Annotated in this window: 49 protein-coding genes and 1 pseudogene (1 of these 50 running past the window's edge); 27 read left to right on the top strand and 23 right to left on the bottom strand. The window is 49.3% G+C overall.

Annotated features, from left to right (window positions below):
- The 4 genes from Q1B47_RS19090 to Q1B47_RS19075 form a co-directional block, all read right to left on the bottom strand.
- Nucleotides 1-298, bottom strand: the start of a protein-coding gene (locus Q1B47_RS19090) for a tetrathionate reductase family octaheme c-type cytochrome (protein ID WP_299797372.1). The gene continues 1,106 nt to the left of window position 1, outside the view; 298 of the gene's 1,404 nt are visible here — the first part of the coding sequence; the start codon lies at nucleotides 296-298; its stop codon lies off the left edge, out of view.
- Nucleotides 299-342: 44 nt separating this feature from the next.
- On the bottom strand, nucleotides 343-2,055 hold the full coding sequence (locus tag Q1B47_RS19085) for a DUF3373 domain-containing protein (RefSeq protein WP_299797370.1): 1,713 nt from the start codon (nucleotides 2,053-2,055) through the stop codon (nucleotides 343-345).
- 212 nt (nucleotides 2,056-2,267) lie between these two features.
- Nucleotides 2,268-2,597, bottom strand: a complete 330-nt coding sequence (locus Q1B47_RS19080; protein WP_299797367.1) for a c-type cytochrome — start codon at nucleotides 2,595-2,597, stop codon at nucleotides 2,268-2,270.
- 462 nt (nucleotides 2,598-3,059) lie between these two features.
- Nucleotides 3,060-3,779 (bottom strand): SDR family oxidoreductase, encoded by a 720-nt coding sequence (locus Q1B47_RS19075; RefSeq protein WP_299797364.1) that lies wholly within the window; start codon nucleotides 3,777-3,779, stop codon nucleotides 3,060-3,062.
- Nucleotides 3,780-4,009: 230 nt separating this feature from the next.
- On the opposite strand from Q1B47_RS19075, the gene Q1B47_RS19070 reads away from it, so the two are divergent.
- Entirely contained in the window at nucleotides 4,010-4,912 is a 903-nt protein-coding gene (locus Q1B47_RS19070; protein WP_299797360.1) for a LysR family transcriptional regulator, read from the top strand.
- On the opposite strand, the gene Q1B47_RS19065 is transcribed toward Q1B47_RS19070, so the two are convergent.
- Complete coding sequence (locus Q1B47_RS19065; protein WP_299797358.1) at nucleotides 4,893-5,096, bottom strand: hypothetical protein; 204 nt, start codon at nucleotides 5,094-5,096, stop codon at nucleotides 4,893-4,895. The genes Q1B47_RS19070 and Q1B47_RS19065 overlap by 20 nt on opposite strands.
- Nucleotides 5,097-5,469: 373 nt before the next feature.
- On the opposite strand from Q1B47_RS19065, the gene norV reads away from it, so the two are divergent.
- From norV to traF, 7 genes are all read left to right on the top strand, one after another.
- Nucleotides 5,470-6,966 (top strand): anaerobic nitric oxide reductase flavorubredoxin, encoded by a 1,497-nt coding sequence (norV, locus tag Q1B47_RS19060; protein WP_299797355.1) that lies wholly within the window; start codon nucleotides 5,470-5,472, stop codon nucleotides 6,964-6,966.
- A complete protein-coding gene (gene norW / locus Q1B47_RS19055; RefSeq protein WP_299797352.1) occupies nucleotides 6,963-8,108 on the top strand; it encodes an NADH:flavorubredoxin reductase NorW in 1,146 nt (381 codons plus the stop codon). Before norV ends, norW begins: the two co-directional genes overlap by 4 nt.
- A 55-nt stretch (nucleotides 8,109-8,163) precedes the next feature.
- Nucleotides 8,164-8,502, top strand: coding sequence for a DUF1971 domain-containing protein (locus Q1B47_RS19050; protein ID WP_299797349.1), 339 nt, complete (start codon nucleotides 8,164-8,166; stop codon nucleotides 8,500-8,502).
- Nucleotides 8,503-8,835: 333 nt separating this feature from the next.
- Nucleotides 8,836-11,118: a thiosulfate reductase PhsA gene (gene phsA / locus Q1B47_RS19045; protein WP_299797346.1), complete on the top strand. Its 2,283-nt coding sequence runs from the start codon at nucleotides 8,836-8,838 to the stop codon at nucleotides 11,116-11,118.
- Nucleotides 11,119-11,130: 12 nt separating this feature from the next.
- On the top strand, nucleotides 11,131-11,703 hold the full coding sequence (locus tag Q1B47_RS19040; protein WP_299797343.1) for a 4Fe-4S dicluster domain-containing protein: 573 nt from the start codon (nucleotides 11,131-11,133) through the stop codon (nucleotides 11,701-11,703).
- Nucleotides 11,700-12,641: an NrfD/PsrC family molybdoenzyme membrane anchor subunit gene (nrfD, locus tag Q1B47_RS19035; protein WP_299797340.1), complete on the top strand. Its 942-nt coding sequence runs from the start codon at nucleotides 11,700-11,702 to the stop codon at nucleotides 12,639-12,641. Before Q1B47_RS19040 ends, nrfD begins: the two co-directional genes overlap by 4 nt.
- A 225-nt stretch (nucleotides 12,642-12,866) precedes the next feature.
- Nucleotides 12,867-13,949: a conjugal transfer protein TraF gene (gene traF / locus Q1B47_RS19030; RefSeq protein WP_299797337.1), complete on the top strand. Its 1,083-nt coding sequence runs from the start codon at nucleotides 12,867-12,869 to the stop codon at nucleotides 13,947-13,949.
- A 130-nt stretch (nucleotides 13,950-14,079) separates the two neighbouring features.
- Here traF and Q1B47_RS19025 read toward each other — a convergent pair whose 3' ends face one another.
- Together Q1B47_RS19025 and metJ are read right to left on the bottom strand one after the other, a co-directional pair.
- Complete coding sequence (locus Q1B47_RS19025) at nucleotides 14,080-14,814, bottom strand: sulfite exporter TauE/SafE family protein (protein WP_299797334.1); 735 nt, start codon at nucleotides 14,812-14,814, stop codon at nucleotides 14,080-14,082.
- Nucleotides 14,815-14,946: 132 nt separating this feature from the next.
- Complete coding sequence (gene metJ / locus Q1B47_RS19020; RefSeq protein WP_299797332.1) at nucleotides 14,947-15,261, bottom strand: met regulon transcriptional regulator MetJ; 315 nt, start codon at nucleotides 15,259-15,261, stop codon at nucleotides 14,947-14,949.
- 233 nt (nucleotides 15,262-15,494) lie between these two features.
- Between metJ and metB the strand changes: the two genes are divergently transcribed.
- From metB to Q1B47_RS18985, 7 genes and pseudogenes are all read left to right on the top strand, one after another.
- The gene (gene metB / locus Q1B47_RS19015) at nucleotides 15,495-16,655 is read left to right on the top strand and encodes a cystathionine gamma-synthase (RefSeq protein ID WP_299797330.1); all 1,161 of its coding nucleotides are present in this window, start codon (nucleotides 15,495-15,497) and stop codon (nucleotides 16,653-16,655) included.
- Between the two features lie 12 nt (nucleotides 16,656-16,667).
- Nucleotides 16,668-19,061: a bifunctional aspartate kinase/homoserine dehydrogenase II gene (locus Q1B47_RS19010; protein WP_299797328.1), complete on the top strand. Its 2,394-nt coding sequence runs from the start codon at nucleotides 16,668-16,670 to the stop codon at nucleotides 19,059-19,061.
- 883 nt (nucleotides 19,062-19,944) lie between these two features.
- Nucleotides 19,945-20,835, top strand: coding sequence for a methylenetetrahydrofolate reductase (gene metF / locus Q1B47_RS19005; protein ID WP_299797326.1), 891 nt, complete (start codon nucleotides 19,945-19,947; stop codon nucleotides 20,833-20,835).
- Between the two features lie 33 nt (nucleotides 20,836-20,868).
- A pseudogene (locus tag Q1B47_RS19000) lies at nucleotides 20,869-20,982 on the top strand (methylenetetrahydrofolate reductase); the annotation flags it as partial.
- A gap of 335 nt (nucleotides 20,983-21,317) precedes the next feature.
- The gene (locus tag Q1B47_RS18995) at nucleotides 21,318-21,686 is read left to right on the top strand and encodes a hypothetical protein (protein WP_299797323.1); all 369 of its coding nucleotides are present in this window, start codon (nucleotides 21,318-21,320) and stop codon (nucleotides 21,684-21,686) included.
- A 99-nt stretch (nucleotides 21,687-21,785) separates the two neighbouring features.
- Nucleotides 21,786-22,013 (top strand): cysteine-rich CWC family protein, encoded by a 228-nt coding sequence (locus Q1B47_RS18990; RefSeq protein ID WP_299797320.1) that lies wholly within the window; start codon nucleotides 21,786-21,788, stop codon nucleotides 22,011-22,013.
- Nucleotides 22,014-22,149: 136 nt separating this feature from the next.
- Nucleotides 22,150-23,019 carry a PIG-L deacetylase family protein gene (locus tag Q1B47_RS18985; RefSeq protein WP_299797317.1) on the top strand — a complete coding sequence of 290 codons (870 nt, stop codon included), beginning with the start codon at nucleotides 22,150-22,152 and terminating at the stop codon, nucleotides 23,017-23,019.
- Nucleotides 23,020-23,078: 59 nt separating this feature from the next.
- On the opposite strand, the gene Q1B47_RS18980 is transcribed toward Q1B47_RS18985, so the two are convergent.
- On the bottom strand, nucleotides 23,079-23,897 hold the full coding sequence (locus Q1B47_RS18980) for a tetratricopeptide repeat protein (protein ID WP_299797314.1): 819 nt from the start codon (nucleotides 23,895-23,897) through the stop codon (nucleotides 23,079-23,081).
- Nucleotides 23,898-24,200: 303 nt separating this feature from the next.
- Nucleotides 24,201-24,608, bottom strand: coding sequence for a hypothetical protein (locus Q1B47_RS18975; RefSeq protein WP_299797311.1), 408 nt, complete (start codon nucleotides 24,606-24,608; stop codon nucleotides 24,201-24,203).
- A 348-nt stretch (nucleotides 24,609-24,956) separates the two neighbouring features.
- Here Q1B47_RS18975 and Q1B47_RS18970 point away from each other — a divergent pair, with 348 nt between their 5' ends.
- Entirely contained in the window at nucleotides 24,957-26,087 is a 1,131-nt protein-coding gene (locus tag Q1B47_RS18970; protein WP_299797308.1) for an NAD(P)/FAD-dependent oxidoreductase, read from the top strand.
- A 156-nt stretch (nucleotides 26,088-26,243) separates the two neighbouring features.
- On the top strand, nucleotides 26,244-26,654 hold the full coding sequence (locus Q1B47_RS18965; RefSeq protein ID WP_299797305.1) for a hypothetical protein: 411 nt from the start codon (nucleotides 26,244-26,246) through the stop codon (nucleotides 26,652-26,654).
- Here the strand turns inward: Q1B47_RS18965 and Q1B47_RS18960 are convergent.
- Entirely contained in the window at nucleotides 26,651-27,142 is a 492-nt protein-coding gene (locus tag Q1B47_RS18960; RefSeq protein WP_299797302.1) for a MarR family winged helix-turn-helix transcriptional regulator, read from the bottom strand. The genes Q1B47_RS18965 and Q1B47_RS18960 overlap by 4 nt on opposite strands.
- A gap of 190 nt (nucleotides 27,143-27,332) precedes the next feature.
- Here Q1B47_RS18960 and Q1B47_RS18955 point away from each other — a divergent pair, with 190 nt between their 5' ends.
- Nucleotides 27,333-27,875 carry a VOC family protein gene (locus Q1B47_RS18955; protein ID WP_299797299.1) on the top strand — a complete coding sequence of 181 codons (543 nt, stop codon included), beginning with the start codon at nucleotides 27,333-27,335 and terminating at the stop codon, nucleotides 27,873-27,875.
- Between the two features lie 67 nt (nucleotides 27,876-27,942).
- On the opposite strand, the gene Q1B47_RS18950 is transcribed toward Q1B47_RS18955, so the two are convergent.
- The 4 genes from Q1B47_RS18950 to uvrA form a co-directional block, all read right to left on the bottom strand.
- Nucleotides 27,943-28,899, bottom strand: coding sequence for a hypothetical protein (locus Q1B47_RS18950; protein WP_299797296.1), 957 nt, complete (start codon nucleotides 28,897-28,899; stop codon nucleotides 27,943-27,945).
- A gap of 319 nt (nucleotides 28,900-29,218) precedes the next feature.
- Nucleotides 29,219-31,033 (bottom strand): DEAD/DEAH box helicase, encoded by a 1,815-nt coding sequence (locus tag Q1B47_RS18945; protein WP_299797293.1) that lies wholly within the window; start codon nucleotides 31,031-31,033, stop codon nucleotides 29,219-29,221.
- A 236-nt stretch (nucleotides 31,034-31,269) separates the two neighbouring features.
- On the bottom strand, nucleotides 31,270-32,355 hold the full coding sequence (locus tag Q1B47_RS18940) for a M28 family peptidase (RefSeq protein WP_299797290.1): 1,086 nt from the start codon (nucleotides 32,353-32,355) through the stop codon (nucleotides 31,270-31,272).
- A gap of 108 nt (nucleotides 32,356-32,463) precedes the next feature.
- Nucleotides 32,464-35,301 (bottom strand): excinuclease ABC subunit UvrA, encoded by a 2,838-nt coding sequence (uvrA, locus tag Q1B47_RS18935; protein ID WP_299797287.1) that lies wholly within the window; start codon nucleotides 35,299-35,301, stop codon nucleotides 32,464-32,466.
- A gap of 268 nt (nucleotides 35,302-35,569) precedes the next feature.
- Here uvrA and Q1B47_RS18930 point away from each other — a divergent pair, with 268 nt between their 5' ends.
- From Q1B47_RS18930 to Q1B47_RS18915, 4 genes are all read left to right on the top strand, one after another.
- On the top strand, nucleotides 35,570-36,937 hold the full coding sequence (locus Q1B47_RS18930; protein ID WP_299797284.1) for an MFS transporter: 1,368 nt from the start codon (nucleotides 35,570-35,572) through the stop codon (nucleotides 36,935-36,937).
- Nucleotides 36,938-37,063: 126 nt separating this feature from the next.
- The gene (gene ssb / locus Q1B47_RS18925; protein ID WP_299797281.1) at nucleotides 37,064-37,729 is read left to right on the top strand and encodes a single-stranded DNA-binding protein; all 666 of its coding nucleotides are present in this window, start codon (nucleotides 37,064-37,066) and stop codon (nucleotides 37,727-37,729) included.
- Nucleotides 37,730-38,023: 294 nt separating this feature from the next.
- Complete coding sequence (locus Q1B47_RS18920) at nucleotides 38,024-39,061, top strand: NAD(P)H-quinone oxidoreductase (RefSeq protein ID WP_299797277.1); 1,038 nt, start codon at nucleotides 38,024-38,026, stop codon at nucleotides 39,059-39,061.
- Between the two features lie 464 nt (nucleotides 39,062-39,525).
- Nucleotides 39,526-39,975 (top strand): hypothetical protein, encoded by a 450-nt coding sequence (locus Q1B47_RS18915; RefSeq protein ID WP_299797274.1) that lies wholly within the window; start codon nucleotides 39,526-39,528, stop codon nucleotides 39,973-39,975.
- Nucleotides 39,976-40,079: 104 nt separating this feature from the next.
- Here Q1B47_RS18915 and Q1B47_RS18910 read toward each other — a convergent pair whose 3' ends face one another.
- From Q1B47_RS18910 to cutA, 6 genes are all read right to left on the bottom strand, one after another.
- Nucleotides 40,080-41,114: an aldose epimerase family protein gene (locus Q1B47_RS18910; protein ID WP_299797272.1), complete on the bottom strand. Its 1,035-nt coding sequence runs from the start codon at nucleotides 41,112-41,114 to the stop codon at nucleotides 40,080-40,082.
- A 64-nt stretch (nucleotides 41,115-41,178) separates the two neighbouring features.
- Nucleotides 41,179-42,345: a galactokinase gene (gene galK / locus Q1B47_RS18905; protein ID WP_299797269.1), complete on the bottom strand. Its 1,167-nt coding sequence runs from the start codon at nucleotides 42,343-42,345 to the stop codon at nucleotides 41,179-41,181.
- A gap of 101 nt (nucleotides 42,346-42,446) precedes the next feature.
- A complete protein-coding gene (locus Q1B47_RS18900) occupies nucleotides 42,447-42,830 on the bottom strand; it encodes a hypothetical protein (protein WP_299797266.1) in 384 nt (127 codons plus the stop codon).
- A gap of 160 nt (nucleotides 42,831-42,990) precedes the next feature.
- A complete protein-coding gene (locus Q1B47_RS18895) occupies nucleotides 42,991-44,616 on the bottom strand; it encodes a cation:proton antiporter family protein (protein ID WP_299797263.1) in 1,626 nt (541 codons plus the stop codon).
- A gap of 212 nt (nucleotides 44,617-44,828) precedes the next feature.
- Complete coding sequence (locus Q1B47_RS18890; protein WP_299797261.1) at nucleotides 44,829-46,664, bottom strand: protein-disulfide reductase DsbD; 1,836 nt, start codon at nucleotides 46,662-46,664, stop codon at nucleotides 44,829-44,831.
- The gene (gene cutA / locus Q1B47_RS18885; protein ID WP_299797259.1) at nucleotides 46,661-46,984 is read right to left on the bottom strand and encodes a divalent-cation tolerance protein CutA; all 324 of its coding nucleotides are present in this window, start codon (nucleotides 46,982-46,984) and stop codon (nucleotides 46,661-46,663) included. The genes Q1B47_RS18890 and cutA overlap by 4 nt, the downstream gene beginning before the upstream one ends.
- A gap of 335 nt (nucleotides 46,985-47,319) precedes the next feature.
- On the opposite strand from cutA, the gene Q1B47_RS18880 reads away from it, so the two are divergent.
- Nucleotides 47,320-47,880 (top strand): FxsA family protein, encoded by a 561-nt coding sequence (locus Q1B47_RS18880; protein ID WP_299797256.1) that lies wholly within the window; start codon nucleotides 47,320-47,322, stop codon nucleotides 47,878-47,880.
- A 399-nt stretch (nucleotides 47,881-48,279) separates the two neighbouring features.
- On the opposite strand, the gene Q1B47_RS18875 is transcribed toward Q1B47_RS18880, so the two are convergent.
- Nucleotides 48,280-50,109: a protein kinase gene (locus Q1B47_RS18875; protein WP_299797400.1), complete on the bottom strand. Its 1,830-nt coding sequence runs from the start codon at nucleotides 50,107-50,109 to the stop codon at nucleotides 48,280-48,282.
- 311 nt (nucleotides 50,110-50,420) lie between these two features.
- On the opposite strand from Q1B47_RS18875, the gene Q1B47_RS18870 reads away from it, so the two are divergent.
- Both Q1B47_RS18870 and Q1B47_RS18865 read left to right on the top strand, forming a co-directional pair.
- A complete protein-coding gene (locus Q1B47_RS18870) occupies nucleotides 50,421-50,765 on the top strand; it encodes a hypothetical protein (protein WP_299797253.1) in 345 nt (114 codons plus the stop codon).
- Between the two features lie 275 nt (nucleotides 50,766-51,040).
- A complete protein-coding gene (locus tag Q1B47_RS18865; protein ID WP_299797250.1) occupies nucleotides 51,041-51,745 on the top strand; it encodes a thiopurine S-methyltransferase in 705 nt (234 codons plus the stop codon).
- Nucleotides 51,746-52,093: 348 nt separating this feature from the next.
- Here Q1B47_RS18865 and Q1B47_RS18860 read toward each other — a convergent pair whose 3' ends face one another.
- Entirely contained in the window at nucleotides 52,094-53,110 is a 1,017-nt protein-coding gene (locus tag Q1B47_RS18860) for a porin (RefSeq protein ID WP_299797247.1), read from the bottom strand.
- A gap of 605 nt (nucleotides 53,111-53,715) precedes the next feature.
- On the bottom strand, nucleotides 53,716-54,780 hold the full coding sequence (locus Q1B47_RS18855) for a porin (protein ID WP_299797244.1): 1,065 nt from the start codon (nucleotides 54,778-54,780) through the stop codon (nucleotides 53,716-53,718).
- 486 nt (nucleotides 54,781-55,266) lie between these two features.
- Between Q1B47_RS18855 and tcdA the strand changes: the two genes are divergently transcribed.
- Nucleotides 55,267-56,082, top strand: a complete 816-nt coding sequence (gene tcdA / locus Q1B47_RS18850) for a tRNA cyclic N6-threonylcarbamoyladenosine(37) synthase TcdA (RefSeq protein WP_299797241.1) — start codon at nucleotides 55,267-55,269, stop codon at nucleotides 56,080-56,082.
- A 269-nt stretch (nucleotides 56,083-56,351) separates the two neighbouring features.
- On the top strand, nucleotides 56,352-57,581 hold the full coding sequence (pepT, locus tag Q1B47_RS18845; RefSeq protein WP_299797238.1) for a peptidase T: 1,230 nt from the start codon (nucleotides 56,352-56,354) through the stop codon (nucleotides 57,579-57,581).
- Nucleotides 57,582-57,671 lie beyond the last annotated feature (90 nt).

Here is a 57,671-nt window from a genome sequence, read left to right as displayed (position 1 = left end):
TGGTACATCTGGGTTCGTTGCCTGAGATGGCGGTACAGAAGTTGTTGATGCTATTTTTCTTACCACGTTTCACCGTACGACCCGGAAGCTCCTGTTCCAGTTCCCAGGTCCAATGCGACGACTTCATAAAGTCTTTGGCATGATCCTCATGACATTCGATGCATTGTTGGGTCACTTGAGTCCCTTCTGTGAAAGGGCCTTCAATATACTCTTTATGTTGATTGGCGGCATTCGCTGGGCTGCTGAGTAAAGATAGACCAGCGAGCGCAAGGGCAAAGGGGATCAGAGTGTGTTTCATATTTTTTTCTCCCACCCCGGCCGAAGCCGGGGGGTTGAGCTGGACTAGAAGTTAACGGTCAGAGATGCGTTGACGTCAAAAGCGGTATCAACGACAGGAAGCATAGAGAAAGCGCTGCCTGCTATCACGTCATCAATCTTCTGTGGCGCGCCGACTGGGGTGCCGCTGCCGGTATACTCGAAATCGTAGTATAGGCCGGCGAGCTTGATGAACATGCGTGGGTTGATATCGAACATGTAGTAGGCTTCACCCACGTGTCCGCGAGTTGCTAACTTGCTTCCGATAGGATCGTCTTGTGCCTGAGTAAATGGAGTCCAATACTTAGAACCATAGTTATACTCGAGACCGAACTTACCGTAAGGTGCCGGGATCTGAATACCTGCATAGAAGCCGTAACCGTCTTTCGCACCACTGTCGTCGGCTGCGCTTGGCATCATGATGATCTCGCTACCATCGGCGTTGAGCTGAGCCTGGAATACTGCATCACTGAGCATGCCACCGAACATACCGGCATTGCCGTTACCGTCGGCGCGGGTCCATCCACCGGAGAGGAACCATTTAACGTCGTTATCTTCTTCGCGGGCGAATCCGATTCCACCCAGGAACATGTCACCAATCACACCACTGGGTTGTACCCGGGTCTCGAAGTTAAAGTTGCTGAACTTCTGCATATCCTGATACATGGTAGGGGCGAAGATACCGGCAAGCTGAGTCGGGAATGCCATGGTGCCTTTGAAGCCATCGTTGACATCTTTGGCGCCGAACAGGGTAAATTGCAGAAAGTTCTTACCATCGTTAATCGCATCGATATTGAAGCCGCCAAGGTGAGTATCTTTGGTGACGATATCGCCAAACATCTCGCCGTTACCGTACTGAGACTCGAATCCCTGACCGTAACAGAAGCGGACGACCTGACCCTCAACACCCGTAATGTCACCAAGGTGGTAGCCCATTGTGGCACCATCGAAGTTGAAGTTCACCAAGTGTCCAGAAGGTGTTCCGCCACGCTTTTCGTTTTCACGATACTGGGTCGGTGGGCCATAGGTAGATGGTCGACGTCCGATGGAGAGATAGAGAGGTGAGCCACCGATATTTTTCCAGTCAAAATAGGCGCGTTCGACTCTTAACCAGTCACCGCTGGGATTACCGCCGTTAGTGCCATCCATGGTGAATGAACGCCATGAGTCGAATACCTGTACACCGGTCGAGTCACCCCAGTTTTTGAACATGCTCAGGCGGCCGGAAAAGCTGACGTTGTCCCACACTTTAGCTTTCAGGTTCAGTCTGAGCCTTGTGGTATAGAAGATGTCGTTATCGATATCCTGGGTTGTTTTTTGGGCTAAGACATATGGCATGATGCCCTGAAGTTGACCGCTCTGAAATGCCATAGCCAGATTAGGATCGGCGGCCATCATCTTGCCCAGAGGTGAGGACGAATCGTCTGGCATACCGAATGCGCCTGACATTGCCTTGGCGCCGAAATCGTTAAAGTCCACCTTTATAGCTGGGTTCCAGGTAACATTTTGATAGTGTAGTGAGTGTGCCTTGGTGCGGAAATCACCCGTGATGAGAATTCTGTCCAAAGCCGAATGACGCTCATTATTATCGACTCTGTCATTGATATCGTCCAACTCACTGGTGATATCTTCGAGCTGTTTTTTCAGATCGGCAATCTTTTGATCGTCAGTATCACCAGCGTATACCGATCCCGATAGCGCCAGTGCATTTGCAACGAGCAGTGATATTAAGGTTCTCATAACATCTCTCCTTGGGAGTGCTCGGCTGATTTTTTAGTTCTTGTCGAGTCACTCATGAGTTAAGGTCTTAACTAATCTCAAAACCTTGTTCTATTTACTAAAACCTGACTAGCAGTCGACAGGTTCAGGCTGATGGATGGCCTGGGGAATAGCCCCCATACTTTAAAGCTTGTTGCTGCTAGTCGTTGGTTAGTTGTTGACTTCCAACCTCATTAACCACACGTCTGTGGCTGGTCAGAGTCGGCAGCATGGTCGTAAAGGAACTGGTGGATATCTTTCAGATCCTTTTCAGACAGCGCATCGAAGGCTTCTTGATCGCCTTTATGCTTCATACGCTTAAAGAAGCGATCCCACTGACTCATGGTCTTGCTCATGGGAGTAAGTTCGCCGGCGTTGTCGCCTTTGCTGTGGCAAGACTTACACTCTTTCTTGTACAGGTGTTTTCCCTTCTTAGGGTTACCACCATCTGCTGCGTATGCCTGAGCACCTAATGAGAATGCGAGTACAATACATGCGCCTATTTTTATTATCGGTTTCATCATCTTTTCCTTAGTCACCGGAATATGTGACTTACTTATAGTTAGCAGAATGACTCTGCCTTGTTACTAAATTTAGCAAAAAGGAGTAGATGTAAATTTGATGTTGATCACCTTTACAAGAAAAATCTAATTGAACAAAATATCATGAATAAAAAACTAATGGATTATGAGGTGTTTTGTTTGTATATATTTGTTATTTGGCGTTTTTATTGTATTTGGTCGTGGCTTTTTCTTTCCTTGTTTTTGGCTGTTTTAAACAAATATGGGTGGTCGCGGATCACACTTATGGACTTTTACTATTCCTTTTTCTACCAATAATGGAATAAGAGGATGTTAACAGCTGGTTGCGTTGAGCTGTGGGCTAGGGGGGATGAAGAGGAGGTATAAGGTATGGAGCGACGGAGAATCATATCCCCGTCCTCCGGTATTTAATAGGACACTTACATTCAAGGCCTGACTTGTGTCTTAAGGTTGCTGACGGGTCGCGGCCAACACGATTTCACGCACACAGACGCTCTGGGGTTGGTTGAAGGCGAACAGAGCCGCTTCAGCAATCGTTTCCGGTGCAATAACACCACCCATCTCCTGCTTCCAATCTTCGTAACCTGCTTTTATCTCATTGCTGGTTGTGTGGCTGAGTAGCTGTGTCTCGACGGCGCCGGGAGCGATAGTGACCAGGCGTACGTCATCCATGGCGACCTCTTCACGAATATTTTCCGTCAGTGCGTGTACTGCGAATTTAGTGGCGCAGTAAGCCGCGTGGTTGGGGAAAGTTTTGCGTCCTGCAATTGAGCTGACATTGATGATGGTACCTGTTTTACGGGCCTTCATATCGGCCAGAACGGCATGGATACCATTGAGTACCCCCATCACGTTGATGTTGAGCATACGTGTCCACTCACTTGGGTCTTGAGTATCGGCCTGGCCGAGTAGCATCACGCCTGCGTTGTTGATCAGGCAGCCTACCGGACCGAACCTTTCAACCGCTGTCGCGATAGCCGTTTTAATCGCCTCGCCATCGGTGACGTCGACGCTGACACAGAGACTGTTTTCAAGTTCAAGCGCCTGCATAGGTTCGATGCGACGAGCCAGTAACAAAAGCGGGTGACCCTCTGCACTGAATGCCTTAGCCATTGCCGCGCCGATACCCGAAGATGCACCCGTAATTACGATCAGTTGTTTCATGATTTCTCTCCCCTTTACTCTGCCCGGTAAACTGAGCCGGGTGGTAAGTTGATTAATGACTATCTGTTCATTGACTGGTCGTTTAAGGACCAGCGATTTAATGAAGCCATTATAGTGACAGGCTGATTGTTGATATATAATCTATATCGAACATGATTGTTTACGTATGACTTCTAATTAAGGGCGTTTAACCCCAGAGTCAGATGCAGTGACTTACAGTGAGAAAAAAGATGAGCAGCGACCTGAATCTTGCCGATATACGTGCCTTCACCGTGATTGCCAAGCTGGGTAGTTTTACTCAGGCCGCCGAGGTGTTGGGTTGTTCTCGCTCTCACCTCTCTAAGCAGTTATCCCAGTTAGAGCGCTTTCTCGGAGTGAGTCTCATCACCCGCACGACTCGTGCCCAGCGCCTGACCGAGCTGGGGCTACAATTTTTCGAGCAGTGTCAGGCCGCCCTTGAAACCATAGACAGTGCGGTGGCCAGCACTGTAGACAATGCCAGGCATCTGCAGGGACAGCTCAACATCAACTGTGTCGGCGGGGTTATAGGTGAGGAGATAGTTACCGCCTTAGTGAATGATTTTATCGCTCTCTACCCGGATATCAGTGTTAATCTGGACTTCAGCAGTCGGAGAGTCGATCTGGTAGTCGATGAGTTTGATCTTGTTTTTCGCATGGGGGAGCTGGAAGATTCGGGGATCGTCGCCCGTAAGCTGATGAGCATAGAAAACATGACCATGGCCTCGCCCGGGTACCTGAAGCGAAGAGGATACCCTCAGCATCCTAAGGCGCTGAAGGACCACCTCTGTATTACGGGGTCTATCGATCACTGGTTGTTTGAGCAGGAGTCTAACCCCAAAAATAGGGTCGAGGTTGCCATTAAGGGGGGCTTTAGGTGCAAGAATGGTCGCGCCATGAAGGCGAGTGCACTCGCCGGTAATGGTATCGTTAGACTACCTAAACTCTACTGCCCACAGGAACTCGCCTGTGGTGAGTTAGTGTCGGTATTTCAGCAGTGGCGGATTGCCGATACCCCGCTCTATCTGCTTTATCATAAAGACAGGTTTCAGCCAGCCAGGCTAAAGGCTTTCATCTCCTTTGCGACTGAACACTTTATGGATTATGTTCCGTAAGTAGTGCTTCCACGCCTGTGACTCCAAAGTACTGCACCGAACGCTTAACTGTGATCTTCTTGGCGATCAAGGCGCCATCTTTGTAGATCTTCACCACCCTCTTGCCACCTTTATCGTCGGCTGAGTACTCATGGGCATCGTTTAGGCGTAGATCGTCAAACTGACTTTTCATTATGAGATGCATAGATTCACCCTCTTTTTATTTCGGCCTTCTGCCTAAGGGATAGTGTTCCTAGCTACGAATATAAACCATATATATCGATCAATACATAGGGAGAGGAGAGAGTTTATTTATGAGGATACCGGAAGAGACGCTGGCTTCGGTTCGGCTCTTACTCGGGCTTTCTCCTGTTAATTAGACTGTTTTTCCTCAATCTAAATGCAGGTGTCGATATGACACTTTGCTGTCTATTTGACTGAATTAATTAGTGTCTTAAAGACACTTGTGTTCTTGGGTTTTTATGTAAAGCCATTTAAATACAGGTGCTTAAAAACTTGGCCCGGCACATGCAATATGAGGGGTAAGTTTATCTATTTTAGTATATTTGAGGTTTAGAATGGCTATTCATGTCAAGAACAATATCCAGTGGGTCGGGCAACGTGATTGGGAGGTTCGTGATTTTCACGGCACTGAATATAAAACTGAAAAAGGGACCAGCTATAACAGTTATCTGATCAAGGAGGAGAAAACGGTGCTGATCGATACTGTCGATCACAAGTTCAGCCATGAGTTCGTGCAAAACTTAGAGCTGGAGATCGATCTGAAGCAGATCGATTATATCGTCATTAATCACGCCGAAGAGGATCACGCCGGTGCTCTGGCTGTCTTGCTGGCAAAGATCCCCGGCACGCCTGTCTACTGCACGGAAAATGCCATCGACTCTATTACAGGACATCACCACCACCCCGAGTGGAACTTCCATACCGTTAAGACCGGAGACAGCTTAGATATTGGTAACGGTAAGCAACTTATCTTCATCGAGACTCCCATGCTACATTGGCCCGATAGCATGATGACCTATATGACCGGCGATGCCGTGCTGTTCAGTAACGATGCCTTCGGTCAGCATTATTGTGATGAGCGTCTGTTTAACGATGAGGTGGATCAGAGTGAGCTGATGGATCAATGTTTGCGCTATTACGCTAACATTCTCACCCCCTTCAGCCCGTTGGTAACGGCGAAGATCCAGGAAGTATTAAGTTTCAACCTGCCTGTCGATATGATTGCCACCGCCCATGGTGTGGTATGGCGTGAGGACCCGACTCAAATTATCCACAAATATCTGCAGTGGGCCGACGAGTACCGGGAAGATCGCATCACCATCTTCTACGACTCCATGTCTAACAACACCCGTATGATGGCGGATGCCATCGCTCAGGGGATCCATGATGTCGATCCCGGTGTTGCGGTGAAGATCTTCAATGTCTCCCGCCATGATAAGAATGAGATCCTCTCTAACCTGTTCCGCTCCAAGGGTGTGCTTGTGGGCTCATCGACCATGAATAATGTCATGATGCCGAAGGTGGCCGGCATGCTGGAGGAGATCACCGGTCTGCGCTTCAAGAACAAACGGGCCGGCGCCTTCGGGAGTTACGGTTGGAACGGTGGCGCGGTTGACCGCATCCATGCTCGTCTGAACGATGCCGGCTTCGAAACCTTGCCTGGGTTGAAGAGTAAATGGAAGCCGGATGGAAAGGCGCTGCTTGAGTGTCGTGAGCACGGCAAACGGGTGGCGCGCCAGTGGGCGCTGCATCCGGCAGGAGCTGTAGCCCCTAAGCTGGCAGAACCTGTCAACGAACCTCAGTTGGCCGAAGAGCAGAGATCCGAGCCTGCCTCCGAGAGCTCAACCTCGCCGACATGCACAGATACGGCAGCGGGACAACGCATGCTGTGTAGCGTCTGTCAGTGGGTTTATGACCCTGTGTTGGGGGAGCCCAATCAGGATATCGCCCCCGGAACCGAGTGGACAGATCTGCCTGACAGCTTCCTCTGCCCGGATTGCAGCATAGGCAAGGAGGTGTTCGAACCTGTTTGCGGCGAGGTGGCAGCATGAAGCAGCCCATAGTTATCGTAGGCAGCGGCTTTGCCTCCTATCAGCTGGTGAAGACAATACGCAGACAGGACAGCCAACAGGCGATTACCGTGATCACCTCAGATAGTGGTGATGATTATGCCAAGCCGGACTTGAGCCATGTGTTTACTAAGAGGCAGTCGGCCGAGGAGCTGATTAAGATGAGCGCCGAGGAGTTTGCTAAGCACTATGATATTACCCTGTTGACTCATCGCCGGGTCGAGAACATAGACAGAGTGCAGAAGACCCTATGTTGCGATGGTGAGTCGATCGCCTACAGCCAGCTGGTGTTGGCGACCGGGGCTAAGGCTTTCATCCCATCTATAGGGGGGGATGCGGCAGAGCGTATCATCACACTCAATGGTCTGGAAGAGTACAGGTACGCTCAAGTCGAGCTTGGGAAGGCTAAATCTGTACTGGTGATCGGGGCCGGTCTTATCGGCACCGAGATCGCGATGGATCTGGCGAGCGCCGACAGACAGGTGATATTAACCGATCTGGCCGATACATTGCTTCCCGGCCTGTTACCCGGTTTCATCTCTTCGCAGCTGTTTCAATCTCTGGGTAATCAGGGAGTGAACATTGAGCTGGGAACCCAGGTCGAGCGCTTGCAACAAGATGGAGAACAGATCTTGGTCAGGCTGAGAAACGGACAGGAATATTGTGTCGATACCGTGATATGTGCCGCGGGCCTGAAACCCAATGTTCAATTGGCGCTCCGGAGCGATCTTAAGACCAATCGCGGCATAGTCGTGGATCGTAAGTTACGAAGCTCGGATCCAAGTATCTTTGCGTTGGGGGACTGTGCAGAGATTGAGGGGCACTTGTTGCCGTTTCTGCAGCCGATTCTTATGAGCGCCAACGCCTTGGCTAAAACCTTACTGGGACAGGCAAGCGATGTGACCTTGCCGCCCATGATGGTTAAGGTGAAGACACCGCGTCTTCCTATTCAGTTGAGTGGCATCACCAGTCACCCGGACGCACATTGGCAGATGGATGCCAGCAGTGAGGGGATGACGGCAAGGGCCTTCGATGAGCAGAGGAAGTTGATAGGCTTCGTCGTTACCGGCGCTCATATGAAGCAGTCATTTTCTCTGCTGCGTGAACTTCCACCCACATTGTAATGCACCAATTTTTTTCGGTTTTAAAGAAAGTCTATAGTTTTTAAGAGAGGTTATTATGAGTCATCTACGAATTCCGGCCAACTGGACCATACAGCGTTCAACGCCATTTTTTACCAGGGAGAATGTCCCTGCGGCCCTCCTGTCCCACCATAACACCGCAGAGGGGGTATTTGGCCAGCTGTGCGTCATGGAGGGAGTGGTTACCTACTACGGTTTTGCCGATGAACATGCCAAGGAACATGAACTCAAAGTGGTTATCGAAGCCGGGAATTTTGCTACCAGTCCGCCGCAATACTGGCATCGTATCGAGCTGTCAGATGATGCACAGTTCAACATCAACTTCTGGTCTGAACAGGACAAAGGTGACGGCCCTCTGTTTAATGCCAGAAAGTAACTGTTAAGATTAAGTTTTACCCATTGCCGGAGCCCAAAAGGGCTCCGGCGGTGTGATTTTACCCGCTCTTACCTCTCCTATGCTTCTCAATCCCACACTATGCCTATATTAGATAAATATCACGTTTCTATTTTGTAAAATTGAAAATTCATTGCCCCAGATCACACTCACTCAGCCTATGTGGTTTACCACAATACCCCTTAATTTTGTAAGGGATAACAATGGTCTCAAGCTTCTGAGTTGGCGCGTCAGGCCTGCATAGAGGCATCAAACTAATAACAGTGTTAAACAGTGAGTGATTTCACCTTCCACTGGAAGTTGATGGAGGTAACCATGATTAAGCTCGATAGGCGCAATTTTATAAAGGGAGCCGGAGCCGGGGGCGCAACCTGCGCCCTGGCGACTATGCTACCGGGATCTTTGGCGGCATTGGAAAAAGAACCACTTAAAGCTGTGGGGAAGGAGGTCGCCAGTATCTGTGAGATGTGCTCGACCCGCTGCCCAATCTCTGCACGTGTGGTCGATGACAAGAATGTCTTCATCTCAGGTAACAAGGAGGCAAAATCCTTTGGCGGCAAGGTGTGTGCTCGTGGTGGTGCCGGCCATAGTTTGCTCTACGATCCACAGCGTATCGTCAATCCACTCAAGCGTGTCGGTGAACGCGGTGAAGGTAAGTGGGCCGAGATAAGCTGGGACGAAGCCTATGAGATGATGGCGACTAACCTGAACAGAATTAAGCGTGAACATGGTCCAGAGGCCGTGGCATTTTCCTCCAAGAAGGGGTCACTCTCAGGGCACTTCTTCCACCTGGCTAAGGCGTTTGGCAGTCCGAATACCTTTACCCATGGCTCACTCTGCCCCGGGGCATATGTGATTGCAGCCAAGTCCATGTTTGGTACTAAGCTCAAGCGGGATTTGGGAAACTCTAAGTACATCATTAACTTCGGCCACAACATCTATGAAGGCATTAACATGTCTGAGACCCGTGGGATGATGAAGGCACAAACACAGAAGGGGGCCAAGTTAGTGGTCTTCGAGCCCCGCTTCTCTGTTGTGGCCGATAAAGCCGACGAGTGGCACGCGGTGCGCCCCGGAAGCGATGTGGCAGTGGCGCTGGCGCTGTGTCATGTATTGATCGCCGACAAGCTGTATGACCAGGCTTTCGTTGAACGTTATGTGGTTGGTTTCGACGCTTTTGCCGCTGAAGTCAAAGCCTATACGCCCGAGTGGGCCGAAGGCATTACCGATGTGAAGGCGAAAGATATTCGTCGTATCGCCCATGAACTCTCAGCCGCCGCACCTCATGCTGTGGTTGACTTCGGGCACAGGGCAACCTTTACCACCGAAGAGTTTGATATGCGCCGGGCAATTTTTGCCGCCAACGTCCTTATCGGCAATATCGAGCGTAAAGGGGGACTGTATCTGGGTAAGAAGGCCAAGACCTATAACAAGTTTGCCGGTGAAACCGTTGCCCCTAAGCTGGCTAAGCCCGGCGTGGAGGGGATGCCTAAGCCCACGGCTAAGCGAATCGACCAGACAGATAAGCAGTACACCATGGTGTGGAAAAATGGTGGTATTTACCAGAGCATTCTCTCCGCAGCGCTGGAAGCAAAACCCTATCAGTTGCGTGGTTGGGTCATGAGTCGTACCAATCCAATGCAGACGATGACAGATAGAACTAAGGTGCTGGCAGCACTGAAAAAAATGGAGTTTGTTGCCGTCTGTGATGTGTATATCAGTGAGACCGCTGCCTATGCGGACCTGATTCTTCCCGAGTCTACCTATCTGGAGCGAGATGAGGAGATTGCCGACAAATCCGGTAAGAACCCTGCATATTATGTGCGCCAACGTGTGGTCGAAACCATAGGTAATACCAAGCCATCCTGGCTGATATTTAAGGAGGTTGGAGACGCGCTGGGCTTAAGCGAGTTCTATCCCTGGAAGAATATGGAGACCCTACAACTGGCTCAGATGAAGCGGGATGACAAGGCGTTGAGGCATATCAAGGAGAAGGGCTATGTCAGCTATGGTAAGCCATTGATGTTACGTGAGCCCTCCATGGTGGCTAAGTTTACCGACACCTATGCCAATGCCAGAACCCCGGATGATGATGGCACCTACGGCAGTGCGCTTAAGTTTAAGACACCAAGCGGCAAGATCGAGTTGAGCTCTGCGGCCGTCGAGGAGTTTGCGCCGGGGCGCGGAGTTATTCGCTATCGTGACGTCCAGCTCAAGCGTGCCGATGAACTCTACTTTATTCAGGGTAAGGTTGCGGTTCACACCAACGGTGCGACCCACAATGTGCCCATGCTTGCCAACCTTATGTCTGACAATGCTGTCTGGATCCATCCACTGACCGCCGGACGACTGGGGATCAATCATGGAGACGAGATTCGCCTGACCAGTCGTGTCGGCAGTGAAACCAGCTATGCCATGATCACTCCGGGGATCCGTCAGGATACTGTGTTTGCCTATATGGGGTTTGGTTCCAAAAACAAAGAGTTAATCAGGGCGTCCGGTAAGGGGCTACATTGCGGAAACCTATTGCCGGATAGCACCTCTCCCGTCGTTGGTATGAACTTACACACCACAGGTGTCAAGGTAGAAAAGGTCTAATCGGAGGCAGTTATGAGTAAACGTTATGTGATGGTGCACGATGAGAATAAGTGCATCGGCTGCCAGGCCTGTAATGTGGCGTGTCGCAGTGAAAATGGGACCCCGGAAGGGGTGACCCGATTACAAGTCAGGGTGGAAGGGCCATTTGGAGAGGCACCAAACCTGCACTTTAAGTATCACAGGGTATCGTGCCAGCAGTGTGAAGATGCGCCCTGCGTTAAGGTCTGCCCGACCGGAGCCGCCTATGTCGGTGAGGACGGTATCGTGACCATTAAAGAGGATAAGTGTGTCGGCTGTATGTATTGTGTCGCCGCGTGTCCCTACAAGGTACGTTTCGTCAACCCGGAAACTAAGGCCACAGATAAGTGTAACTTCTGTAAGGACACCCGCCTGGCTCGTGGTGAGTTACCGGCCTGCGTCACCGTTTGTCCGACCGATGCACTGACATTCGGCGATGCCAATGATGCCGATAGTGAAGTTGCTAAGCTACTTAATACTAAGCCCAGTTATCAGGATAAGACCCATCTCGGTACTAAGCCCAGGGTCTATCGCATTCCGACTAAGAGAGGGGGGATAGAGTCATGAACAATATGTGGGGAGATATGGCCCAATACGATCCGGTCACATGGAACTGGGTCATCGCAGTTTATCTGTTTATGGCAGGCCTGTCGGCCGGTAGTGTTCTGATCGGTATCGGCATGCGCTGGTACAGTAAAGACAAGCTTACGGAGAGCCCGATCCTTAAGGCGGCGGCAATCATAGGCCCGGTGGCGATAATCTTAGGTCTGGCTTGTCTGGTGTTCGATTTGACTAAGCCATTCCACTTCTGGGTTATTTTGGTTAACTATAACTTCCAGTCTGTGATGGCACTTGGTGTGCTGGCGCTTTTGGCCTACACACCCTTAGGCATCGCCTACGGACTGATAGTTCTGCGTCACGACCTGCCTAAATGGGGACTGGGCTTCCTGGTTCCGGTTGCACAGATGCTGCTGGAGTGGCGTAAGGCGATTGAGGTACTACTGTTTATACTGGCTATCGGTGTCGGTGCATACACGGGCTTCCTTATCTCGGCAATGAATGCTTACCCTATGCTCAATACGGCAGTACTGCCGGCACTGTTCCTGGTCTCGGGACTATCGGCCGGTGCTGCTGCGAACGCTGTGGTTGCACTGTTGATGTTCAAAGTCGATAACCATGATAATGAGCTGAAACGTATGCATGGCCTTGAGTTACCTGTGATGGCCACCGAGATAATGTTCCTGTTCATGTTGTTCTGTGCCCTGTACTTCAAAGGTGGTGCGGCGGCTGCGGCGCTGGCATCACTCACAACAGGAGTGTGGGCCGGGGTATTCTGGATCGGTGTTGTTGGCATAGGTTTCGGCATTCCTCTGGTCTCTATGCTGATGCCTGCAGCTACACGTCATACTAAAGGGGCTATGTTGATGGTGGCTTGCTCTGGTTTAACCGGGGTATTGGCATTGCGTCACTTTATTCTTTACGCCGGACAGAGTTACATCTACTAGCTGTAATCCATCCCCAAACAACGTCTCTGCAAAGTGTTGTTTTAGCCCGAAACCTGCCGGTTTCGGGCTTTTTGGGGTCGACACTTGGTGAGAGGAGGTTTGAGATAAGCTGGGAAACCATAGATAAAATCTAATTTTTATACCTACACTATTTCCATCCATAGACTATCTTTAATTGAGAATGATGACCCGCAGATAACAATAAAAACCGAAAAGGCCGAATGGATGAAACTGTTCAAACTGGCGTTGTGCTATTTCTTGTTTTTCCCCTTCTCCTCATCCCTTGCTGAGCAGCGAGCCGGTGAGTCTATGGGAAAGGTGGAAGAGGCTATGCGAGTCGTTTCACTAAATGATGAGGCAACCGCTTTTATCAATCCGGCCCTGTTTACATCTGACTCCATAGCATTCAGTGATTCCTCTTTATCCTTTTCCGGTGCTGGTGGTCGCAGGGAGGAATTTTCACCGGGAGTGGCAGTGAGTGAGCAACAGCCAGTCACTATGGTGGTTGCAGATCACCTTGTTTCAATTAGGAGCTTCAATAATACCCACATTGACACCATAGGCTTCGACGTTGAGATAGGGAAGTCTGCAGAGATGCTGGCACCGTCGCCAGTCGAGCCGCGGATGGTGATGGAGCTCGACTCTCAAGGGGTAATGGCCGCCGGTGAAGTTTCAGAGTACGGTGTGGCCATGAGCCTCCCCCTATCGATTGTCAATATGCCGATATCTGTCGGTGTCTCTCCGAAGTTGCAAAAGATTGATACCTATAACTATGCTGCACAGATTAATGACTATGGGGCATCGGTCAGTGACTTGGCACCAGCCGAACTCGATGCTGCCACCTATCGAAATGATGAGGCAACATTCAACCTTGATATCGGTATTGCCATGGAGCCGTTTGAGGGGTTAGTGGTTGCTATGTCAGGACGGGATCTAATTACTAAAGAGCTGGAAACGGCAGAGTCTCAGGGGCGAGCCTTTAATTACCGGATCGATCCCAAGTTTGCTGCGGGCATCGCCTATGACTGGCATAGACTGAGCATTAAGACGGATGTCGATCTTAATCCCATCAAACGTTTCGATGAGGCTGCGGGTACTCAATATTGGCGATTCAGAGGAGAGCTGCAAGCGACCGATTGGTTGGCGCTGCATCTGGGTTATCGACACGAACTGAACGACAAGCGGGAGAGTATCTACTCGTTAGGCACAGGAGTGGCACTCGGCCGGACATTCTCTCTCGACTTTACCGGTTTAGTCGGCAGTGATGATGCCATAGGCGGAGTGCTTAAAACCTCTTATCATTTCTGAAGAAGCGATGAGTTAAAGATAGGGTCAAGCTATTTTCATGTTTTAAGTCAGAGAGTGAAACGCTGGATTCTGAAATAAATTCAGAATGGCAACAGACGAAGAGTTACTCTTGCTTACCGCTTACGGCTTCTTATAATTCCGCTATCGATTTGATCGTCAGCAGTAAGGCACTTGCTGAGCAGAGCAGCAGGGTCATTTTTCTGATTCTCTTTTTATCTATATGACCAATTAAGCGCCCCGAGACAAGATAAGCTAAGATCACCGACGGCAGTAACATCAAGGATAACCACAGATGCTGAAATGTGAGCAGGCCTGTTACGGCTAAGATCAGCAGTGCTATGGTGGAGCTGAAGATAAAGAAGGCCGACAGGGCGGCCCTGAACTGCCTGGCGTCTTTGCCCGATAGCAGTATCGCCATCGGCGGTCCGCCTATGGCGGCGATGTTACCGAATATCCCCGATAGGAAGCCGGCAGCAAACAGGGTTTTGCGATTCACACGCAGGTTAAACTTCATCAGGCTGAGAATAACGGCAGCGACAACGATCCCGGCGATTGCCAGTCCCAGTATGGGCTGGGGGGCAAACAGCAATAGCGCAGCCCCAAGAAAACCGCCGGGGACTCGACCCAGCAAAGCATATTGCAGCCCGTTGAACTCCAGCGCACGACGCTCCCTGAACAGGGTCAGCAGTGAGATAGAGAATCCCATGAAGATAACGGGAGCCGGAACAAGTTGTGGATCGACGATATAGAGCAGTGGCGCGGCGACAACCGCCAGTCCGAAACCGATAAGGCTCTGGGTCAGGGCACCAAAGAAGATGATGGCTGAGGCTAAGAGTAAGGTGGTTGGCTCTATGATAGAAAACACGGCTTCTTCTCTCGGTTAAGCCTGTAGTCAGTATGAGTCACTAACAGCCGAAGCACAGGATGAAATGGTGAGTGGCGGAAACAAACAGGGATCGCCTGGCGATCCCTGAAATTGACTGAACAAGAGTGAGTGTTACTCTACATCTTCCCACTCGATTCCCATCTCATCCATCAGGCGTTTCACTTCCGCAGGGATGCTGTCGGGTTTATCTTTGGACAGATCTTGATCATTGGGCAGTGGCTGGCCCGTATAAGCATGCAAAAATGCTTCACATAGGAGTTCGCTGTTGGTTGCGTGGCGCAGGTTATTGACCTGACGACGCGTACGCTCATCTGTCAGTACCTTAAGCACTTTCAAGGGAATTGAAACGGTAATCTTCTTTACCTGTTCATTCTTCTTGCCGTGTTCTGCATATGGGCTGATATAATCGCCATTCCACTCAGTCATTGACTCACCTGTAAATTCAAAATTCGGGGCAGATTTTAACCCTTTAATTTGTACAGTCAAATTATTGCCTCGTATTTGCGACAATTGCAAATAGATTTCCATATGTTTGGACGTCTAAATGGCTATAATTTGTTGACGATGGCTTCCACCTTAGGTACATTTAGACGTCCAGACATCTATTTGTGTCGATGGAAATGAAGTATGATGTCCAGTAAATAGTTTAGGAGATGTTGATGACCGAACGTAAGTTAGCCACAATTGCAGTGCGTCAAGGGATTGAGTCTGATACTCAGCATGGTGCGGTCGTGCCACCCATCTACCTTTCTACTAATTACTCTTTTGATGGACACACTAATCCACGTGAGTTTGATTACAGTCGCTCAGGTAATCCGACTCGCTCGATCTTAGGCGATGCTATTGCCGGATTAGAAAAGGGGGCCACGGGAGTGGTGACCTGTACAGGAATGGCCGCAATCACCCTGGTGACGAGTCTGTTGGGTCCGGATGACCTGCTGGTCGTTCCCCATGACTGTTATGGTGGCAGCTATCGTCTGTTTACCAATTTAGCCAGGAAGGGCCAGTTTAAGCTGGCTGTCGTCGATCAGACCGATGAATCAGCCCTGAAAAAGGTTATAGCACAGCGGCCCAAGATGGTCTGGCTCGAGACACCTTCGAACCCCTTGTTACGTGTGGTGGATATCGAGGCTATCGCCAGAGCGAGTCATGCCGTCGATGCTCTGGTGGTTGTCGATAACACTTTCCTTTCGCCTGTCCTGCAGCAGCCGCTGCTGCTCGGAGCCGATATCGTTATCCACTCCACGACTAAATATATCAACGGACACAGCGATGTCGTCGGTGGGGCCGTCGTAGCCAAAGATGAGGAGTTGGGCGAGTTGTTGCACTGGTGGTCTAATACATTAGGCTTGACCGGGTCGGCCTTCGACAGCTACATGACACTGCGTGGTATCCGCACTCTTGCCGTGCGTATTCGTGAGCATCAGGCGAATGCCGAAAGAGTGCTGGAGGTGCTAAGCGGCAGTAGTGCCGTTGAAAAAGTATATTACCCGGGGTTAAAAGAGCATCCCGGTCACGAGATCGCGGCGAAACAACAAAAGGGCTTCGGGGCGATGTTGAGTTTCGAGCTTAAGGGGGGAGAGGCTGAGTTGGTCGCCTTCCTGGGGAAACTTAGCGTGTTCTCTGTCGCAGAAAGTTTAGGTGGAGTAGAGAGTTTAGTCGCGGTTCCTGCGACAATGACCCATAGAGCAATGGAGCCAGAGGCTCGGGCCGAAGCCGGGGTGAAAGATACCCTTATCCGTCTTTCTGTAGGTATTGAAGATGCGGATGATTTAGTTGCTGATATACAAGCAGGACTTGCTGCGGCATTAGCCTGTTAATAGGAGTTTGAAATGGCGCGTTGTCATTTGCATAAATTTGGTGGTTCAAGCCTGGCGGATGCCGACTGTTACCGCCGTGTGGCTCATATCCTTCTCACTCACGGCAATAGCGACGATCTTGTCGTAGTCTCCGCCGCAGGTAAGAGCACTAACTTTCTCTATAAGTTATTAGAGTTAAAAGATACGGCCCAGCTCTGGCAGGAAGAGCTGCAGGTCTTGATCAGTTTTCAGCAAAATTTAATTGAGCAGCTGCTCTCCAATGAGCAGGCGAGAAGCTTAAGAGAACGTCTGTCGATTGACAAATACCAGCTGATCAGTCTCTTCTCACTCGATGAGTTGAATGAATATAAGCGCAGTGAAGTGGTCAGCTTTGGTGAGCGTTGGTCGGCGCGCCTGTTGGCAGCACTGTTGAGAGAGTCCGGGGTCGCGGCGAGCGATGTCGATTCGAGAACCTTGCTGCTGGCCGACGAGGGCGCCGTTCCCCAGATAAGGCTGGAGGAGTCCCGCGCCAGAGTCCAAAGCCTGGTGACAGAGCAGGCCAATGAACGTTTGATTATCACGGGCTTCATCTGTGCTAACAGCCAGGGGGAGACTCTGCTCCTTGGTCGTAATGGTTCAGATTATAGTGCGACCCTGATTGCCAGCCTTGCCGATATCGACAGAGTGACGATCTGGACCGATGTTGAGGGGGTGTTCAACGCAGACCCCAATAAGATCAACGATGCTAAGCTGCTTAAGAGCCTCTCCCTGGATGAGGCTAACCGTCTGGCTCATTTGGGCTCGCCGGTGCTGCATAATCGCTCCCTGCAGCCTCTGTTCGATACCGATGTCAGTCTGGCGGTACGTTCGAGCTATGCATCCCATACCGATTTTACCCTGATAGCACCTAAGAGCTCGTCGGCCAGTGCGCCGGTTGTCACGAATTTGCCTACTGTGTCACTGTTTAACTTCAGATTGAGTTGTGATCTCTCTAAGGTGATCGATCTTTTGGCTGAGGCGGGACTGATCCCGTTAGCTCATTGGAAGCTGGCTCATAAGCGAGTCGAACTCGCCTTCACTCACGAGAACAGTAAACAGGTGCAGTCGATACTCGAGCATGAAGGCGAACGATTAGGTGTGGCGGATATCCGCTTACGTGAAGATCTTGGCCTGGTCGCCCTGGTGAGTGCCGATGCGAATCTCTACCGCCGTGGTTTCGCGCGCTTATTAAGCCGTGATGCACGTCCTCTACATAACGATGGCTTGAGCCTGGTAACTCTGGTGCCAAGTAGCCAGATAAACCTGTTGACCCAGAAAGTACATCGTCGTTGCGCCGGTCCGCGCAAGCGCATAGGGGTGCTTTTACTGGGTGTTGGAAATATCGGAGAGGCCTGGGTCGATCTGTTTATTCATGCACGTACAACCTTGAACAAAGAGCTGGAGGCCAGTGTCGAACTGGTTGGTCTACTGAGTTCGAAGAAGGCCTTGTTGAAGGAGGAGGGGATAGGTTTAAGTTCATGGAAGCAGGAGTTTGATCAGCAAGCGACTCCCTGGCTGTATGACCATCTGTTCGAGCAGCTCCAGGCACTGGAGTGCGATGAGATAGTCGCTCTGGATATCAGTGCCAGTGCAGATCTGACTCTTCAATATCCTGAGTTTTTTGCCCGCGGTATTCATGTGGTCAGTGCCAATAAGCTGGCCGGTTCGGGCCCGTTGGCCTTCTACCGTGAGTTGAAACTACAGCTGGGTAATCGCAGACTGTTTTGGCGTTATAACGCCAGCTGTGGAGCGGGATTACCGGTGCAACACGCTCTGAACGATCTGCACAACAGCGGTGATAGAGTTGAGGCCGTTGGTGGCATATTTTCGGGAACACTCTGCTGGTTATTTGAAAACTATGATGCCAACAAACCTTTCTCTGAGTTGGTTCTGGAAGCCAAAGGCTTAGGTATTACCGAGCCTGATCCTCGTGATGATCTTTCCGGCCGCGATATGCAGCGTAAGTTACTGATACTGGCCCGTGAGATTGGTCATCAGATAGAACTTGAAGATATTGAGCTTAACTCATTAGTACCTGCAGAATTAGCCGAAATTCCGTTGGAGCAGTTTCTTGAGCGAATCAATGAGCTCGATGGCGAGATGTTACGTCAGTTTCAGGCGGCTGCTGAGCAGGATAAAGTACTTCGTTACGTGGCCGGGCTGGATCTGGTTGAGGGACAGTTGAAGGCAGCTGTAGGCATTCAATGGGTCGATCGTGAGCATGCCTACGCGAATCTGACTCCGGGCGATAATGTCTTTGTGATCCGTAGTGCATTCTATCAGGATAACCCTCTCATCATACGAGGCCCGGGTGCAGGAAGGGAAGTGACTGCGGCAGCAGTTCAGTCGGATCTGGCACAGATCTGTAGGGACCTGTTGCAGGAGTAAAAAGGGTGTTTCTCTTCGAGGTGTTAGGTTTCGACGGCGCTCTGCTTCGGGGGCGCTACGCTTCGAAAGCTTTCCTCGTAGCAGCTTTGCTGCGTCCTCGCAGGGCGAAGCCCAGCCCGGGAGGTGCTTTTTGCCGAACTTGTAGGCGTTCTTGAGCCGTCCTTTAGCGACGAAGTCGCGTCCTTATCTCTTAACAGCTTTGCTGCGCCCTCGCGGGCGAAGCCTATTCCGGTAGGCGCTTCTTACCGAACCCGTGCCGCTCTTAATCGTCCTTCAGCGACGAAGTCATGTCCTTACCTCTTAGCTGCTTTGCTACACCCTCGCAGGGTGAAGCCCGTCTCCGAATGTGTTTGTCAACCATCTTTCAGCGACAGAGTCGCGCTCCTCCTTTCTAAGAACTATCTTATACCAATCAGTATAAAGATGTGATCGCTCAGCGAGAGTTTAGCGCTTTTGAGGCAAGGTCATTAATTGCTCCTGCTTAAATGACATTTGCAACATCCATGTTGCTCGCAGCGAGTGAAGAGCATAGTTGTTCTACGCTTAAACTCGTTAACGCAGCATAAGAAGCGCTAAAACTCGCCTTTCAGGAGTGTTTTTGGGCTGCCTACTTCTTCGTTGAATAGCTTCACAAGGGATCACCATTGCATCATCTATTCGCCTTGAATTAGTTGGCCAAAAATAACTCTGAGTAGATCACTTTCTTATACTGTTTGGTATTAATTGTATTTAGTACGCTATTTGCTATTGACTTAGACCGAAGTTTCTCTAATATGGATGTATAGACGTCCAAACGTCTAGACGGGTTTTGCCTCTCACCCGAAAACGGTGAGCAGGTTATAGAAGGCAGATCACAGATAGCAGAGTCGTAGAGGGAATAGAAATGGGTTTTCATCATGCACAACATGCTACATCGCTAAACCAGAGCCTGGCTGAGGTGAATGGCGATATTAACGTTTCTTTTGAGTTCTTCCCTCCGGCAACCCCAGAGATGGAGAAAATTCTATGGAACTCTATTCGTCGCCTCGAACCGCTTAATCCAAAATTTGTCTCAGTCACTTATGGCGCTAACTCTGGTGTGCGTGATCGTACCCATGGTGTTATAGAGCGAATTCAGAAGGAGACCGACCTCGTTGCTGCGCCTCATCTCACCCTGGTCGATGCCAGCGATGAAGAGCTCAAAGAGCTTGCCAAGCACTATTGGAACTCGGGGATCAGGGATATCGTAGCACTGCGTGGTGACCTGCCGGAGGGCAGCCCTAAGCCAACCCGGTTTGCCAACGACCTGGTGCGATTACTGCGCTCTGTCGCCGACTTCGATATCTCAGTTGCGGCTTACCCGGAAGTACATCCCGATGCGCCAAATGCCCAGGCAGACCTGATTAACCTCAAGAGGAAAATTGATGCCGGTGCTAATCGGGCCATCACCCAGTTTTTCTTCGACGTCGAGTCCTACCTGAGGTTCCGTGACCGTTGTGTCGCAGCGGGTATCGATGTTGAAATTGTGCCGGGCATCTTACCTGTGACCAACTTTAAGCAACTTAAGCGTTTTGCCGGCATGACCAATGTGTCGATTCCCGCTTGGTTGCATAAACAGTTTGAAGGTTTGGATGACGATCCGACGACACGTCAGATGGTGGGGGCTAACGTAGCGATCGATATGGTGAAAGTCTTGTCCCGTGAAGGGGTGAAGGATTTCCATTTCTACACCCTGAACCGCGCCGAGCTCACCTATGCTATCTGTCATACCTTAGGGGTTCGCCCTGTGAGGTAATGATGGTTGTGAAGGCCAACGTTTCAGGTATCCGATATGGTTTAAGTCTTGTCCCGTGAAGGGGTGAAGGACTTTCATTTTTATACCCTGAACCGAGCGGAGCTAACCTATGCCATCTGTCATACCTTAGGGGTTCGCCCCAAGTAAAGTTATAAGCGGTAAGTGTAGGAGCGGCTTTAGCCGCGAATGTTCAGAAGATTATAGCTACGAGCTATGAGTTAAAAACTATGAGTTAAAAGCTATGCCCTGCCTTATCGGTGGGGCATTTTTTTTATCCCGAATACAGTCAGCGGTGCAGTAATATGAAGTGAGATTTAGCCATGATTCAGGGGGGGGGAGCTGTGCATAAGTTGAACAGTGGCTGCTGCTTCTCTATGATGGCTTATGGACGTTCGAGTATAGAGCCTATTTAGTGAGACCACTTTGTTGCTATATACTCATGAGCCCTATGGATTAATCAGGTAAATTTAAGGATGAATTTGATGAAGTTTTTAGTGACATTTTTTTTGCTGCTCTCTCTGTCCGCATGTAATGGAATCAGGTTGAATACTACCCCAAGTGTGGATGAGGCTCTGAAAACCTATAAGGTTGAAGAGTACTCCATAGCTGAAATTCAGCGATACAAAGCCGAATCTCTGGGAAAGGTCGTTTCCTCCTATTGCAGGACCAGACCGACCCAGCCTAAGCCTACCGAGTCACTCCTGCTCGGTGAGCTAAAGTATAAGACTCAGCGGTTGGGCGGTAATGGTGTGGTGATCATGGAGTGTGTCGATCATCGCCTCAATATCAGTTGCAGTGACTTCCTGGAGTGCAGGGCCTTAGCCTATCGTGTCGATTTCGATAGCCTGTAGCTTGTTATCTAACCCTCAAGCAATGAAATGCTAAACTCAACAAGGTTGGGATTATTCTTTTGGCGGAGTTTGAGCAAATGACCCGGGATATGCGTAGTTATGACTCATAAACAAAAACAAGCTCAAATCTGTCCCCTCTGTTTGGGGCAAAACTCCTGCGCTGTCACTCTGGGAAAGGAGCTCGAAGCTTGCTGGTGCAACCACACCAGCTTTCCTGCAAAAGAGGCGGTTAAGGGAGAGGCTTTGGAGCCCAAGGCATGTATCTGTCAAAGCTGTGTCGCTAAGTTAAAAGAGGAGGCTGAATTGGGGCTAAAGAGGCTGGATTGACAAAGCCTGGCTTTGGTCTCACTCAGTAGAGAGTTCATTTTTCACTTCATATACCCGTGATAAGAACCTCCTCCGGGATAGGGGGAGTGATTGCTGTTTGGTTTATTGCCCCGATGTTAACTATGCTTGGACAGGCATGCTTGTATACTGTTTACCCGATGAAAGTGAGGGAACTATGGGCGAAGGGCGTTACTCGACTCTGATACTTCTCACTCTTCTTTTAACCCTAGCCGGCTGCCAGTTCGAGAGAGGGGGAATACAATACGGTGGAAGCCATAGTATGGAGCCGATAGGGGATGCGGCAGTTCAGCCCTCTGTTATAGCGCTGTTTGCTCATCCGGATGATGAGACCTGGATCTCGGGTACCTTAGCGAAATTTGCCCGTCATGGGGTAAGCGTCTTTCCGGTATACGCCACCTCAGGAGAGGCCGGTAGCGACCACTCAGGGCAAGGGTTATCAGGGGCTGAGTTAGCCGGGGTCAGAGAGCTGGAGGCTATGGCCGCCTCCCATATATTAGGCCTTGAGAAGCCGCAGTTTCTACGTTTCCCCGATGGTGAACTCAATCAATATCCTCAAGAGGTTGTCGAACGACTGACCAGTTTGGTTGAGCGTGAAAAGCCTGTCGCAGTTATCACATTTACAGAGGGGGGGATAACGGATAATCAAGATCATAAAACTCTGAATCAGATAGTCTCAGCCCATTTTAATCAACTAGCCGGTTACTTCGGAGTCTCTTATTCCAGAGCGGGAAGCTTAGCAATGTCGGCCAATAAATTTGACCTTGATTACGAGGTCGCCATGCCGATGGAGGACGCTGCAGTCACTATTAGGGTCGATGTCTCTGAGTATAGGAGTTTGAGAGTGGAGGCGATGGCAAGTCACAGAACTCAATTTACTCCTACCATGATCCAGGCCTTTTCAGACTATGCCGACTCTGACTCTCAGGAGGAGATTATCACTGCCGATGAGCAGAGTCGAACCGTTATCATAGGGCTTTTAAAGTGATACTGACTCTTTGATATCACAGCTACCCAGATGATTCTTTGTCAATTTTACCGCAGGTATTACCTGAATTGTATAGCTGCGTTACCCCAGTCGGAGAGTAAAAAGTCTCTGATTCGTTCAGGATCAGTTTCAGTGCTACATCCCCACAGGACTGCACAGGTTTTCCCCCGAATCTTTGAGCCTGTCCCACTGGATGTATCGGGGATGGACGAGTTCAGACGTGCGATTTCATCATCAAAATATGCAGTATAATCTGGCGCCGTGACCACTATGGTCTCCATCTCACCGGTAGGGGAGGAAAATGCTGGCGCAAGCTGATTATGTTCAGACTTAGTGAGAGCGGAAAGAGCTGGTAAATTTGAGAGCTCCGAGGTGCCCTTTAACTCATCTATGATAGAGAGTATTTCCGGATTATTTAACTGGTATGCCTGCGATAACCAGATATCAGCCTCTTCATAGTCTCGCTCTACCAGGTGGCCCCCCAAATAGAGCTTTCCAAGCACCAGTGATGCCGGTGAAAAGTCGGCCTTAGTTGCCCTTTTAAGCAGGCTTACTCCCCTGTCTATATCCTGAAAGTCTGAATTCTGAAGGTAGAGTACACCCGCTTTATATTGAGCCGAGACGATGCCGAATTTAGCCGAACGACGAAACCACTTAAGTGCTTGTTCATTATCCTTAGTCGTCCCGTAACCTGCATAGTATAGCTCCGCGAGTGTAGCCATAGCTTCTGAGTGCCCTCTTTTAGTCAATATTTTGTAGGCTTTGAAGTATTCCTGGCACTCGGCAGTAGCACAGGGTTCCAGTTGGTTGGCGGCCGTAGTTGTTATGGCGAGGAGGTTGACGGCTATAAAAATAATTCCTGAAATTATCTTGTTCACTTTCTTATCCTTGAAAGTATAAAATTTAGACATCTATGTGCATCAGGTATTGCTAATTATTACAAATATTACTTATCTGACTGAAAAATTGAGGAGGGGTTTTGGAGCCTGCCCGCAATGGAGCTTAATGGTCAGTCGCTCTCTCTAACTGGCGTTAGTCTTGAAGAGCGGGAAAGATAAAGGGGCAAATGCCGGGAGGCATACAAGCGCATAATTGCACGGTAACTGAATATCACTCTCCGCTCCCGGTTGTCTCGGAGTGCATGCTCGATAGTAGAGTTGACTCTATTCGGTTATGTTTTTTTAATATGAAAGCTCGACTCTTTTTTCTGCGCATAGCTGATGTTCGAGCCAGTTCAGTGCCTTCTTAGTACCGGTTTTTGCTCCCGGGAATAGCTGAATGTTGAGACGATCAACCTGGCGCATCTCCATGAAGTGTGGGGGGAGATTGGCGTCATTGTCATCATAATAGACCACAGCTGTCGCTTTCAGATTCTCCTGAGAGCCCATACACAGCAGGGTTTCATAGGCGTAGCTGTAATTATTTTGTTTATTAATGAGTAGGGCAAAGTCGTGATTGAATACTTTAGCCATATATTCATCAAATTCCCCCAACATTTCGAGTGTGACCTCTACATTAGGTTCGATCGTTACCTGAGCAATATTATTGGTTAAAAGTTCGACCGAACAGCCAAAACTGAACTTATGCATAATATCTTCCTGTTAATTATTCTAATTATTTTAGCGCCCTTTAAACGTAGAACAGGTTTGGAAAAGCTGCAAAAAATAAGAATCAATTGGTCGTTTAAAAAAATACAATAGCATGAAAATATAGCAAATAGTGACAATTTACAGGAGCAGTGTTTTCTTTGTATCTCTTTGTTTTAAATTGTTTAGTTAGTTGTAGTTAAGTTAGTGTGTTGATATGTTGTCAGGCGTAGATTTATCTCGGCTTTGTCAAACTTTTAGTTGAACTATCGGTTGGGTATTAATATCTGAATTCTGCTCCCTGGCATACTCAATCATCTTTAGTTTCAGTCTCCAATTACGGGTGCTTTTATGGAAAGTGTAGATGCGATAGTGGTCGGGGCCGGTGTGGTCGGGCTGGCTGTAGCAGCAAGGTTAAGCCAAAGCCTCAACAGTGTCCTTGTTATTGACAAGAACCCTGGATTCGGTGAGGAGACCAGCAGCAGAAACAGCGAAGTGATCCATGCCGGGATCTACTATCCTCCAGGAAGCTTGAAGGCAGCAACGTGTGTCTCTGGCAGGCATTGGCTGTATGAGTATTGCCGACAGAGAAATATCCCCTTTAAGCCCGTTGGTAAATTAATTGTGGCTCAAAACCCGCAGCAGGAAACCTATCTCGAAGAGCTGAAGCATAGGGCTGGTATGAATGGAGTCCAGGATCTTGTCTGGCTTTCCGGGCGGCAACTTCAGCGATTTTCACCGCAGCTGCGTGGCTGCGCCGCACTACTGTCCCCCTCGACCGGGATAATCGATAGTCATGCCTATATGGTCAGCCTGCTGGCTGAAGCGGAGCTAAACGGGGCAGTGCTGGCAAGGCGGACAGCGTTTATTCGTGCCAAGGCTGAACAGGGGGGATTCGAAGTCACTCTGGATGCCGATGGAGAGGTCATGGCCTTGAATTGCCGCTATCTCATTAACAGTGCCGGTTTATATTGCACAAAGGTTGCCGGGCGGATAGAGGGAGTGCCCGCAGGGCTAATCCCCGGGCTCTATTGGTGCCGGGGTCACTACTTCTCTTACCGTGGAAGTTCTCCATTCGATCGTCTGGTATATCCCGTCCCCGAGAGGGTCGGTGCCGGACTCGGTATACATGCGACTCTCGATATGGGCGGTCAATTGAAGTTTGGCCCGGATACTCAATATATAGCCTCTTGCAGTGAGCCGGATTATCGTGTTTCTCCATCGCTTAAAAGCCGCTTTGTTGAATCGATAAGAAGCTATTTTCCTAATATAGATCCGGAAAGGCTAGAGCCTGCTTACTCCGGTATCCGTCCCAAATTACAGGGACCGGGAGATAGTTTCAGAGACTTTCAGATCCAGGGAGCGGCTGAACATGGCCTTCAAGGGCTGGTAAATTTGTATGGTATAGAGTCACCGGGTCTCACGGCCAGCCTTGCTATCGCTCGTTATGTGGCCGATGAGCTGGGTATCGGGCAGCCATGAGGCTGACACTTTATGGGCTTACTGAAAACACCTTAATTTACGATTAATTCAGATCATCAGTAATTTGATGTACTAAATTTAGGGGAGCAGGACAATAGGGAGCGCTCTTACGGATAAGATATTGATGATTTTTTTTCGAAGAGTTTGAGGCCCGGTATGCGTAATATCAGTATCGATCTATATAAGTTGATAAGTTCCTGTTTACTCTTCCTGCTGTTTTCAACATTGGTCACCGTTGGGTTTGTTGTTTCCGTAACCGGGGGAGTCAGCCACCTTTTTCAGTTAGATGTCCACCTGTCCGGAATCGAGATGGCAATATCTCTTGTGATGTTTATTAGCCTTCCCTTTCTCTTCGGACGATTCTGTTACTACTTTTATCAGATGGTTAAGAGAGGCAGGAGATTCGGTATTGCAGTTTTTTGCTATCAGAATCTGTTTAATCCATTCAATTTTCTACTGTTTCCAAGCCTGCTTAACTCCGACGGGCATGAGTCTAGGAGGCGTTGTCTGGTGTCAGCCATCCTGCTTATCTGTATCTATGCCTTAGTTTTTCTTGCGGGTACTTAATCCGGGTCTTGTGTCTGAATCGCCCTGGATTGGGTGAAGAGCTTATCCATTATCTGCTTGAGTTGAGCTCGCTCCTCAGTGGTGAGAGCGGATAACAGGGCCTGCTCTCTTGCTAACACCATAGGTGCCAGCTCCCGGTGCAAACTTAGCCCTTTGGGAGTGAGCTTTAACAGAGAGGAGCGTTTATCACTCCTGTCTTCAACCTTAGTGATTAAATGCTTAGCCATCATCTTGGCAATGGCGCGGCTGGTTTGCATCTTCTCGAGATTTATCATGCCGCCGATGCATTTCGCCGATAGTGCCTTCCCTGTGCCGAGTACGGCCACGATTCGCCATTCATGGCGGCTGAGTTCAAAGTGACCCGTGTAGATCTGGGCAATATTATCGCTCACACTCGATTGCAGTTGTGTCAGCTGATAGGGAAAAAAGTTATCCATATCTAAACTGACATCCAGGCTCTGCCGCGCCTCAGGCTTGTCTGCTGCCATAAAAAGTCTGCCCCGTAATGAGTTAGGTTATCGAGTATATGCCATTAGCTTCAAGCTGGCACGATATGTGACTCGCTGGTTTATTTTGATACTCTGAATCTGACCTGAGTTGTGGATATATTGACCTGTCGGATAAACAGGAGTAAAGTTAGTAACACCTGTTACTATATTTGTTGGAGTTGGATTCGGTATGATTAATATTGAGCAGATACATCATGTGGCTTATCGCTGTAACGATGCAAAAGAGACGGTCGAGTTCTACAAAGATAAACTCAACATGGAGTTCCTGGTTGCCATTGCCGAAGATAAAGTGCCTTCAACACAAGAGCCTGACCCCTATATGCACCTGTTTCTGGACGCGGGTAACGGCAATATTTTAGCCTTCTTTGAACTGCCTAACTCTCCAAAGATGGATCGTGACAGAAATACACCTGAATGGGTGCAACATATCGCATTCAGAGTCAAAGATCGTGATGCCCTGGTAGAGGCGAAGGCGGAGCTTGAGGCGAAGGGGGTCGACGTTCTCGGTATTACCAAGCATGGCATCATAGAGTCTATCTACTTCTTCGATCCCAGTGGTCATCGACTGGAGCTGACCTGTGTGACAGGGACTCCGGGTCAGTTTGCCGAGCTGAAGAAGGTAGGGCCCGCCATGTTGGAAGAGTGGTCAAGAACCAAGAAAGCCCCTAAACACGCAGCCTGGCTACACGAAGAGCAATTCAGTGGTAAGTAGAGTGTAATTGACACCGGTGCGTCTCCTGTTGGGCTGCAACTATGTCTTTTACTCTTAACCAGAGTTCTCATAAACAAAACACCATCGCCGCGGAGAGGAGTAACTGCCTCTCTGCGATAACCTGCTGTAGTTGATTGTGGCAGCACTCAAATAGGTACTTTCGTTTGTACAGGCTCTGCTTCATCCGGCGTGCAACTCTTTCGGGCTCACCCTCCATATTTGCCAGTTGTACTCGTAATCTATGAGAATAGAGAATGAACCTGCGTTTCGCGGTTAATTTTTGTGTCGGGTTACTGAGCAGGTTTCGGTAGTAGTAAGACAGCATTCTCCGCTCCCGAATCAGTTCAGGAAAGCTGCGAGTATCTAGCTTGTTATCGATATAATCCAGTACCAGCTTCTTCAATATTTTCATATCCTGCAGCGCTCTGGGGATCCTGTGACCCACCCCGGCAAGTTTCAATCTACACACGACGCAGGAGTAGCGCTCGATATGTAATCTGTCTGGTCTATATAGGGGATCATAAACAACTGTGAGTGGAGTCGTGCATATGGAGGCGTCCCGGTTTGTTGTTGCAAGAGAGGAGTTTCTGGTGGCTTGCTGCACCTTTGGGTCCCATGGAGCAATATTATTATCGTATGTGCTCAAGGGCATCAGAAGGAGGGCTCTATCCAGCCTTAAATGGTCGGCATAGAGAGAGGTTGCAAACCCGCCACGACTCACCCCATAGCCAACTCTATGGGGAAAGCGGCTCAACTCAGCTCCCAGCATTTCGATGAAGGCGTCAAAGTCACGGCACTGGTAATAGTTATTCTCCCCTATATGAACAAATGAGATGGTGTTTATCTTATGTTCAGTAAGTAGGTTGAACCCCCATAGGGGCTTGCTCTCATCCAAGGCTTTTTCATCAATGGCTTCACAACCCGGTGCAAAGGTAACAACGACAGGTTTAGAGGTGTCGATGAGCAGGTATTGCATCATCATATTGCCGATACGCTGACGAACGACTTGATTAAACTTCAGCATAGTTGTGAGCCTGAGAGGGAAGAGGTGCGATTTTATTAATCTTGTTAAGAAGGATCGCGCTTCGGCGGGAGGGAGTGTGATCCGGCTCCTGTTACAAAATGTACTGGTTATCAGTTTGTTATGGTCAGGTGCTGGCTGTTATTTAGCTGTTTTTCCTGTGTGTTAAAGGTGTGCCATCTGTGTGTACACCAGTCTGTTGCTGAAGAGCAGACAGGCTTGAGTGGTATAAAGCTGATCGACAGGCATAAAAAAAGGAGCCTCAGGCTCCTTTTTCTCTACTCACCGGGCTAATCGTTAGGCTCGGTGTTGCGGCAATTAATTACTCGCCATCTTTCGATGAATTGCCTTTACGGTGTGACCTTCTTTCACCGGACGGGCGACGATCGCCGGAGCTTCTGCGCGGGCGGCGCGGCGGACGGCTGTCACCGGAAGGAAGCTCAGCCCCCTCGGCTTCGCGGATATTCAGAGGTCTGCCACAGACGCGTACCTTCTTAAGGTGCTGCAGCACATCTTTCGGCATTCCGTCAGGCAGGTCGATCGCGGTGATCTGATCGAACAGCTGGATCTGACCGATATAACGGCTGTCGATGTTAGCTTCATTAGCAACGGCACCAACGATGTTACCCACACCTACGCCATTGTCACGACCTACATCTATAATATAGCGACACATCTTAACGTCAGGGTTATCTTTCAGTGAATCGGCCTTACCCAGGTTAGCCGGGGTCGGGCGTGAATCACGACGGCCACGCTCACCGCGTGTACCGCGCTCGCGAGAGTTACGCTCATCACGGCTGTCGCGTTGACGCTCGTTGATGGCCGGCAACTGTAGTGGACGCTCTTTCTGAACCTGCTGTAGCAGTGCCGCCGCAAGAATGTCGGTATCGACTTCTAACTGCTGACAAAGTTGAGCTACGGCACCTTTCATGAAGTCCAGTGAGTCTTTGCTGATGATATCGGCAACCTGCTCACCTAAGCGAGAGAGACGACGCTCTGTTACCGTCTCCGGGCTGGGGACATTCATCGGCGAGATACGGCTCTTGGTTGCACGCTCGATGGTGCGTAGCATACGCATCTCTCTGTGTGTAACGAAAAGGATCGCCATACCGGTACGACCCGCACGACCCGTACGGCCGATACGGTGAACGTAAGCTTCGGTGTCATATGGGATATCGTAGTTAACAACGTGTCCGATACGCTCAACATCGAGACCACGAGCGGCGACGTCGGTAGCGATCAGGATATCTAACTTGCCGCGTTTTAGTTGTTCAACGGCGCGCTCACGCGCTTGTTGGTTCATGTCACCGTGAAGCGGAGATGAGGCGTAACCGCGTGCCTCTAACTTCTCGGCTAACTCAACACAGCTGTTACGGGTTCGAACGAAGATGATGATACCTTCGGTATTTTCAACCTCTAAAACACGAACAAGTGCTTCCAGCTTGTTGTGCTGTGAAACTTGAACGAAACGCTGTTCGATGGTTTCAACTGTTGTTTGGGTTGCGGCAATCTTAACGTGAACCGGGTTATCCAGATATTTGTTGGCAACACGCTTGATTTGCTCTGGCATAGTCGCAGAGAAGAGGGCCAGCTGACGCTCCTGTGGAGTGTGCTCTAGGATCCATTCGATATCATCGATGAAGCCCATCTTGAGCATCTCATCGGCTTCGTCCAGTACCATAGCTTTTAGTGTGGCAAGCTTAAGTGTACCGCGGCGCATATGGTCCATAACACGGCCCGGTGTACCAACGATGATCTGCGGGCCACGTCTTAGGGCGTTGAGTTGTTGATGCATGCTTTGACCACCATAGATAGGCAGTACATGCAGACCCTTCATAAATTTAGAGTAGCTGGCAAAGGCCTCAGCAACCTGAACGGCTAGTTCGCGGGTTGGAGCAAGAACCAGGATCTGTGGCGCATTGGTCGTTGGATCTATGCTGTTAAGCAGAGGCAGTGCGAAGGCCCCCGTTTTACCTGTACCTGTCTGTGCCTGACCTAAAATGTCCTTATCGGCCATCAGAGGATCGATACTGGCAGCCTGAATAGGTGTAGGCTTCTCGTAGCCTAGTTCGTCAAGAGCACGCAACAAAGGCTCGGCAAGACCGAGTTCGCGGAAAGTTTTTTCACTGGATGACATGGGTTGTAGCCTTGTGGAATTACGAGCACAAAAAATGTGCTGGGTTTATAGACAGAAAATCAACCCCGTGTCGACTTCCCGCACCGAAATTTTATCAGTAAGCCAGTTATTATAGCAGGGTGCAATTGGTATTACCAATTAATATTGGGGTTTTCAGCCGGTAATCAGCTAAAATTTTCAAAGAATAGTTTTTTATCAGTTAGTTATCTTGTTAAAAAAATAACTGTTTATTGACATTATTGCGCATTTTGGAGCAGTAAACTGTTAATTATCAGCAGTTGATAGGCTGATTCAGTCACAGCCGCCAGAAAATTAAGATCTATTTTTTCACTGGTATCGGTGGGAGCGTGGTAGTCCTTATGGGGTGGCACTCCGAAGTATAGCCAGGGGATCCCGACCCTGTGTAAAGGGTAATGATCCGATGCCCTGAGCCAATCGACACGACTCACTTCCCGGCCACGATTTCTGGGGTGATTAGCCTTGATGCATAGCCCTGTTTCGTTCGAGAGCCGTTGTTGGATCAGCTTAAAATGTTTAAAGCCTCTTCTTCCCTCCAGATAGATCGCATAGGGGCGGCCGGGTCTGCCGATCATATCCATATTGATTGCCAGTTCAATCTGCTTGCTATTGGGGTTCGAGTTCGGATCATTGAGCTTCTCTGCCAGTGCATAGCCTCCGAAAAGCCCTGGCTCCTCGGCATCGGTTGCCACAAACATATAATTTATCTGTTCGCCGTCTTCCCCTTCTGAGGCGCTATGAGCCGCGAGCTGCAGCATGGCGGCGACGCCGGAAGCGTTATCATCGGCTCCCGGGTGTACCTTGCCCGCTTTTTTTCCTAAATGATCATAATGGGCGACGACGATACGCCAGCGATCGTTGGGGGTCGGGGATTTTAACACTCCGACCAGATTTACTCCTTCACGACGGCCAAATTGATAGTCATAGTTGAAGGGGTGGGAGTAGCCGGGTTTGTCACCGTCTCCGGGAGGCTGTTCCCAGGAGGTGAGCCCTATTTGGCTAAACCGCTGCGAGATATACTCCCGGCTCAGCTCGGCGCCGCGGGTTCCGGTTTTGCTCCCTTCAAGTGCAGGCGAAGTTAGCTGCTCTATGTCGTTTCTGAGCTCACTTCGGCTGGCCCAGTCCGGGGTAAGCTGGGTTTTACATGGAGTGTTACTGCTTGTACATCCGCACAACAGAGTGAGCATGAGAAGCCCCAAGGTCAGCAGCAGGTGAGTCTCCCTGTTAACCCGGCCTGAACAATTCTCTATGGATAGCGTCGAGTCTCTGTGCAACACCATAGGTTCAACTTTTTTTATGGTCATAGAGACAAGCTAACAGCAGATGAGCGGGAATGACAAGGGATTATGATTAGAGCGCGGATTCCGGCCTGGTTTGCCGGAACCCTATGCTAAAAAAGTAGCTGATAACTGTTATTTGCCTAACAGCGGCTTAAGGAAGCGGGCCGTGTGAGACGTCTCATGTTCGGCTACCTGCTCGGGGGAGCCGCTGGTAAGAATTGTCCCCCCTCCGGAGCCACCTTCAGGTCCCAGATCGACAATCCAATCGGCGGTTTTGATCACATCCAGATTATGCTCGATGACCACGATCGTGTTGCCGTGGGCCTTAAGGCGGTGAAGGACGTCTAGCAGCAGCTGAATATCGGCGAAGTGGAGTCCCGTCGTCGGCTCATCGAGGATATAGAGGGTCTTCCCCGTATCTCGCTTGGACAACTCCTTCGCCAGCTTGACCCGCTGCGCCTCACCACCGGACAGGGTGGTGGCACTCTGTCCCAGACTGATATAGGAGAGACCGACTTCGACCAGGGTCTGCAGTTTACGGGCTATCGCCGGTACGGCATCGAAGAAGGGGCGCGCCTCTTCGACGGTCATATCCAGCACCTCGTGGATATTTTTCCCCTTGTATTTGACCTCTAAGGTCTCCCGGTTATAGCGCTTCCCTTTACAGCTGTCGCAAGGCACATAGACATCGGGCAGGAAGTGCATCTCAACCTTAATCAGGCCATCGCCCTGACAGGCCTCACAGCGTCCCCCTTTCACGTTGAAGGAGAAGCGACCCGGCTTGTAGCCACGGGTGCGGGATTCCTGAGTCGCGGCGAATAACTCCCTGATAGGGGTGAAGATGCCGGTATAGGTCGCAGGATTCGATCTCGGAGTCCGGCCGATGGGGCTCTGATCGATATCGACCACCTTGTCGCAGTGATCCATCCCTTTGACGCTCTTGTAGGGCGCCGGTTCATCGACGGTCGCGCCGTTGAGTTGCCTGTGGGCAATCTTGTAGAAAGTATCGTTGATCAGTGTCGATTTTCCTGAGCCCGATACCCCGGTGACACAGGTGAACAGCCCGACCGGGATAGTCAGGTCGACATCTTTGAGGTTGTTACCGGTGGCGCCGGTGAGTTCGATCAGTTTATTTTCATCATAGTTAGCCCGCTTCTCGGTAATATGGATCTGTTTCTTACCCGAGAGGTATTGACCAGTGACTGAGGTTTCACAGCCGAGAATATCTTTCAGGCTGCCGTCGGCGATGACTTCACCGCCATGGACGCCGGCGCCCGGACCGATATCGATAACATGATCCGCCATCCTTATGGCATCTTCGTCATGCTCCACCACGATAACGGTATTACCCAGATCCCTGAGGTGAATGAGGGTTCTCAGCAGGCGTTCATTATCGCGCTGATGCAGACCGATAGAGGGTTCATCGAGCACATACATTACGCCGACGAGCCCGGCACCTATCTGGCTTGCCAATCTGATACGTTGAGCCTCACCACCAGAGAGCGTATCGGCCGAACGTGACAGGCTCAGGTAGTTTAGGCCGACGTTGACGAGGAAGCCTAAACGGTCACGGACCTCTTTAAGGATCTTCTCGGCGATCTGAGCCTTCTGCCCCGTGAGCTCAAGGGAGGAGAAATACTCCATCGCCTCGCCGATCGACCATTGAGTCAACATGGGAAGGTTGAGATCTTTAATGAAGACATTTCTCGCCTCTTCCCGCAGACGTGAACCGTCACAGCTCTGGCAGGGTTGAGTGTTAATAAATTTGGCCAGCTCTTCACGGACAGCATTTGACTCGGTTTCCCGGTAACGTCTGTCCATGTTGTTGAGAATGCCTTCGAAGGGGTGATTACGGACGACCACATCACCGCGATCGTTGATATATTTAAAGGCGATACTCTCGCTGCCTGACCCATAGAGCACCAGCTTCTGAACCTTGGAGCTAAGTGATTGGAATGGGTGCTCGATATCAAACTCATAATGTTCGGCCAGGGAGGTGAGCATCTGGAAGTAGTAGAAGTTGCGTCTGTCCCAGCCGCGAATTGCGCCGCCGGCCAGTGAGAGCTCAGGATTGGTGATCACACGTTCTGAGTCGAAGAACTGCTGCACACCTAATCCGTCACAGGTGCCGCAAGCCCCTGCCGGGTTATTGAAGGAGAAGATCCTCGGCTCGAGTTCAGCCATCGAGTAACCACAATGCGGGCAGGCAAAGTTGGCGGAGAACAGCAGCTCCTCGCCCTTGTCCGTCTGGTCACTTTCCATGCTTGCGACGGTGACGATACCGCCGGAAAGCTCAAGGGCGGTTTCGAACGACTCGGCCAACCTCTGCTTGATATCGTCACGGACCTTGAATCGGTCGACAACCACCTCGATGGTGTGCTTCACATGCAGTTCAAGTTCCGGTGGATCGGTCAGATCGCAGACCTCCCCATCTATACGGGCACGGATAAAGCCCTGGGCCGAGAGGCTGTCCAGCAGCTTAACATGTTCACCCTTGCGGTTATTGACTACCGGAGCCAACAGCATCTGGCGGCTGCCCTCAGGGAGTTCGATCACTTTATCGACCATCTGACTGATGGTTTGTGCCGCCAATGGTTGGCCATGTGTCGGGCAGCGTGGTTCACCGACCCGTGCAAAAAGCAGTCGAAGGTAATCGTAGATCTCTGTGATGGTTCCCACTGTAGAGCGCGGGTTGTGGGAGGTCGACTTCTGTTCGATAGAGATCGCCGGGCTTAACCCCTCGATATGGTCTACATCGGGTTTCTCCATCAGACTCAGAAACTGGCGTGCATAGGCTGAAAGCGATTCGACATAGCGCCTCTGTCCCTCGGCATAGAGGGTATCGAAAGCCAGAGAGGATTTTCCCGAGCCGGAAAGCCCGGTGATCACGATAAGTTTATCTCTGGGTATTGTCAGGTTGATGTTTTTTAGATTGTGGGTGCGGGCGCCACGAACTTCAATCTTGTCCATCTTTCTCTCTGTATGCCGAAATAAAAAAGAGATCGATTATCGCATAAAAATTGACACAGGTCTCACTTATCGGCTTGTGGCCCTGACTATTGCTGCCCGTCAACCATCAGGGCGGGAGCCTCAGTCTCTGAGGTGTGACGCTTTAACGCTAACCCCGCCCCTCATTAGCTGCCTAATAAATGCCTCTTTTCTTATTTTCCTTTTGAGCTGTTGAAATAGTTCATGATAAACTTCTGCGCTTAATTAAGTATTCAGATCAGGGCGGAACATGGCCAATAACGGACTCTCAAAGACCGAGAAAAAAGTCGCGTTTTCTTTAGCCAGTGTATTTGGTTTGCGCATGATGGGCTTGTTTATGATCATGCCTGTCTTTGCACTTTACGGACAGCATTTAGAGGGCTTTTCACCTCTGTGGGTGGGTATCGCTATCGGTGCATATGGTCTCACTCAGGCCGTATTACAGATACCTATGGGGATCTTATCTGATAAGTTCGGACGAAAGCCGATTATTCTGGCGGGCCTGCTGCTGTTTGCACTGGGAAGTCTGGTCGCTGCCAATGCCGATACCATCTATGGCGTCGTTGCGGGCCGGGCAATTCAGGGGATGGGGGCTATTGCCGCCGCTGTGTTGGCCTTAGCCGCCGACCTTACCCGTGACGAGCAGCGCACCAAGGTGATGGCGATTATCGGCATGTGTATCGGCTTCTCCTTCGCACTCTCTCTCCTGGTCGGCCCTATCGTCGCCCAGCATCTGGGACTATCAGGCCTGTTTGCCATGACGGCTGGCCTGGCGGTTTTGGGGATGGTGATCGTGCAGGCGCTGGTACCTAACCCTATCTCTCAGGCCCCCAAAGGCGATACCTTAGCGACACCGGCTAAATTAAAGGCGATGGTGACAGATCCTCAGTTGTTCAGACTCGATGCGGGGATCTTTATCCTTCACTTAGTGCTGACCGCGGTATTTGTGGCCCTGCCACTGGATCTCGTCGATGCAGGTCTGGTTAAAGAGAAGCATTGGATGCTCTACTTCCCGGCATTTATGGGGGCCTTCTTCCTGATGGTGCCGCTGATCATCATAGGTGTTAAGAAGAAAAACACTAAGGCGACCTTTCAGGTTGCGCTGCTAATCATGATGGTGGCACTGGGGGCGATGGCGCTGTTTGCCAACAACCTTATAGTGCTCAGTATTGCCGTGGTCCTGTTTTTTACCGGATTTAACTATTTGGAAGCTTCGCTGCCCAGCTTGATCGCCAAGTTCTGTCCCGTTGGAGATAAGGGGTCGGCGATGGGGGTTTACTCTACCAGTCAGTTTCTGGGGGCCTTCTGTGGTGGATTATTAGGCGGCGGCGCGTATCAGTTAGTCGGAGCCGCCGGCGTGTTCGCGGTTGCTCTGATTTTGATGACACTTTGGTTGCTGCTCAGCCTTGGGATGGAAAATCCTGTGCTGCTCAAGAGCTATACCCTTGAAGCCACAGTAGAAGGTCGTGAGCAAGCTCAAGCGATGGCGACCGAGCTGTCTCAATTGGCGGGCGTTGCCGAGGCGATTGTGGTGCTCGAGGAGAGGGTCGCATATTTAAAAGTTGATGAGCATTTCGATTTGAGAGAAGCCCGAGCTGTGTTAGGCTCTGTCAGTTAACTCGTATTGGTGCGAAAAAGAGCGATTTTTTTCAGAAGAGTTCTCTTGCAGGCTAGTTCATCTGGCATTTAGCTCGAACCAAGCGTAGAATTTTTGTAATTTGTAAAAATATCTCAGGAGATTTCAATGGCCAGTCGTGGTGTCAATAAGGTAATTTTGGTCGGTAACTTGGGGAAAGACCCTGAAGTACGCTACATGCCAAATGGCAATGCCGTAGCCAACTTTACAGTGGCTACCAGTGAGTCCTGGAAAGACCAGCAAGGTCAGCAGCAGGAGCGTACGGAGTGGCATAATATCGTTATGTACCGTCGCCTGGCTGAAATTGCCGGTGAATACCTGAAAAAAGGCTCTAAAGTTTATCTTGAAGGTAAGCTGCAAACCAGCAAGTGGCAGGACCAAAATACGGGGCAGGATCGCTACAAGACTGAGATCAATGCCAGCGAGATGCAGATGCTCGATAGTCGTGGTCAAGGTGGCGGTCAACAAGGTGGTTATGGCCAACAGCAAGGTCAACAGCAGAACCAATACAACGCTCCTCAGCAGCAGGCTCCTCAGCAAGGTTATGCACCTAAGCCGCAGCAAGCGCCTCAGCAGGCTCCGCAGCAAGGTTATGCGCCTAAGCCACAGCAAGCGCCTCAGCAGGCTCCACAGCAAGGTGGTTATGCGCCTAAGCCCCAGCAAGCGCCACAGCAGGCGGCTCCGCAGCAGCGTCCGGCCCCTCAGCCTCAACAGCCACAGCAGAACTTTACGCCGGATCTGGATGATGGTTGGGATGATGATATCCCGTTCTAGGCCGGTATTTATAAGAGCCTAAGGTTAAAGTTAAAAATATAAAAACCCAGCATTTTTGCTGGGTTTTTCTTTTGCGCAAATTTTCAGTTGTCTGAGGCTGTGATCTATTTAACTGGCGGTTGAAAATTACTCACGCTCTTTTTCAATGCGAGTCAAGCCCACCTTTGCGTCCATAGGGAGTTCCCAGCTTATCCATTCGCTTTCTGCGCGGTGTTTTTTATGGCAGTGGAAATTGATTTAATAAGATTTCACGTGTTCAATTGAAGGGGTCTTATATAAGGAGGGGGGGAATTCATGACTAAGCTTTCATTACCAAACGAATACAGCCATGTGACTTTCGATAAATCTGGTATGGCAGAGGTCATGTATCTGGCGCGTTCACCCTTGCCGGTATTAGCTCCGGGCCAGGTATTGATTAGGGTACATGCTGCGGGCGTCAATGGTCCGGATGTGGCGCAGCGTAAGGGGATATATCCGCCACCGAAGGAGGCAAGCCCGATACTTGGCCTGGAGGTCGCCGGGGAGATCTGTCAAGTTGCTCAGGGAGCAGAGAGGTGGAACCCTGGCGATAAGGTATGTGCCCTGGTGCCCGGTGGGGGCTATGGCGAGTATGCAATAGCCTATGCCGGTCACTGTCTGCCGGTGCCTGATGGCTGGTCATTTTCACAGGCCGCTGCAGTTGTGGAGACCTTCTTTACCGTTTGGGGAAACCTGTTTATGCGAGCAGGTTTGAAAGCTGGCGAGACCGTGCTCATTCACGGTGCTTCAGGTGGTATAGGTAGCGCGGCAATCGCCCTGGCTAAGGCATTCGGGGCCAGGGTGATAGTGACCACCGGCAGTGATGAAAAGTGTGCCTATTGCCGGGAGTTGGGAGCCGACCTGGCTATCAACTACCGGGATGAGGAGTTTGTCGAGCCTGTTATGGCTTTCACACAAGACAAGGGGGTTGAGGCCGTACTCGATGTGGCTGGCGGCGATTTTATCAACCTCAACCTTAAGGTATTAGCCATGGATGGTCGAATGGTTTCCGTCGCCATGCAGCGCGGCCCGAAGGCGCAAGTCGATATCTTTCGCATCATGTCTAAAAGGATCACCTGGACCGGCTCAACCCTGCGCCCACAAAGTGTTGCCGCTAAGTCGGATATCGCTGACGAGCTTATGCTTCACGTGTGGCCTAAGCTGCAGGAATCGCTCAAGGGCGACAGTAAAAGATGCAATTCAAAATTAGTACCTAATATCTTTGCCGAGTTTACTTTGAGTGAGTGTGTCCGGGCTCATGAACTGATGGAGTCGGGGAGTCACAGGGGCAAAATTGTGCTCAAACTTATCTGACAGTAAACGACCGGAAAAGCGGAGCCTTCTTAGTGACCCACTCCTGTCATCTTTAGGGGGTAATATGTTCATGGGTGAGATTATATGAGAGCTAATTTCGACTCTATGTGTCAGGTGGTCGGAGAAGGCGGCGTGTTATTTTCATGGTGATGTTTTTTTAATCTTTTCTATCAGATAGTTGAATTTATTTTTTCAAATGATATCTGTGAGCTCTATAACTTATTAAAAATAAAAACTTGAATAACTGATTCTATATACTAAATTCGATATTAGTTTAGCGACTCAATTTATTGGGCCGATTATCTGCAGGTTAGAATAGGGTAGTTTGCCCGGTTGGTTGGGGAACATTGAGGTGATGTTCTCTGAAATTGTAATGGCATAGGTGAGTGAGGTTGGAGGGCCTGGAGGGTATCTCTGACTCATAATCATCCTGTATGTGTTGATTTTTAAGGGTATTGGCATATATGTATAACACAGTAAAAGCAGCAGTCTGGTATGGCGAGTTAAGAACATCTCGTGGTAATGCTATCGTCATCCATGATAAACAGTTTCCGGAAGCTTCGGCCGGACGCATCTATCTCTACAATGCCGAGAGAGATTCGATAATTGAGTATGCTGAAGAGATAGTGAAGAATAACCTTCATGATCTGAATGAAGAGGCGACGAAAGCCGCCGAAGATACCTATGGTAAGGCGTGGAATGCAGCCCGAGCCGAGTTTATGAAGAAGCATGATGGTTGGGTTGAGGCTAATACGACCAAACACACTCCCCTTATTAATAAACCTGATCCCAGCCCTAAGAGTGATGAAAGCGTCGAGGATAAAGATATCGACAGTGAGGTTGAGCTGGAGGTTGGGTCTGAGAGTTTAGACAGAGAGTTTGCCGATGGCTGGTCCGGTGGTGTAGAGGAGTAGTCTTAGTTCCTTGCAATACACAGTAACACTGAGCGGCAAGTTATGGGTGTATTAAAGAAAAAGGTGCCATCGGCACCTTTTTTCGTTTGTGATAGCCTGGATAATTAAACCGTCTCGAACTGGTAGCGACTGATATGGTGGTAAACCTGTCCCGGCTTTATCCAGGGATCGCCGAGCAACTGTGTTTGGTTTGGCGCATCGGGGAGTTGTTGGGGGGCGAGACAGAGCGCTTGATGTTGCTTCAGCGTCTGGCCGTTGCGGCCCACAGTGCCCTCTAGGTCGTTAGCGCCGTAGACCTGCACTCCCGGTTGATTGCTATAGAGTGTCATAGAGCGTCCCGATTCCGGGGCGCTAAGGTTACCGAAACGGATCAGTTCACCATTACTCTTGGGTATCAGATAGCAGTGATCGAGCCCGTCAGTTTCCTTAAGTTCAATGGCCTTCTGAGTGCTTCCCAGGGGCTTAGGTTTACTGAAATCTAAGTCGCCGCCTGCGCTCGTCGTTGCACCTGTCGGTATCCCCGTCGGGTCCACCATCAGGTATTCCGGGTTGTCTATCTGCAGCCGGTGGCCTGCGTTGCTGGATGAGCGGCTCCCCTCCAGGTTAAAGTAGCTATGTTGAGTCATGCTGATGGGGCAGGGTCTGTCTGTGGCTGCAAACATCTCTACATAGAGGTTGTTTGCTACGAGACGGTAATCGACCTGAATATTGCAGTTGCCGGGGAAACCCATGTCACCGTCGGGGCTAACCAGGTTCAATCGAACGCCATCGGGAAGTTGGCCTATGTTCCAAAGCTTGCGATTGAACCCCTCTGAGCCGCCGTGCAGGCAGTGGTTACCCTGATTGAGATCCAGATGGAATTGTTCGCCATGAAAGCTGATTTGGCCATTTGCTATTCTGTTGGCATAGCGGCCGGTGATAGCGCCTAAGTGCGCGTTCTGAGCAAGGTAATCCTGGGGGGAATCACATCCCAGAACAACATTGCCCCGCTCGCCATCCCTATCCGGTACCCACAATGAACGAATGATACCGCCCAGACTCAATACTTCCAGGGCTAAAATACCGTTATCTATTCTGACACGTTCAATTTTACCACCACGGGGATCTTCCCAGGGATCGAGTGGACGAAAACGAACCATAAATGCATCCTTATCCTTTGCAGATTATATCACAATAGCAGCCGCCTTCTGATTGGGGAGAAGGTTAATAGGCCTCTTTGTCGATTCGGGTTGCGCCACCACTGGCGGAGCAGAGATAAACCGTGGGTTCGAGTCCCGTCTTTTTTGGGTACTCCTTCTCTATGGCTTCTACGACGGCATCGGTTAACTCATGGTCAACCAGAGCCACTACACAACCGCCGAATCCTCCGCCGGTCATCCTGACTCCGCCCCGGGTACCAATGACGTCAGAGATGATCTCGACCAGAGTGTCGATCTGAGGAACCGTTATCTCGAAGTCGTCACGCATGGAAGCATGGGACTGAGCCATTAGCGCACTTAAGGTGGAGATATTGCCGGCTTCAAGCGCATGACTCGCATTCTGGGTTCGTCTGTTTTCCGTTAGCACGTGGCGGGCCCGTCGATAGCAGACATCTGAAAGTTCAGATTTTGCGGCTTCGAGCCGGGACAGGTCTAAGTGTCTCAGGGAGTCCACCCCAAAATGTTCTGCTACCTCTTCACACTGCTCGCGACGCAGGTTGTGTTGTGAGTCGACTAAGCCGCGCTGAACATTTGAATTGACGATGATGAGGCTCAGGCTATCGGGTATATGAACCGGTTCGCTGTCCAGATCCTCACAATCAATCAGCAGCGCATGGTCTTGCTCACCCAGGGCGCTAATCATCTGATCCATGATACCGCAGGCATATCCTACATATTGATTCTCTCCCCGCTGAGCCATCTGTGCGACGGCAAGGGGAGAGAGCCTGAGTTGACTGCACTCATTAACAGCCGTACCAAACGCCAGTTCCAGCGCCGCAGAGGATGAAAGGCCGGCACCAAGAGGGACATTACCCACTACCGCAATATCCATCCCTTTTGCGGGCAAGCCGGATGCAGCCATTGCCGCCGTAAATCCCTTCAGGTAATTGACCCAGCCATCTTCCGGAATCATGACGCCTTCGTGGCCGAAGGCCCACTCTTTGATTTCGCCGGGGAAGGCGTCCGATACGGCGCGGTATAGATCATCATCGCGGCGCTTTACCGCAACAATAGTATGAAAGTTGATAGCCGCAGGCAGTACAAAGCCGTCATTATAGTCAGTGTGTTCGCCGATCAAGTTGACCCGGCCCGGAGCCAGATACAGATCGTCAGCTGTAGTGCCAAAGGTTTGCACAAATAATTTGTTCGCGCGCTGTGCTGGGTTCGACATGTTTTAACGTTTCTCTATGAGTATAAATGATTGCCTGTAACAGGCTTGCCGGTTGAGGGTCTTCTTGACCGTGTCTAGGTACATATCGTTATATCACGACTTTACTCGGGCTGTAACTCAGTTTTTACAGGGTTAATCAATTTTTTTTCGTTTGTATCTGCACTTAGGGTTGAAATTCTGAGTTTGATAATAAATTCAATCGAATCAGAGCGAACGATTAACGAATCGAACGCTCTTTGTAACCTTGGATTAACTTTTTGGCTAACTTTGGTGGCGGCTAATTGCGAGTCAGTTTGCTGTGCGAACAGGAACCTGCTCAGTAGCAGGGTGACCGAAATTGTGGCGGCGAGGGTTAGCGCCATCATATGGATAAAGTGGAACGGACTCCAGCTTCGCTCTTGATGATTGAAGGTTAAGGAGTGAAGGCTGATATCATAGCCTGCGGCCGCAGAGGGGATTACGCTTGTCGCGAGACTTAACAGCAACAGAGCATAAGTGCAGCTAACCAGCCGGTAAAGTCTCTGTTTGGCTGATGCCTTGTTACGGGTTAAGTCAATCTTGTTCAGGGTCGAGTATTTCCCATCTTATTGCAGGATGGGAAATATAACACTAGCATGCTGGGATGATGTATACAGCCCTTGGCGGCTAACCTCTTTTTCTCATCTCCTCGGCGTTAGAGCGCGCCACATGGGAGTCGGGAAGAAGATCGTTAACCACGTGGTCGACGAAACCGGCACCCGCAGCTTCATAGATGTTATAGACGCAATGGACGCCAGTTTCTCTGAGAGACTGCGCATCTTCTGCGTATCTGACTATCGCGCTCATCTTGCCTTTATAGTTGAGCCTGTGTAGTTGCTCGACGGCAAATTGGTTACCGATATGGTGGGGCATAGCCAGTAGTACCAGTTCCAGATTTGGCGCATATTCAAGTTTCTCCCAGAAGTCCGTATCAGATGCGTCTCCCTGAACGACATGTCGACCATGCTCTTTGTGGTAGTCAACGAGATCTTGCTTGTGTTCAACTCCCAGGATCTCGCCATCAAACTTACTTTTCAGCTCATCATAGGCACCACTACCAATTCTGCCCATACCCAAAATCAGGAACCTGGGGTTGCCTACAGGTATCTGTCTGTCTTCCGGGTGCGGCGGGAACTTCTCCAGTTTCTTCAGTCTGCCCTGAAGCTTCTGGTATAGGCGGCTGGAGCTGGCATTTAGAGGTGCGGCAAACAGGAAACTTATACTCAATGCCACGGCAATGATGACCATCCATTGGGCGGGCAGCCAGCCTTTACTCGTCGCAACGGCGGCTACGATCAAGCCAAACTCACTGTAATTTCCCAGACTAAACGAGGCCATCAGTGAGGTACGGGATCTCAGTTTAAAGTGGGTTAACAGATAGAGGAACAGTGCCACCTTAACGGGCACGACTAACACTAACAGAGTGGCTAAACCTATGTCAGAGAAGCTTGGTAAACCATTGAGACCAACCGTTAAGAAGAAGGCCACCAGGAAAAGCTCTTTGAAATAGAATAGTGATTTTGCCAGCTCTGACGATTTAGCGTGGCCGGCTAACAGAATACCTATGATCAGCGCCCCCAGATCCGGCTTAAGGCCTACGGCCTCGAAGAGCCAGGCACCGAACACAAGTGCCATTACCAGCCCAAACAGCACCAGCAGCTCACCGTGACCGACGCGATCGAAGGCACGATAGATAAGGGGTTTGGCGAGTGGCAGCAGCAGTAAAGCTAAGGCCCATACTGAAGGAACATCCCCTTTCGATATGGTCAGGAAAGCGACCGCAAAGATATCCTGCATGATCAGTATGCCGATCGCGACCCGGCCGTAGAGTGATTGCATATCACCCTTATCTTCCAGCACCTTTACAGCAAAGATTGTGCTGGAGAAACTGAGGGCGAAGGCTAACAGAGCCAGTTGATTAAGCTCGAGCCCCGTGAGTTGTTCCAGCCCCAGCATGCCAAGCAGTTTGAGCAAGGGGATGAAAAACAACATCGAGGCCATCAGATGGAGGCTGGAGCCAGCCCAGACCTCGGCTTTGAACAGGCTGCGGATATTTAATTTAAGGCCGATGGCAAACAGCAGTAGGGTGACACCGAGTTCAGCCAGTTGCTCCAGCAGTGGAAGGCTCGATTCATCGATGCCGAATAGAAACAGTACAAAACCCGCAACGAGATAGCCGATAAGAGGCGGTAGTCCTACTCGGCTGACTAACATACCGCAAGCTAATGTGGTGATAAGGATGGCGGGTTCCATGTCTCTCCTGATGATATGAGGGTAACTACCTATTATTGTATAAGAATTTCTTTAACTTTATATTAAAAAAAGTAAAAAATGGTTTGAAAAAACTGTTTTTTACGTTAGGGGAGCTGTTGTAGAGGTCTGAGCTGTCGACACCTAGGGGGAAAGAGGGCCTGCGACTCGGTGCAGTCGCAGGCCTTACTTGGTACTGAACTTAAGTGTGGGGGCTATTTTTTCAGTAAGATATCCAGGTGAGCGGCAAACTCATCCGGCTTCATAAAGCCGGTGACACGCAGCTCATTTCTGAGCTCGCCATCGGCATCAAACATCAGCAGGGTGGGGAGACCGAGTACATCGTAACTCTCCAGCAGTTCGATATCTAACTTGTCATTCTTGGTCACATCGGCCTGTAGAAATACCATCTGAGCCAAGCGAGCCTGAACAGCTGGATCCTTAAAGGTGATAGCTTCGAACTCCTTACAGGCAACGCACCAATCGGCATAGAGGTCTAACATGACCGGCTTGCCCAGGGCTGTGGCCGCTTCGACCTCGGCTTTGAGATCATCGACCGATTTAATACGTTTATGCCCATGGAGTTGTTCGCTGGCAATTTGAGTTTGGGTCTGAACACCAAGCTTCTTCATTACCGCCTGTAGTCCGTATGAGAAGCTGCCTAAGAGCATAAGGATCAAAAGAACCGAACGCACTGTCTGTTTCCAGTTAAAGTCGGTGAGCTTATTCTGGTGCATCAGGTAACCCACCAGGGTCACTCCCCAGATAGACCAGAGCAGATCTGAAAGGAAGTCCGGCCAGATCCTGCCAATCATGACGATGGAAACGGCGATCAGCAGGAAGCCAAAGACTGTCTTGATAACATCCATCCAGCTGCCGGCTTTTGGCAGTAACTTACCACCTGAAGTACCTATGATCAGCAGCGGCAGACCCATACCCATGCTGAGAACATAGAGTGCCAGGAAGCCCTGCAGCAGATCTCCTGTTTGAGCGACATAGACCAGGGCACCGGAAAGAGGGGCTGTAGTACACGGCGAGGCAACCAGACCCGAGATGATACCCATGATGAAGACGCCAGCAACATTGCCGCCTTTCTGGTTGTTGGAGAAGCTGTTCATCTTTTCTTGCCAGCTAGATGGTAATCTGAGCTCATACAGGCCGAACATAGACAGACTCAACACGAAGAAGAGTATGGCCAGAATGATGAGTACAGCAGGGTGTTGCAGGGCGGCTTGATACTTCATCCCGGCTGAGGCGACCACTAATCCGAGTAGGGAGTAGGTGATTGCCATACCTTGCACGTAAACCATCGACAGGCTGAACGCCTTAGCCGTGGAGAGTTTCTCCCCCTGACCAACGATGATGCCGGATAGAATAGGGTACATAGGGAAGACACAAGGTGTCAGCGCGAGTCCTATACCCAGACCGAAGAAGATCACCAGTGTCCAGATAAGACTGTCACCCGACAGCATATTACTCAGGCTATCTTGCTGTGTAATAGGCTCCTGGTTTGCTTCAGAATTAATCTGAGCCTTTGCAAGTTTTTCACCTGTCGGGAGTTCATCGCTCAGTAAGCCGTCATTGGCTTCGACCTCACTGAGCAGCGCGGTTTTTTTGGTCGGAGGGTAACATAACTTACCTTCGGCGCAGCCCATGAAGGTAATGTTCACCGTGCTACCTTCTGCCGCCTCCCTGAGCGCGATAGGGAGTTCTACATAGGAGTAGTAGACCTGCTGCTCGCCAAAATACTCATCGAAGTGGGGTTTGCCTTCCGGAAGCGCTATCTCCCCTAAAGTCGCGCCCTCAGCTTCAAATTTTAGCTTGTCACGGTACATATAGTAACCGTCGGCGATGACCCAGCTGATAGTGAGCCGCTCACCTTCCTGTTTAAAGTCGAAGACGAAGGCTTCATCGACAGGCATCAATTCAGGCTCATCTTGCAGGAAGCTGAATTTATTGCTGCTGAAGACACCTTCGCTGTGCGCTATAGGCGGTAACATGAGTAGCGTTGTGAAAACTAAAGTGAGAGCTAGGGTAAGTATTTTTTTCATGGTGTTGTGGTTTCTTTTATCCAATCAAAATAAGCGGGTAACCCGTTGGTCAGAGGAAGTGCAATGAGTTCAGGTACTTGATAGGGGTGCAGTTGCTTTACCTTATTCTCCAGAGCTGAGTAGTTGCTTGCTATACACTTGATATGCAAGCTGAACTCACTCTCTTCACAGATCTCATCTTCCCAGCTGTAGATTGAAGTCACAGGAGTGGAGATCTGTATACAAGCAGCAATTTTCGCTTCGACCAGAGCTTTAGCTAACTCGGTGGCCGAATCTTTAGTGGGGCAAGTTGTCATCACTAACAGAAAGTCATCTTGCATTGTATCTGCCGTTATCTCGTTTAATAAATTAAAGCTGGCTTAAGCCGGCATCGATAAACTAGGCTAAGTATTTCGATTAGCTAGTTTGCGGTTATTTATGGAGCATACTTTACGTCTTTTCATACCCGCTTGCATTAAGACATCGCTAAAATAGTGAGCTTATCCAAGTAAACCGAAAACTCGCTAAGCTAAACTTTGTTTTGCTTACTTGAAAAAAGACCCGTAAAACCCCATTTAGTTTTCATATTGAGTAAAAATAGTTTTTATTTTGTTATAACGAGTTCTTCATTGAGTGATAAGTTATTTACTCACCGGTTTGCAGTTGAGAGGTCAGTGTGTTTTTCTTTCTATTAGTTATCTTTATCTTAGTTCCTGTTATAGAACTAAATGTACTGATCCGAGTCGGTGAGACTTTCGGTAGCTGGACCACTGTAGGGCTAGTCTTCTTTACGGCAATTGTGGGTGTCTCCCTGGTTCGCAGTCAAGGGATCACGACACTGATGCAGGTGCAGAAAAAGCTTGCACGAGGGGAGGCTCCCGGTCAGGAGATCGTCGAAGGGATGATGTTGGCCGTTGCCGGCCTGCTACTGCTAATTCCAGGCTTCGTCACCGATGCCATAGGCTTACTGCTGTTAACTCCCCTGACCCGCATTCCCGTTGCCGGCTTCCTTTATAAGCGGATGCAGATGAAAGTTGTCAATAACGGCGGTTTTCACGGTGGATTTGGTCCCGGCCCTAACGGAACTCAAGGCCCGTTCGGTCGCCATCCTTTCGAGCGCGACAACCAGAACCCAGAAGGTGGTAACACATTCGACGGTGATTTTGAGCGTAAACAAGATCCCAGCGACAAACGCCCGGAGAGCCATCAGATTGATGATAAAGAGGATAGAAGTTAGACGGCTTCGCCTATTCGACGGCTTCGCCTATTCGACGGCTTCGCCTGTGTTTCTGGACCGCAATCTTTTCCAATAGCCCGAAGGGCGTCGTCTTAGCTTCTGCAGCGAAGCGTCGATTAACCTGAAGGGGAGCGTTTTAGTTCCTATAACAAAGTGTCCAATAGCCCAAAGGGCTTCATCTTAGCATTTACAGCGAAGCGCCGATTAACTCGAAGGGTGTCGTCTTAGCTCCTACAACGAAGTGTCCAATAGCCAGAAGGGCGTCGTCTGAGTTTCTGCAGCGAAGCGCCGATTAACCCGAAGGGTGTCGTCTTAGCTCCTACAACAAAGTGTCCAATAGCCAGAAGGGTATCGTCTTAGATTCTACAGCGTAGCGTCTATTAGCCATGCAATGGCGTCTCACTCTACTGGTTTTAGCTCTTTCGGATTTCTCGGATAATATGCTTCCTCTTTGCGGTCAATGAGGCTGAATTTTCTGGTGTTTTTGTAAGGCAGTTTCATAAAACCAGATACACCTTTTCCCTGTATCTTATCTACATGACTTAAAATCCTATCCAGACTGGCACGGAATTCCGCTTGTTTTCTGGGGTTTAACAGTCTTAGATAGCTGTGAATTTTCATATGGTTAGGCAGAACTTCGAAGATAATGCAGCCGGTATGGTGTATCTTATTTATCCATGCAAGTTCGGTCATGATCTCTGAAGGCAGTTCAAGGTTCTCATCGGGATCGCGTCCATCTTCAAAATATGAGTGTAAACGGGACTTATCCTCTAATGAAGGTACGCTGCCGACCTCAAAAGGTAACTGCTGCTCCGGGTCTGTTTGAAAAGGCTGCTTAGTGTCATCTCGCTCCAGATGTAGGGTATCCCGGGCATTGAAGAAGCAGGCTTTGAATACACCTAGCCTCTTGATCCCTCTGGCCAGGGTCACCATGTTGTTGACGGCTAACGTCAATGCCGCCTTCTCTTCGCTGCGGTACAGGGCAAGGTTGGAGTCGATGAAAACCCCGCTCTCACGCCAATGAATTGCCAGACCACCAACGATAGAGTATTGACCTATACGGCCGACAGCAGCGATAAACCCTTTCTCTGTGTCCCCCATCCCTGCCATGAAGTTTCGGTAATATTTCTCTAATTGGAGATCATCCATCTTTTCGATGGGTTCTTCCGTGTTGTGCTCTTTCAGGAATGACTTTCTGGAGCTATAGATAACCGTCTCGACGTCCCGCTCACGCTTAAGCCCCCATATAGGGATCTCCTCTTTCAGCGGTGGTTTCTCGATATCGGGAAGATGGAGCCGGTGGCTATGAGCCATGCTCTTCAGGAAGTAATCTCCGGCCCGGTTACGTAGCTTGGGGTCTTCACTGAGCATAGCATCTAAGGTTTTTGCCAGCTCTACAGGGAGCCCTATGCTGGTGGCCGTTATCACCTTGCTACCGAATCGACTCGCCTGACCCGATGCGATGGCATAGAGTGTTGCCGCAACACCCTGTTCATCGAACCGGGTGCTGGAGAGCTCACCATTGAGCTGCTCTTCACCGATAAAATAGACATCTCCCATTCTGGCATTAGTATGTTGCTGGTCATTGGAGAGTAGATCCATCACATTACCGTTGACCGGATTTCCCGTGGCATCCCGCTGGGCAAATACGGCAGAGCCCCAGTCAATAAGCGAAAGGTGATCTGTTTCGATATCATAGACCAGGTTCGAGGGTTTGATGTCGCCGTGTACCAGCGGGCGTCCGTGGTGCAGATACTGCAAAATATTGGCAAGTTGTCTGGCAATACTCATGACCATACCAGCGGGCAGTGCCCCCCGCTTCAGGCAGAGCTGTTCAAGATCTTCACCCGGTGCCCTGGCCATCACTAAGATGCCCTGTTTGCCGGCATGGGCAAACTTTATGGCAGGGGGGACATTCGGGTGTTTGACCTGAGCAAGCATAAATGCCTCCTCCTCCAGCCTGTCCTGAACATGTTGCGGTAAGGTAATACGGGAAAATTTGAATACGTGTGCTTCTCCCTTTGGGTTGACACCGGCAAACACGAATCCATAGGCGCCTTTGCCGACAAGCTCCAACTCCTCATAACCTAGCTTGCCCAGCTGCTGTTTACACAGACGTATCCATGCTCTGTGCTTTCGTGCATCATCGGCCTTAAGCAGATAGATAGACTGCTCTTCAGATATATAGAAGTGTTGTAGTTCCGGTGTAGGCTGTTGAGGGGTCGGCATCTTAGTCACGCACGCTCGCTGGAGTACTGAACTCATTAAATCAATAAGCTGAGTATAAGCCAACAATTATTATTGCTAATTAAGAAGTTATTAAGTAGGTGAGCAGCAGTGTCATGGCAGGGTTGATCAACACCATATTTGTCAGAACAAAAGGTGCCTATCGAACATTTTCGGTGATGATGTTGACCTATGTCAATTCTGTTACAAAATTTCAAAGGTAACCTCTTAGACAGTACTAATATATCGTTATAAACATAAATAAGCCCTCTGTTGGTATAAATAGGGGCATAAATTGAAGTGAGGAGGGGCAGATGACAGAGTTAGATAAGGCCCTGTTAATTGAGTTGCTCGAGTATCCCAGGAAACGTATCGTTCAATCGATGGAGTTGAAGTTTTGTCCCCATGCAGGCTTCTTCAACAGCAGCGATGAGCAATGCCTCTATTGCCATCAGGGGATGGAGTGCACCTGGATGAATCATAATGATGAGCTGGTCGCGGTTGAGAAAAAATCGGTTCAGGAGATTAAGCAGCAACTGTTGATCGCCGTTGACTTTATTGATTCAAGCTTGACTCCACACCACCTTTCCAGAAGGAATTGCGAGTGTGAAAACTGTGTGTGGTTGAGAAAGGCACAGAAAGTTTTAGCAATTAAATAGTTATATAAGTAATGCTGCTGTAGCACTTTTGCCTTTAGTGCTTCCAACCTATCTTCTGGTGCTTTGATTGCTTGGACTCATAGATTCAGGCAGGAGCTGAGGCTTTAACTAATAGTTTGAGCCGAGAATTATCTCTCAACGACCTCTCTTTAAAGATTGAGTCCTTAAGACTTAAATTTTGCATCTCTGTTTTGTTCCCTTTAGAGTATCGAAAATTCATTTTTCTAACATCTATGCCTGGCGGTGGTCATGCATTGAGGCGAACAGGATAAATTATGGAACCCGGTTTTTGGCATAAGAAATGGGATGCTCAGCAGATAGGCTTTCATCAAAATGAGGTCAATCCTCTGCTGATAAAGTACTGGCCCCGACTGAAGTTAAGCCCCTCTACGAGCTCTACAGTGTTTGTCCCGCTTTGTGGTAAGACGCTGGATATCTGTTTTCTTGCCGAGTTAGGCCATGAGGTTATCGGCTGTGAGCTTAATGCCACTGCGGTAGAGCACTTTTTTACCGAAAATGATCTGAGTTACTCAACGACTCCGGTCGGTGAGCTGCAGAAGTTCGTTACCGAACAGGTGAGCATCTTTCAAGGCGATCTCTTCTCTCTCTCTCCTGAGCTGCTATCCGGCCAAGAGGCTCAAGGCGTCGATGCTTTCTATGACAGGGCTGCACTCATCGCCTGGCCGGAGGAGATGCGCCGGGATTATGTCGAAAAACTTGCCGCGCTCATTCCACCTAAGAGTATCGGCCTGCTTATTACCTTAGATTACCCCCAGGAGGCGTTGAAGGGACCCCCCTTTGCCGTTTCCAATGATTGGGTCGTAAGTAACATGGATGAGTATTTTGAGATAGAGCTGTTGGCCTGCGAAGATGTTTTGAATGAGAACCCAAGGTTTATCAAGAAAGAGGTGCCTTGGCTTACCGAGTCTGTCTATCGGCTTGTAAGGAAGGGCGAATATAGCGCAGCTATTAGCTCATGAGCGAGAGTCATGGATGACGAACTGGCCTTGTAAATGGATTTACTTAGTAGAACGCTCGCAAGCTTATTTTGACGGCTTCGCCTATTCGACGACTTCGCCTATTTGACGGCTTCGCCTGTTTGACGGCTTCGCCTATTTGACGGCTTCGCCTATTTGACGGCTTCGCCTGTTTTTCTGAAAAGCTATCTTTTCCAATAGCCCGAAGGGCGTCGTCTTAGCTTCTGCAGCGGAGCGCCGATTAGCCATATAATGGCATCATCAGGCTTTCATTGCTTTCAAAACAAAAAAGCGACCCTAGGGTCGCTTTTTAATACTGCTAATCGTTTACAGAGTCATCAGACTCATCGATTAGAAGTTGTAACGTACACCAACGGTGAATACGTTGTCATCTGCTAGGTCCATCTTAACGCCTGAAACCTTGTAGTCACCTTCGTACATAGCGTAGTGGCCATATACCATAGTTGACTTAGCGATCTTGTAGTCAGCACCAACAGTGATGTTAGTGATGTTTACATCAGTAGTATTTTCAGTTTGGATACCAGAACGCTTAGCGTACAGACCAAGACCTGCTTCATCTTTACCGTACTCAGCTTTAAGGTTTACGCCGTTCAGGTTGTAAGCAACGTTGACGAAGTATGAGTTACCTTCAAGGTTAGTCTTGCTGACGTGCTCAGAGTTCTGGAACAGGCCGCCTAGCTTGAAATCACCCAGTTTAACTTGAGCAACACCACGGTATGCATCGATGCTAGAGATACCTTTGTTGTAGGCTCCGGCAACATAGAAGTTTTGTGCTTTAAGTTTCTTATCACCGATAGTCGCGCTAAATGCATATTGGCTGTCATCAGAAGCCTGGTTGTCTTCCATCAGGTAAGTAGCGTTAAGTGTTACCAGATCGGCAATCTTTGGAGAGTAGTACCAGATACCATCGGCAGCACGAGTCTGAGCGCCTACAAGACGGTCGATATCGGCGTTAGTGTTACCGAATAGGTCGATGCCACCTTCAGATTGCTTGAATACTGTGTCGTTACGACCGACAAGTACGGTACCGGCAGTAGTCTTAAGACCTAGGAAAGTGTTACGAGCCTTGAAAACATCGCTGTTAGTAGAAGTGTTTTCAACCTGGAATTCCATCTGGTAGATAACGTCGATGTTGTTAGCGATAGTTTCGCTACCTTTAACACCTACGTGAGAGAAGTTGTTCTCCAGAACAGTGCCGTCTTTACCTTCGCGAGAAGTCAGGCCTTCGTCTGAGTTAGTAACAGACAGATCTAAACGACCGTAGAAGTTAGGGCCATCGGCTAGCGCGCCAAATGAAGCCATAGTCAGTACAGATGCAACTGTTGCAGAGATTAGTGTTTTTTTCATGTTTTAAGTGCTCCCAAGAACCTAGGTTCTTCTCCATTTTTAAATGGTTATTTATGGTTTTTAATTTTGTTGCAAGGGTCCATTCTTGCAACAATCATGAGCTCGGATTTTACAGTTTTATGTCAATAAAATTGTGGGCTAGATCATATTTTTGCTTTCTCTAGCATCTACAGCATGCGTTTTTGTCACAAGTTTGCGCTCAAAGTTTAAAAAACAGCCCGAATGAGTAAAGTGCTTACTTTATATCTACCTAGATCTAAGTAAGCTTACAATTATATACAGAATGGGATGCGGCCTTGTTAAGAAGTTGCTAAAATTGTAAGCTCAGTGCTACAGCGGTCTGCGAGGTATTTTAATAATTTAAGCCGGTGAGAGCTGTCATGGTGTGGAGTATGCTGGCTAACTATTGTGTTTTATTGGGAACAATGGCTGGCTTGGGAAAACAATAGATAAAAAAGGTTTTTATGCTCGGGTAAAACCAGGTTTTTGTCGGTTATGTTATAAAAAAACGGCCAAAGGCCGTTTTTTATATGAATTGCTGCTAAATTGTTAGCAACATTGCTTCTTTTTTTTCAATTAAGAAAATTAGTCATGTGACTTTCAGATTAGAAATCGTAACGCATACCTACAGTAATGATGTCGTCATTCAGGTTTTGGTTTACGCTGTTTAGCATCATGTCACCGTCAAATTTTGTGTAGTGACCATAAAATAGAGTGCTCTTGCTGACCCGGTAATCGGCACCGACGCTGAATTGTTGCAGGTCGACATCAGAAACGGTTTCCATCGCTCCCCCCTCGCTGTTGCCAACGAATCTGCTCACATACTTACCAAGGCCCGAATTGTCGTTACCGTACATAGCCTTCAACTTCAGGTTACCGATAACGTAAGCGGCGTTGATGAAGTAGGTGTCACCTTCCAGATTTGAATACTTTTCGTCTAAATGCTCACTGTTTTGATAGAAGCCACCTAAGATCACGTCGCCAAGCTTAACTTGTGCCACGCCACGATATGCCTTGATATCGTCGATGCCATCGGTGTAAGCGCCAGAGATGAAGTAGTTTTGTGCTTTCAAGGCTTTGTCACCTATGGTTGCGCTTAATGCATACATGTTGCCAGCATCGATGCGCTCATTGTTTGTCTCATCATATGAGACATAGTTATCTTCGACCAGATAGGTTGCGTTGAAAGTCACTAAGTCAGCAATCTTTGGTGAGTAATAGCTGATACCATCGGCGGTGCGAGATTGACCCGCTGCAAGAAGGTCAATATCTGAGTTAGTATTGCCGAAAAGATCGAAACCACCTTCGGCGGCTTTGAATACGGTGTCATTACGACCAACAACTGCTGTACCGGCAAGGGTCTTAAGGCCTAAGTAGGTATTACGGGCGCCGAAAGTATCACCGGAGTTGTCGAAGTTGCTGACGCCAAACTCCATCTGGTAGATCACCTCTAAATTCTCATCGATCTTCTCACTGCCTTTTACACCCAACCATGAGAAGTTGTTTTCAATTATGGTGCCTGACTTCTGGTTTTGTGTCGCTATGCCTAGATCGGAATTGGTGAATGCAAGATCTGCGCGACCATAGAAGTTGGGGCCGTCAGCCAGAGCTGAAAAAGAGGTGATTGCTAGGGTTGATATGATTGATGCAGACAGAACCGTTTTCTTCATTTTTGTCTTCCTGTGGCTAGTTGTTTAACAGCATTTTTAGCTGTCGAGCATTGAGTAAGGCTTGAAACATTTACGCTGATACAAGGCTGCAAAATTCGGTGGGTGCCAGCCTATGGAACCTATAGTTATCGAGCCGAAGTCTGTCATAGAGACTGAACTTGATTTTGTGATCTGTGTCGTGTTTGCGGGATCTTGCGTGATATCGATCATCTTTATTTACAAGGGCTTATACCTAGCTATATATCCGGTTAACAGAATTGAACAGGGGAGGTGAGCCTGGGTGAATATTGGCGAACTTAATTAACAAGTGTGTGATTGGCTCGGGAATTAAACTTGTTTTAGTTTTTGTAGTTGAAATGAGATAAAATTACTCTACTTAACTATACCTCCTGTCGCGACAATTAAGGTGATGAACGAGACTGTTGCGACTCTAAAATGTCACAGTGGCAGGCGTATAGATGACTATTAGCCTTGTTGGAGTTTGTGTTGGAACAATTGGTGCTTTCTGAAGCATATATAAATCGATTTGCAGGTATTGGCCGTTTATATGGTCAAAAAGCATTGGTTCAATTTGCGCGGTCACATGTTGCCGTTGTCGGTATCGGTGGTGTCGGAACCTGGGTCGCAGAGTCGTTGGCACGAAGCGGGGTCGGGGAGATCACCTTGATCGATCTCGATGATATCTGCGTGACCAATACTAACCGTCAGATCCATGCCTTAAAAGAGACGATAGGTGAATCTAAGGTCGAAGTGATGGCCGAACGCATCTTGCAGATTAACCCCGACTGTAAAGTCAATCAGGTAGAAGACTTCATTACTGTGGAAAACCTGAATGAATATTTCATCGGTAGGAAGCAAGATGGCACCCTTGATTATGTTGTGGACTGCATCGATGCCGTTAAGCCCAAGGCTGCGTTAATTGCGTGGTGTAAGAGACAGAAGCTACCCATAGTGACAGTGGGTGGGGCTGGCGGTCAGATCGACCCGGTTCAGGTTCAAGTGACCGATTTAGCGAAAACATACCAAGATCCCCTGCTGGCCAAGGTGCGAAACCTACTGCGACGCGAGCATAACTTCTCTAAGAATGTGCAGCGCCGGTTCGGTATCGAAGCGGTTTTCTCTACCGAACAGTTAGTCTATCCGCAAGCCGATGGCAGTGTGTGCAATACCAAGGCAAATGCGGATGGCAGCATGCGCATGGACTGTGCATCCGGTTTTGGCGCAGTGACAGTGGTTACCGGTACATTCGGCTTCGTTGCTGCGAGTCGGGTGTTAACCAAGTTGGCTGGAAAAGCGCTGTAAACCCGCTCATGCAAATGGAGTGGTGAAGGCTCGCCATTCCGCTTGTTGCGGGTTATTCGTTGATTTTCAATCGGTAGTTGACTCAGGTGTTGTCAGTTCGGTGATTTCACCTGGTCTGTTGTACTACCAGCTTCTCTTCCAAGCGTGATTCCGTTAACGCTTGCGCATCTTCAGGCATACTTTAAATTAACCAAACTTTGATCAAAATCTAATGTTCACTCAAATTGAGTTGATAGACTCTGGTCACTTTTATTTATGGTAGTCTGCTTATGAGACAAGCACTGTTAGAACGTTTCCTGCGTTATATTAAGATTGATACTCAGTCTGATGCTCAAAACCTTGAGTCCCCTAGTACGCCATCTCAGTTTGAGTTTGCCAAGTTACTCAAGCTGGAGTTAGAGGAGCTAGGGTTTGACCGGATTGAGCTTTCCGATAAGGGGTATCTGTCTGCGAGTGTGCCGGCAACGGTAGCTGGGGCACCATGTATCGGTTTTATCGCTCATTTGGATACTGCGCCGGATTTCAGCGGCGCAGATGTGAAGCCTCAGCTGATCAATGACTATGATGGCAGTGTGATTAAGTTGGGCGATGATGAATCTTTGAGCCCGGAGCTGTTTCCTGACATGCTCAAATACTTAGGCAAAACCCTGATCACAACCGACGGGTCCAGCTTGTTAGGTGGTGATGATAAGGCGGGGATATCTGAAATCATCACCGCACTACACTACCTTCTAGAGCATCCGGAAATTCCACACGGAGAGGTTCGTCTCTGCTTTACCCCCGATGAGGAGATTGGTCGGGGAGCCGATCATTTTGATGTCCCTCAATTCGGTGCGCAGTGGGCTTATACCGTAGATGGTGGTCAACTCGGTGAGTTGGAGTTTGAAAACTTCAATGCTGCAACGGCGGTGATCACTGCAAAAGGTAACAATTGTCACCCCGGTACAGCCTATGGTGTGATGGTGAATGCCCAAACCATGGCGGCTCGTTTCCATGCCAAGATGCCTCTGCATGATACGCCCGAGGGAAGTAAAGATTATGATGGTTTCTTCCACCTGATAAATATGCAGGGGCAAACAGAAGCGGCCGAACTGACCTATATTATCCGGGATTTCGATCTGGAACTATTTGAAAAAAGAAAGACCTGGTTAACGGAGCGGGTTAAGAGTTACAACGCCGATCTTGTGCTCGGTAGTCTGGAGATTGAGATAACCGATAGTTACTTTAATATGAGGGAGCAGATCTTACCTTATCCTCATATTATTGATATCGCTGAGAAGGCGATGAACAATCAAGGGGTGACTCCGATTATTAAGCCTATTCGCGGCGGTACCGATGGTTCAAGGCTATCCTATATGGGGTTACCTTGTCCTAACATCTTTACCGGCGGGCATAATTTTCACGGTAAACATGAGTATATCTGCCTAGAGTCTATGGAGAAGGCTGTAGATGTGATTATCGATATCTGTAAACTTACCGCCAAAGAGAATATCCGATAATCTTGTCCAGCTGAGGAACTGAAATAACCTTAGCTGGATTGGTTTTCCCTGTGCCGGAAGGCTGACGATACCGTTATCATCTATCGATGC

Origin of the sequence: uncultured Shewanella sp. (assembly GCF_947501225.1) — a bacterium.
Classification (GTDB): Bacteria; Pseudomonadota; Gammaproteobacteria; order Enterobacterales; family Shewanellaceae; genus Shewanella.
The sequence above is the reverse complement of the archived record's forward strand: the minus strand, read 5'-3'. Positions and strand labels throughout refer to the sequence as shown.

Excerpts from the sequence above, each read along its gene's own strand:
- Q1B47_RS19085 (WP_299797370.1), bottom strand. The coding sequence starts at position 2,055 with ATGAGAACCTTAATATCACTGCTCGTTGCAAATGCACTGGCGCTATCG.
- Q1B47_RS19080 (WP_299797367.1), bottom strand. The coding sequence starts at position 2,597 with ATGATGAAACCGATAATAAAAATAGGCGCATGTATTGTACTCGCATTC.
- Q1B47_RS19075 (WP_299797364.1), bottom strand. The coding sequence starts at position 3,779 with ATGAAACAACTGATCGTAATTACGGGTGCATCTTCGGGTATCGGCGCG.
- Q1B47_RS19070 (WP_299797360.1), top strand. The coding sequence starts at position 4,010 with ATGAGCAGCGACCTGAATCTTGCCGATATACGTGCCTTCACCGTGATT.
- Q1B47_RS19065 (WP_299797358.1), bottom strand. The coding sequence starts at position 5,096 with ATGCATCTCATAATGAAAAGTCAGTTTGACGATCTACGCCTAAACGAT.
- norV (WP_299797355.1), top strand. The coding sequence starts at position 5,470 with ATGGCTATTCATGTCAAGAACAATATCCAGTGGGTCGGGCAACGTGAT.
- norW (WP_299797352.1), top strand. The coding sequence starts at position 6,963 with ATGAAGCAGCCCATAGTTATCGTAGGCAGCGGCTTTGCCTCCTATCAG.
- Q1B47_RS19050 (WP_299797349.1), top strand. The coding sequence starts at position 8,164 with ATGAGTCATCTACGAATTCCGGCCAACTGGACCATACAGCGTTCAACG.
- phsA (WP_299797346.1), top strand. The coding sequence starts at position 8,836 with ATGATTAAGCTCGATAGGCGCAATTTTATAAAGGGAGCCGGAGCCGGG.
- Q1B47_RS19040 (WP_299797343.1), top strand. The coding sequence starts at position 11,131 with ATGAGTAAACGTTATGTGATGGTGCACGATGAGAATAAGTGCATCGGC.
- nrfD (WP_299797340.1), top strand. The coding sequence starts at position 11,700 with ATGAACAATATGTGGGGAGATATGGCCCAATACGATCCGGTCACATGG.
- traF (WP_299797337.1), top strand. The coding sequence starts at position 12,867 with ATGAAACTGTTCAAACTGGCGTTGTGCTATTTCTTGTTTTTCCCCTTC.
- metJ (WP_299797332.1), bottom strand. The coding sequence starts at position 15,261 with ATGACTGAGTGGAATGGCGATTATATCAGCCCATATGCAGAACACGGC.
- metB (WP_299797330.1), top strand. The coding sequence starts at position 15,495 with ATGACCGAACGTAAGTTAGCCACAATTGCAGTGCGTCAAGGGATTGAG.
- Q1B47_RS19010 (WP_299797328.1), top strand. The coding sequence starts at position 16,668 with ATGGCGCGTTGTCATTTGCATAAATTTGGTGGTTCAAGCCTGGCGGAT.
- metF (WP_299797326.1), top strand. The coding sequence starts at position 19,945 with ATGGGTTTTCATCATGCACAACATGCTACATCGCTAAACCAGAGCCTG.
- Q1B47_RS18995 (WP_299797323.1), top strand. The coding sequence starts at position 21,318 with ATGAAGTTTTTAGTGACATTTTTTTTGCTGCTCTCTCTGTCCGCATGT.
- Q1B47_RS18990 (WP_299797320.1), top strand. The coding sequence starts at position 21,786 with ATGACTCATAAACAAAAACAAGCTCAAATCTGTCCCCTCTGTTTGGGG.
- Q1B47_RS18985 (WP_299797317.1), top strand. The coding sequence starts at position 22,150 with ATGCTTGTATACTGTTTACCCGATGAAAGTGAGGGAACTATGGGCGAA.
- Q1B47_RS18975 (WP_299797311.1), bottom strand. The coding sequence starts at position 24,608 with ATGCATAAGTTCAGTTTTGGCTGTTCGGTCGAACTTTTAACCAATAAT.
- Q1B47_RS18970 (WP_299797308.1), top strand. The coding sequence starts at position 24,957 with ATGGAAAGTGTAGATGCGATAGTGGTCGGGGCCGGTGTGGTCGGGCTG.
- Q1B47_RS18965 (WP_299797305.1), top strand. The coding sequence starts at position 26,244 with ATGCGTAATATCAGTATCGATCTATATAAGTTGATAAGTTCCTGTTTA.
- Q1B47_RS18960 (WP_299797302.1), bottom strand. The coding sequence starts at position 27,142 with ATGGCAGCAGACAAGCCTGAGGCGCGGCAGAGCCTGGATGTCAGTTTA.
- Q1B47_RS18955 (WP_299797299.1), top strand. The coding sequence starts at position 27,333 with ATGATTAATATTGAGCAGATACATCATGTGGCTTATCGCTGTAACGAT.
- Q1B47_RS18950 (WP_299797296.1), bottom strand. The coding sequence starts at position 28,899 with ATGCTGAAGTTTAATCAAGTCGTTCGTCAGCGTATCGGCAATATGATG.
- Q1B47_RS18945 (WP_299797293.1), bottom strand. The coding sequence starts at position 31,033 with ATGTCATCCAGTGAAAAAACTTTCCGCGAACTCGGTCTTGCCGAGCCT.
- Q1B47_RS18940 (WP_299797290.1), bottom strand. The coding sequence starts at position 32,355 with ATGACCATAAAAAAAGTTGAACCTATGGTGTTGCACAGAGACTCGACG.
- uvrA (WP_299797287.1), bottom strand. The coding sequence starts at position 35,301 with ATGGACAAGATTGAAGTTCGTGGCGCCCGCACCCACAATCTAAAAAAC.
- Q1B47_RS18930 (WP_299797284.1), top strand. The coding sequence starts at position 35,570 with ATGGCCAATAACGGACTCTCAAAGACCGAGAAAAAAGTCGCGTTTTCT.
- ssb (WP_299797281.1), top strand. The coding sequence starts at position 37,064 with ATGGCCAGTCGTGGTGTCAATAAGGTAATTTTGGTCGGTAACTTGGGG.
- Q1B47_RS18920 (WP_299797277.1), top strand. The coding sequence starts at position 38,024 with ATGACTAAGCTTTCATTACCAAACGAATACAGCCATGTGACTTTCGAT.
- Q1B47_RS18915 (WP_299797274.1), top strand. The coding sequence starts at position 39,526 with ATGTATAACACAGTAAAAGCAGCAGTCTGGTATGGCGAGTTAAGAACA.
- Q1B47_RS18910 (WP_299797272.1), bottom strand. The coding sequence starts at position 41,114 with ATGGTTCGTTTTCGTCCACTCGATCCCTGGGAAGATCCCCGTGGTGGT.
- galK (WP_299797269.1), bottom strand. The coding sequence starts at position 42,345 with ATGTCGAACCCAGCACAGCGCGCGAACAAATTATTTGTGCAAACCTTT.
- Q1B47_RS18895 (WP_299797263.1), bottom strand. The coding sequence starts at position 44,616 with ATGGAACCCGCCATCCTTATCACCACATTAGCTTGCGGTATGTTAGTC.
- Q1B47_RS18890 (WP_299797261.1), bottom strand. The coding sequence starts at position 46,664 with ATGAAAAAAATACTTACCCTAGCTCTCACTTTAGTTTTCACAACGCTA.
- cutA (WP_299797259.1), bottom strand. The coding sequence starts at position 46,984 with ATGCAAGATGACTTTCTGTTAGTGATGACAACTTGCCCCACTAAAGAT.
- Q1B47_RS18875 (WP_299797400.1), bottom strand. The coding sequence starts at position 50,109 with ATGCCGACCCCTCAACAGCCTACACCGGAACTACAACACTTCTATATA.
- Q1B47_RS18870 (WP_299797253.1), top strand. The coding sequence starts at position 50,421 with ATGACAGAGTTAGATAAGGCCCTGTTAATTGAGTTGCTCGAGTATCCC.
- Q1B47_RS18865 (WP_299797250.1), top strand. The coding sequence starts at position 51,041 with ATGGAACCCGGTTTTTGGCATAAGAAATGGGATGCTCAGCAGATAGGC.
- Q1B47_RS18860 (WP_299797247.1), bottom strand. The coding sequence starts at position 53,110 with ATGAAAAAAACACTAATCTCTGCAACAGTTGCATCTGTACTGACTATG.
- Q1B47_RS18855 (WP_299797244.1), bottom strand. The coding sequence starts at position 54,780 with ATGAAGAAAACGGTTCTGTCTGCATCAATCATATCAACCCTAGCAATC.
- pepT (WP_299797238.1), top strand. The coding sequence starts at position 56,352 with ATGAGACAAGCACTGTTAGAACGTTTCCTGCGTTATATTAAGATTGAT.